Origin of the sequence: Methylobacterium sp. EM32, from assembly GCF_040593685.1 — a bacterium.
Lineage (GTDB): Bacteria > Pseudomonadota > Alphaproteobacteria > Rhizobiales > Beijerinckiaceae > Methylobacterium.
Map to the genome: position 1 here is coordinate 113363 of NZ_JBEXZS010000234.1, position 55070 is coordinate 168432.

Sequence of the window (55070 nt, forward strand, 5' to 3'; positions counted from 1 at the left end):
CCTCGGCCGCCCGGTAGGCGGCGAGCACCCCAGCCTTCCAGCTGCGGAAATCCGCCTGCTCGGGCAGCTTGCGGGCGTTGCGCAGGGCGTCGAGGATCTCGCCGTCCAGCGGCCGGCCCTCCAGGAAAGCGGGGTCGAGGTCCCAGAGGTGCCGGTAGGCGGCGTTGTGGAAGATCAGCTTCTGGCGCGCGTCGAACATCGCGACGGCGGTGGGTAATTGGTCGAGGGTGCGGACGTTGGCGTCCATCTGGCGCTGCAGGTCGGCGCGGACGCTCTCGAGCTCCGAGACGTCGACCGCGATGCCGACGGTGCCGGCCTCGGTCGCGACCTCGGTGACGTCGAGGGTGCGACGCGCGCCCGCCACCACAGCGGAGACCCGCAACGGACCGGCGCCCCCCCGGGAGCGGCGGCGCTCGGCCTCCTCGCGGGCGGTGCGCTCGAGGAGTTCGGCGCCCTCGCGCACCGCGCGGGCGGCGTCGCCGGCCTCCGCCGCGGCGGCGTAGGCGGCGTTGGCCCAGGCCAGCCGCCCGTCGGGTCCGCGGTGCCAGACCGGCTGCGGGATCGCGTCGAGGAGGCCGGACAGGGCCGAGAGGCCGTGGCGGGTCTCGTTGAGGGTGGCGCGCAGCTCGACCAGCTCCTGGCGCTCGCCGGTGAGTTCGCGCAGGCGCAGGAGCGCCTGGCCGCCCACCGCCTGCCCCTGCGCCTCGATGGTGCGGCCCTGGAGCGTGCGCACGGTGCGGCGGAAACGCTCGCCGCGGCCGCGCAAGCTCTCGACTGCGGCGTCCAGAGCCGCGGCGTCGGCGGGCACGAGCCACGCTCCGAAGGCGAGCACCCGGCGGGCCGAGCCCGGCCGCGACCCGTCCGCGGTGATACCGACATCGCCCTCGATCAGCGGCTCGCCGCGGGCGTCCCAGGTCACGACCACCTGCGGCTCGGAGCCGAGCAGGAGATCGGCCCGGTCGTGGGCGCCGCGCAAGTCGGCGAGTTCCGCGTTCAGGGTGTGCTCGCGCCGGGCCCAGCGGGCTCGCTCGCGCAGGTAGAGGAGCGACAGGATCGTGGCGAAGATCGTCAGGCCGATCAGCACCGCGAAGCCGACGGCGTTGTGCGCGTGCAGCCCCGGAGCTGTCTCCGCCGCCTGGGCGGCGGCCGCGAGACCGAGTGCGCCGCCCAATACGCCGGCGCCCGCGCGGCCGCCGAGCCGTCGCGGCGTACGTCCAACCCCCATGATCCGTCCGTCTCCACGCGAACCGGCGCACCGGCCCTCGACCGGACCGGTACGCCACACGACCTGAACGCTACGCCACGATGAACGCCGGAAGCCGTGCCCGTCATGCGGACCGGCTCCCCTCCCCAGAGATTCGCCCGGAGTTTAGCGCGGCGCGGATTCGGCCCGGAAGGGGTGAATTGGGGGGAAGCCAGGCCGGGCCGCACGGAGCAGCGTCAAGAGCACAGAAATGCCACACCTTGGGCAGAACAAAGGCAGAACTTCGGTTCCCTCTTCGATCGCGCAACCGCTACGGCACATCGTACACGCAAAAAGAAGAGCCCGGCCTGACGGCCGGGCTCCCGGTCCAACACTGGGTGCTGGATACGATATCAGTAACGGTAGTGGTCGGGCTTGAACGGGCCGTTCTGCTTGACGCCGATATAGGCGGCCTGGTCCTCGCGCAGCTTGGTCAGCTTGACGCCGATCTTCTCGAGATGCAGCGCCGCGACCTTCTCGTCGAGGGCCTTGGGCAGGGTGAAGACGTTCTTCTCGTACTTGCCCGGGTTGGTCCAGAGCTCGATCTGGGCCAGCGTCTGGTTGGTGAAGGAGGCCGACATCACGAAGGACGGGTGGCCCATGGCGTTGCCGAGGTTCACCAGGCGGCCCTCCGACAGGAGGATGATGCGGTGGCCGTCGGCGAACTCGATCTCGTCGACCTGCGGCTTGATGTTCTGCCACTTCAGGTTCTTGAGACCCGCGACCTGGATCTCGTTGTCGAAGTGGCCGATGTTGCAGACGATGGCGCGGTCCTTCATCGCCCGCATGTGGTCGAGGGTGATGACGTCCTTGTTGCCGGTCGCGGTCACGAAGATGTCGGCGCGCGGCGCGGCATCCTCCATGGTGGTGACCTCGTAGCCCTCCATCGCGGCCTGGAGCGCGCAGATCGGATCGACCTCCGAGACCAGCACGCGGCAGCCGGCGTTGCGGAGCGAGGCGGCCGAGCCCTTGCCGACGTCGCCGAAGCCCGCGACCATCGCGACCTTGCCGGCCATCATCACGTCGGTGCCGCGGCGGATGCCGTCGACCAGCGACTCGCGGCAGCCGTAGAGGTTGTCGAATTTCGACTTCGTCACCGCGTCGTTGACGTTGATCGCCGGGAAGAGGAGCTTGCCCTCCTTGGCGAGCAGGTACAGGCGGTGCACGCCGGTGGTGGTCTCCTCCGAGACGCCCTTGATCGACTCGGCCAGGCCCGCGAACCAGCCCTTCGGCTTCTCGGCCAGCATGCGCTTCAGGAGCGCGAAGAAGATTTCCTCCTCCTCCGAGCCCGGCTTGTCGAGGAAGGCGGTGTCGCCGTTCTCGGCGCGCAGGCCGAGATGCACGAACATCGTGGCGTCGCCGCCGTCGTCGAGGATCATGTTCGGCATGCCGCCGTCATGCCACTCGAACAGCTTGGCGGTGTAGTCCCAGTAATCCTTCAGGGTCTCGCCCTTGATGGCGAAGACCGGGATGCCGGCGGCGGCGATCGCGGCGGCGGCGTGGTCCTGGGTCGAGTAGATGTTGCACGAGACCCAGCGGAGGTCGGCGCCGAGAGCCTTCAGGGTCTCGATCAGCACCGCGGTCTGGATCGTCATGTGCAGCGAGCCGGCGATCTTGGCGCCCTTCAGCGGCTGGCTCGCGGCGTATTCCTCGCGCACGGCCATCAGGCCGGGCATCTCGGTCTCGGCGATCGCGATTTCCTTGCGGCCGAAATCGGCCAGCGCGATGTCCTTGACGATGTAATCGGTGTTGCTCGGCATGGTCGGTCTCCCGTGTCGCCCGCTTCGGCTGCGCCTATACCAGCCGCCCGGCGGGGAGGCAATCAAGATATAAAGATGTCTTTATGCGACGGTTCGAAGGTGGGACGGAAGCCGCGCCGGCCGCGCTTGCATGCCTCTTGCAGACGTCAGGCGCGTAACGCGGCCGTACGGGCCGCGCGCCAGCCGGGGTCTTTCGATGCGTCACGCTTCCCTCTCGCGCCGCCAGCTCATCGTCGGCGCCTCGGCCCTCGCGGCGCTGGGACCCACCGGCGCCGTCCTGGCTGAAGGGACGGCGTCCGGCAGCCTGACCTACGGCATCTCGCTGTTCGACCTGCCGCTCACCACCGGCCAGCCCGACCGGGGCGCGGGCGGCTACCAGTTCACCGGGCTCACTCTCTACGACCCGCTGGTGGCCTGGGAGCTCGACGTCGCCGACCGGCCGGGCCGATTGGTGCCGGGGCTCGCCACCGCCTGGGAGAGCGACGCCGCGGATCGCCGCAACTGGATCTTCCGCCTGCGCGAAGGGGTCAAGTTCCACGACGGCTCGGCCTTCGACGCCGACGCGGTGATCTGGAACTTCGACAAGGTGCTCGACGCCAAGGCCGCCCATTACGACCAGCGCCAGGCCTCGCAGGTGCGCCCGCGCCTGCCCTCGGTGGCGTCCTACAGGAAGCTCGACGCCATGACGGTGCAGGTCACCACCAAGGCGGTCGACGCGCTGTTTCCCTACCAGATGCTGTGGTTCCTGATCTCGTCGCCGGCGCAGTACGAGGCGGTCGGGCGCGACTGGACCAAGTTCGCCTTCCAGCCCTCCGGCACCGGGCCCTATCGCCTCGCCGCCCTGGTGCCGCGGGTCCGCCTGGAGCTCACCCCGAACCCGACCTACTGGAACCCCAAGCGCATGCCGCGTCTGGCGAAGCTCACGCTCGCCTGCATGCCGGAGGATCTGTCGCGAGCGAACGCCCTCCTGTCGGGCAGTGCCGACCTGATCGAGCTGCCCGCCCCCGACGCGGTGCCGCGGCTGAAGGGCGCCGGCATGCGGGTGACCGGCAACGACACGCCGCATGTCTGGAACTACCACCTGTCGATGCTGGAGGGCAGCCCGTGGCGCGACCTGCGCCTGCGCAAGGCCGCCAACCTCGCCGTCGACCGCGAGGGCGTCGCCGCGCTGATGGGCGGGCTCGCGACCCCGGCGGTGGGCCAGGTGCAACCGTCGAGCCCGTGGTTCGGCAAGCCTTCCTTCCAGATCAAGTACGACGTCGATGCGGCGCGCAAGCTCGTGAAGGAGGCGGGCTACTCGGTCCAGAACCCGCTGCGCACGAAGTTCATCATCCCGACCGGCGGCTCGGGCCAGATGCTGTCGCTGCCGATCAACGAGTTCGTGCAGCAGAGCTGGGCCGAGATCGGCATCGCGCTCGAGTTCCAGGCGGTCGAGCTGGAAGTGGCCTATACCGGCTGGCGCCAGGGCGCGGCCGACCCGTCGATGAAGGGCATCACCGGGGGAAACATCGCCTACGTCACCTCGGATCCGCTCTACGCCATCCTGCGCTTCTACGATTCGAAGCAGGTCGCGCCGACCGGCGTGAACTGGAGCCACTACCGCAACCCGGAGGTCGACCGGCTCTGCGACGCGGTGCGGGCGAGCTTCGACCCGGCGGAGCAGGACAGGATGCTGGCGCGCATCCACGAGATCGTGGTCGACGACGCGGTGCAGGTCTGGGTCGTGCACGACACCAACCCGCACGCCCTCTCGGCCAAGGTGAAGGGGTACACCCAGGCGCAGCACTGGTTCCAGGATCTGACGACCCTGGGGTGAGCGTTCCGCCGACCGGTGGACGGGTCTCAGCCGCGCAGGGCCGCGTGAAGCCGCCCTGCCCGGCCGCCGGTCTCGACCCCGGCGCGCGCACCGACGATCCGCGGCCTGCGCCCGTCGGCGAGCGCGTGCACCGCCATGCTCTCGCTCCGTCCCCGCAACTGATACGACCCGAGCGCCTCGACCGTGATGCCCTCGGGCAGGAGCGGCAACTGGCCGAGGACCGCCTCCGAGATCAGCACGTCCCGCCGGGTCTCCCGGCACAGGCCTTCGAGCCGGGCGGTCGCGTTCATGACGTCGCCGAAATACGCGATCTTGTGCCGGTCGACGCCGACCTCGGCCGTCACCACGCTGCCGCCGTGGAGGGCCGCCCGCAATTCGGGCACCAGGCCGAAGCGGGCGAGCCAGCCTTCCCGGTCGGCGTCGAGGGCGCGGCGGATCGCGAAGACGCAGGCGACGCACCGCGCCCGCTCGACGCCGCGCGCGAGCGGCCAGGAGACGATGACCTGATCGCCGATATAGTCGTCGACCTGGCCGCGGTGGCGGCGCACCGGCTCGGCGATCGCGGAGAATACCGCCGTCAGCAATTCCTGCGCGGCGATGTCGCCGTGCCGCTCCGCGTAGGCGGTCGAGCCGGCGAGATCGAGGAACAGGAAGATGCGCTCCTCCCGGACCGGGCGGTGGTAGCGCCCGAGGATGAGATTCACGAAGGTCGCAGCCCCGATCAGGTCGCGCACGCGCAGGACCGAGACGATAATCGCCGCCATCGCCAGCGCGAACGGAATGGTGGCGAGCTTCGGGGTGATCGCCGCCATCAGGGGCTTGTCCACGACGCCGAACGTCCAGAGCGCCAGTCCCGTCAGCACCATGCCGACGACGATGACCAGCACCAGGCTGATCTCGGCGGCCGCGAAATAGGCCAGGGTGGGCAGCCGCCGCAGGCGCTCGCTGTAGCCGGCGAGGAAGACGCCGCGTTCATACGCGATGGCGAGGACGCCGATGCACGTCCCGTAGAGCATGCCGGCGACATTCGGCCCGTCGCTGAACAGCAGGCCGTGCAGGGCCCCGAACAGGGCGCTGACAGTCGCGATGATGATCCAGAACGTTGCGGTGCCGGTCGACATCGTCTTCCTCGGCTCGGGAGCGAGGTCGTATCGATGAACGAACAAGAGCGGCGACACAATGATCGCCGGAGATGTCGCGAACTCGACCGCTCCGCCCCGTGCGACATCGCACGGGACGAGAGCGCGATGGCTCGACGCTCGCGGCTTAGGCGGATCGGCGCCCACGACGATGATCGTGGCGAATGACGGAGCGCGGGCCTGGATCGTTCACGACACCGGCAAGAAGACGCCATCGGCCGAGGTCGAAGGCACACTCGGGTGCGGTACGGGCGCCCGGCATCCGACGACGCTGCGGACATCGAACGGCGTCGTCCGTCGGCCCCCCACGTCATCCCGGCGATCGCAGCCGGCGAGACTCCGGAATGATGCGAAGGGCTGCCGATCAAGCCGCGATCGACATAGCCCGCGATGTCCCGCCCGGTTTCCGTGACCGCGCCGGTTCCTGTTAACGCGCCGGCTTCTTGGCTGCCTCGGCCGTCGGCGGCGTGATGCTGCCCGTCTGGGTCACCTTGTCCTTCGCCTGGTCGAGGCGCTTGGTCAGCGAGGCGAGGTCGCGCTGGGTGGCGGTGAGCTGCGCCTTGGCCTTGTCGCGGGTCGCACCGAGCTGGGCGATCTCGTCCCGCGCCGCGGCGATCTTGGCCTGGCGGTCGCGCAGCTCGGCCTCGACGTCCTGGAATTGCTTGAAGCGCGCGGCGAGCGCGTCGCGCTGGCCCTCGGTCTCCGCCAGCTGGGCGCGCAGGGCGCTCTTGCCCGAAGAGGAGACGGCGTAGGCGCCCCAGCCCGACAGGGTGCCGAGGCCGAGGATGCCGGCCGCGAGGAGGGCGGGATGGGGGCGGAACCGCAGGGCACGCATCGGCAGTCCTCGTCAGGTACTCGTAGGGCTGCCGTCGGCAGCTGAGGATGTCCCGAACCCGGGATCACGATTGTCCTTGAATATGGCGCGGTTTCGTTAACGCCAGCTTGCCGCGATTCGCCGCCGAAAACCTTAACGGGACATGACCTCCGGCGCCGCGCCGGCGCGGATCCAGGCATCGAAACCGTCCGCTGCCGCATCGAGGCCGAATTGTTAGAGCAAAACGCACATCAACCGACGGACCCGGCGTCGAAGAGGCGGCTATTCGTTCGGTCCGCGCACCGGAAATGGTCCGTCGTCTTCCCCGGCCGGAGCCGGCGACCGCGCGAGGCAGGGCACGACTAGCGCCGTTTCGCGCCGCCGCAAGCCCTCCCCCCCGAGAACCCGTTGACTCTCGCGCTGCATTGCAGCATCGTAATTGCTGCGTCGCACAAATTCTCACGGGCGGCGCGCGTAGCACAAGAGCCAGAGGCCACGCCCATGAGCAGCACCCAGAAGCCCTTCGAGATCCCGTCCGAGATGCGCGACTTCGCCGAGAAGAGCGTCCAGAACGCCCGCACGGCGTTCGGCACCTTCCTGGGCTCCGCCCGCAAGCTCGCCGAGACCGTGCAGTCCTCGACCCAGACCTCGCAGACCGGCATGGGCGCCGCCGTGACCCGCGGCTTCGACTACACCGAGCAGCACGCCACCGCCACCTTCGACCTCGCCGAGAAGCTGGTGCGCAGCCGCGACGTCAAGGAGGCGCTCGAGCTCCAGGGCGAGTACATGCGCAACCAGATGAGCGCGCTGCAGGGCCAGGCGAAGGAGTTCGCCACCCTGTCCGAGTCGATCAAGGCCGACCTGAACAAGGCCCAGGCCAAGGCGTAACCACGCTTCGGGCCAACCCGGCCGAAGCCCGGGCCCGCCGGGAGCGAGGTTCCGCCTCGCCCCGCCACGAAGGCCGGGCCGAACGCCGTGCCCGATCCGGCCGTCGCGGTGATCGAGGGCGCCAGGCCCGCGATCCGCCGACGGCCCGCGGCTCAGGGGATGTGACCGGCGGTGCGTCTCATCGTGCCGCCGATCGGCCGCGCGGACTGAAGTCCGCGCCGACCTGTCGGTGCCCCGGACGAGCCTGCCGGCGCGCCGGCTCCGCGTCCGCCCCCGCATCGGGTGAGGGCGGCCGCCCGCCGGGTGACGCGCCAGGGACGCGGCGCCCGCTACTCCGAGGAGGCCGAGCCATGACCACGACGCGCCGCACCGACCGAACCCGCAAGCCGCCCCGCCGCCCCCCCGTCCGGACGGCCGCGAGGATGGACGATCCTGCCAAGACGAGCGAACCGACCGTGAGCGAGATGACCGCCAGCGAGACGACGTCCGACGAGGCGATGATGGACGAGATCGCCGAGATCGAGACCTCGGCCGACATGGACCAGGCCGAGGCCGAGCAGCCCGGCACCGACCCGACCGCCGAGGACGGGCCGGCGGAGGCCGCCGAGCCGGAGCAGGCGCCCGAGACCCCCATCGAGGCGCCCGCCGCCGAGGCGGTCGACGAGGTCAAGAACGACGGGGACACGGTCGACGAAGCGTCGCCGGCCTCCTCGATCGAGGAGCCCGCCGAGGAGCCCGCGGCCGAGACGCCTGCCGCCGACATCGTCGCCACTGAGCCTGGGCCGGCCACGGCGCAGGATCCGGACATCCAGGACCCCGCTCCGGTGGCCTCCGAGGCGCCCGTCGCCGGGCCGGTCGCGGACGAGGCTCCCACGGCAACCGCCGAGGCGCCGGAAGCGGCGCCGGAGCAGCCCGGTCCGAAGGGCCAGGACGAGGTCCCGCTCGCCGCCATGCAGGGCTTCATCGAGATCAACGGCCGGCTGGTGGCGTTCCTCCAGGGCGAGAGCCAGGCGGCCCTCGCCTTCTGGAAGGCCGCGCTGACGGTCCGCACGCCGGGCGACCTCGCGCAGCTCCAAGCGGCCGAGATGACCCGGGCCGTCGATGCGGCATTCGCCTGCTGGCAGGACCTCGCCCGCCGGATGGAGCGTCTCCCGGCGTTCAAGGCGCCCCGCGCCCGCGCCGCCTGATCCATTCCCGGGCCGACCCCATCACGGGGCCGGCCCGGGCCGCCTGCGATTTTGCAAAACGCGAAGGAAACCGGGATGTTGGATGCTTGGTACGCGACGGCGATGCTCGCTCTGGAATCCCAGCGGGTCATCGAACTGCGCATGGTCAAGCTCGCCTGGGGCGGCGTGGCCGGCCAAGTCGAGGCGCAGCGGATGGTGAGCGAGAAGATCGGCGCGGCCCTCGAGGCGACCGGCACCCTGCTCGGCGGCGGCACGCCGGAGGCGGTGATCGACCGCTACCGCGAGCACGTGCGCAACAACGTCGAGCGCCTCTCCGCGCCGGCCCGCCCCAGCGGTCACTGAGACACCGCCGCTCTCTCCCGCGCGACCGGTCGCGCCGGGCCACCGGCGCTGCCATAGTTCATTGATTTTGTTGGATTTTCTGCGACGAACCGGTATCCGGTTCGTCGCACGATTCTCTCGTTGACTGCGCAAAAGCCCGCGCCGAACCCGAATACCCGTCCGGTGCACCAGGCGCGCGCCGGCACCGGGGCGGGAACGGGCGCGGGGGCAGCCTCGCGCGGGACGACCGGCAGGGTGGTGCCGGTGGTGGTCGGCTCCGGCGCGCCGGCATCGGCCGCCGCCGAGCGAATCTGCGGCCCCGAATCGAAGCCCGGCCCGGCGACGTCTCCGCGGGAGCGGCATGGCTCCGGCTCGATAAGAAGAACACGTCGCCGCGCCGCCCTCGCGCCTCCGCGGGCGCGGCCGCCAGGATCTCGAGGGCGACCAGCCCGACCATCAGACCCGTACGCTTGCCCGTATCTCCTCCGCGCAGCCGCACGTCCCGGCCGGGTGCGAGGACCACGATGGGCGTCCGGCGTTAATCCGGCACCGCACCCGATCGGTGGCATTCGAGTGGTTCGCGCGGAAATCTCACGCCTTGCGCAGCCACAGGCTGGTCTCGAAGGCGCCCGGCAGCAGGGGCAGCCGCGCGAGGACGCCGTCGAGGGGCCAGCCAGTCCCGGCCGCGACGTAGCGGCTGGCGAAGAGCGGGGCGTAGGCGCCGCCCTGGAGCAGCGTACCGACCGGCACTTGCTCGTTGTAGCCGCGCCAGGCCCATGCCTCGGGATAGGCGTCCGGCAGGAAGATGTCGTGCAGGTGCACGAGCACGCCTGCGGCGAGACGCGGCAGCACGTCGAGGAGGAGCCGGTCGACGTCGGTGCCCGGCATCGCGACGTGGCTCGAATCGATGAACAGCACGTCGCCGGATTCGAGCGCCGCCGCCTCCTCCGCATCCGCCGGTCCGAACAGGCGCGCCTCGTGGCGCAGGCCGAGGCCGGTCAGCGGCGCGCGGGGCGCCGGGTCGATACAGGTGATGGTGGTCGACAGGCCGCCGTCGCGGACGGCTTGCGCGAGGAAGCGGGTCGAGTGGCCCGAGCCGATCTCGACGATGCGGCGGGGCCGCTCGCGCCGCACCAGGGCGTAGGCGGCAGCGGCGTCGAGGCGCGGGAACCAGTCCTGGGTGAAGCGCGCCGGCCGCTCGCCGACCAGGCCCGGACCGCCGGCCGCGATGCGATCGAGGTCGGGGGCGTGCGCTTCGATCGCCGAGAGGACCGCCCGGAAGGCGGGTTCGGCCGCGAAAAAGATCGGGCGGAGGGCCGGGTAGCCCTCCGCCCGCGCCGCACCGGCGTGCCGGTACGGGATCAGGAAGCCGCCCGCCGGCAGGCCGAGCAGGGCGCGGAGACCGAGCCCGGCGCGGCGCAGGCGGGGACGGCTCATACCGCCTTGCGCACCGGAACGTCGCGCAGGTCCGGGGTGATGCCGGGGCCGTCGACCGGCGGCGGCGGCACGGTCGCCGGAGACGTCGCCTTGTTGCGCAGGGCGTCGGCGAGGCGGCCACGCTCGAACAGCAGCACCACGCCGATCGCCAGGGCGAAGGGCACGAGCAGGTAGAACAGGCGGAAAATCAGGACGGCGGCGAGCACGTCGGTCTTCGGCAGGTCCGGCATCGCCGTGATGAAGACGAGCTCGAACACCCCGATGCCGCCCGGCGCGTTGGAGACCAGCGCCACGGAGAACGAGGCGAGGAACACCGCGAGCACCACGAGGAAGCCCGGATTCCCGGCCTCGGGCAGGGCGAAGTAGATGATGCCGGCGGCGCCCAGGAGCTCGAGCGGCGCGGCGATCAGCTGGCGGCCCATGATGTTGGGACGCGGATACTCGATCTTGAACGAGCGGATATGCAGCGGCCGGAAGTGCAGGATCGAGCCGATGACGTAGAGGGCGACGAAGCCGAGCAGGCCGAAGCCAACGAGGCGGGCCGTGGTCGGGCTCGCCAGCACCGGCGGCAGCAGGCTCGCGACGCGCTGCAGCAGCTCGGGCTCCAGCACCAGCACTAGGCCGCCGAGGAACGCCGTGCCGAGGCCGAAGGTGAAGGAGCAGAGCGCCACCAGGACCGCCACCTGCGCGGGCGAGAGGCCCTTCGATGTGTAGGCGCGGTAGCGCACCACGGCGCCGGAGAACACCGAGGCGCCGATATTGTGCGACAGCGCGTAGGTGGTGAAGGAGCACACCGACACAAAGAGCCAGGAGATGCCCTTCACGCCGAGATGCAGGAGCGCGATCCGGTCGTACCAGGCGAGCGCGGCGTAGGCGACCAGGGTCGAGAGGACCGCGAGAGCATAGCGATGCGGCGGGATCGCCGCCAAGCTCGCCTTCACGTCGGCGAAGGACAGGCCCTTCAGCAGGTGCCACAGCAGGTAGACCGAGACCACGACGGCCCCGAGGCCGATGACCGGCCAGATGAAATCCTTGATCTTCTTCATCGCGGTCGTCGCGTCCCCAATTCTCGCGCGCGCTTCTGCCCGACCCTGCGGGCGACCGCAAGGACGGCCCGTCGCGGCGGGCCCCTCCTTTCATGGGATCGTGACGGTTTCGTGCCGCTTCCGTGTTGCATCCGGCCCGGGGCGCTCCTGTCTGCGGGCCCCGTCCAGGCTCCCTGGTTCAGGCTCCCCTGGCGTCGAGCCAGTCGAGGAGCATGCGGGCGACGCCCTCCGAGCCGAGATCGAGCTGGAGGAAATGGGCGATGCCCGGCACGGTGCGGTGCTGGGCGCCGTGATAGAGCGCGGTGCGCCATGTCGTCGCCGGCCAGATCATGCGATCGTCGGCGCCGCCGAGGACCAGGGCCGGCACGCCCGCGAAGGCCGCCGAGAGCGGCAGGACCGGCATGTGCGCCTCGGCGAGCGCCACCGGGCTCTCGGCCGACATCCGGGCGGCGTAGTTCTGCGCCCGCTCCAGGGGCAGGCCTTCCGAGAACAGCCAGTGGCGGGCGAGCGCCACCGCCGGCTCGCGGCCGGGCAGGAGCGAGCCCGCCAGCGCCTCGACCCAGAAGCCCGCATCGGTCATCGCGATGCGCGGGCCGACGAGGCCGAGGCCCTCCGGCGGCAGGGAGGCCATCAGGACGAGGCCGCGCAGCGGCACGTGGCCGAGGACGCGCTGCGCCAGCAACCCGCCGAGCGAGTGCCCGACCAGCACCGGCGGCTCGCCCCACTGCGCCAGGGCCAGCTTCAGGTCGGCGACGTAATCGGTGAGCGAGGCGGCGCGCAGGTCGCGCCCGCCCCCGCTGCGGCCGTGGCCGCGCAGGCTCACCGCCGCCGCGCGGCGGCCGCGCCGGGCGAGGTGGGGCAGGAAGATCTCCTCGAACATCCAGGCGCCCCCGAAGGCGCCGTGCACGAAGAGGAGAGGCGCACCGCGGGGCTCGCCGGCGGGCTCGGCCTCGATCCATTCGAGGGCGGGGCCGTCGCTGCGCTCGATCATGCGGCGCGTCACCTGCGCCCGCGGTTCGGTGACGACCGTGAAGCGGCGCCGGTCCCGCGCGTGGGCGTCGTGCATGGTCGTGCCTCTCAACGGTCCGGCGGCCGGCCCGATCCTCAATCTAATGGCCAAGCCCCGTTCGCCCAGCCACCCGAACGGCGGAACGCCCGGATCGCGACAGCGTGGCACGGGAAAGCTTGACACAAGGGAAACGGCCCGGCCCCCTCGGGGCCCGGCATCCCGACAGGAGACATTCGCGCCGTGAGCGACCACCCGACCGACGGACCGCGCCTGAGCCTCGACGGCACCACCGCTCTGCCACCGACCCACGTCGCCGCCGTGGTGACCTACCTGGAGATGCGCGAGCCCCCTCCCCCGCGGGAGCGTGTGCCCGCGCGGCTCGCGGCGATCGGCGCGGACCTTCCCCGCTACCGGGCGCTCTACGCGGCGATCGGGACGCCCTGGCTGTGGTTCGGCCGGGCGCGGATGAGCGACGAGGCGCTGCTGACGATCCTGGGTGACCCGAACGTCGAGGCCCTGGCCCTCGTCGGGGAGGACGGCGACATCGGCCTCATGGAGCTCGACCGGCGCCGGCCGGGAGAGGTGGAACTCGCCTATTTCGGTCTCGTGCCGGGGTCGGTCGGCCGGGGTCTCGGGCGACGGCTGATGGAGGAGGCCGTGGCCCGGGCGTTCTCCCGGCCGATCGACCGGTTCTGGGTACATACCTGCACCCTCGATCATCCGGGCGCGGTCGATTTCTACCGCCGCTCTGGTTTCCGGCCTTACGCCCGGGCGATCGAGGTCGCGCCGGATCCGCGTCTCACCGGCGCCCTGCCCCGCATCGCTGCCGGGCAGATCCCCCTGTTGGCGGAGTGATTCGTCAGGCCCGTGCGCGGCCGAGCCCGATCGCGTCCATGCTGGCCTGGTCGCGGGCGTTCTCGGCGGCGCGCTCGCCCGAGCGCTCGCGGTCGTCGAGGATCTCGACCTTCTTCAGTTCCTCGAAGGCCTCGGCGAGCGCCGCCTTGGCGGCGGCGAGCTGGACGTCGAGGTCCTCGGCCGAGCGGCGGATGTTGTCGCGGCGCTGGGCGGCCGCGCGGGCGTAGGTCGGGTAGGCGAAGTGGGCCGGATCGGAGATCCCGGCCCGCTGCTCCTCCTGGCCGATCTCGCGATCGAGGTCGGCGGCCATACGGGCGAAATCGGCGATCATCGCCTCGATTTGCGCGACTTTGCGGCGCTTCTCGTCGGCCTGGAAGCGGCGCAGCCGGATGAGCGTGTCCCGCGACTTCATCGATACTCTACTCCCGCCAGCGGCTTGCGGCCGAGCTGTGAGCCCGCCACGCGCCGTCACGCGGCCGCATCGGCGGGCCGCGCGACCGGCCCTCACGGCCCGCCGACGATTGCGGCGAGGCGTTCGTAACCCTCGCGGATGGAGGTTGCTTCTTCCTTACCCTGCCCCAGAAAAGCCTCCAGATCCGGCATCAGACCGATCGCCTCGTCTACCTCCGGCGAGCTGCCGGGGCGGTAGGCGCCGAGCCGGATCAGCTCCTCCATGTCGGCATAGGTCGAGAGCACCCGGCGGGCGCGGCGCACCACGGGGAGGAAATCCGGGTCGCAGGCACGCGGCATGGTGCGGGAGACCGATCGCAGCACGTTGATCGCCGGGTAGCGCCCGCGCTCGGCGATGGCCCGCTCCATCACGATGTGCCCGTCGAGGATGCCCCGCACCGCGTCGGCCACCGGCTCGTTGTGGTCGTCGCCCTCGACCAGCACGGTGAACAGGCCGGTGATCGCCCCCTCGCCGGTCCCGGGTCCCGCCCGCTCGAGCAGGCGCGGCAATTCCGAGAAGACGGTCGGCGTGTAGCCCTTGGCGGTCGGCGGCTCGCCGGCGGCGAGCCCGATATCGCGCTGGGCCATGGCGAACCGGGTGATCGAATCGACCATGCACAGGACCTGCGCGCCGGAATCGCGAAAATGCTCGGCGAGCGCGAAGGTGACGTAGGCGGCGTTGCGGCGCATCAGGGCCGGCTCGTCGGAGGTGGCGACCACCACGACGGAACGGGCGAGGCCTTCTTCCCCGAGATCGTCCTGGAGGAATTCCTGCACCTCACGGCCGCGCTCGCCGACGAGGCCGATCACCGCGACGTCGGCGGCAGTGTAGCGCGCCAGCATCGAGAGCAGCACCGACTTGCCGACGCCGGAGCCGGCGAAGATGCCCATGCGCTGGCCGGCGCACATCGTCAGGAAGGTGTTGATGCAGCGCACGCCGAGATCGAGGGGCGGGCCGACCCGGCGGCGGGCGTGGGCGGGCGGCGGATCGGCCTGGAGGCCGTACGCGGCCGGTCCCGGCGGCAGCGGCCCCTTGCCGTCGATGGGACGCCCCAGCGCGTCGACGACGCGGCCGAGCCAGGCGCGGCTCGGGCGGATCGCGCCGGCGCCCTCCGCCCGCACCCGGGCCGGGCAGCCGCGGCGCACCCCCTGGAGCGAGCCGAACGGCATCGCCAGGGCGTGGGGCCCGGAGAAGCCGATGATCTCGCAGGGGATCGCGGTGCCGGCGGCCTCGTTCACCATGACGTCGAGCCGGCCGCCGAGCCGCATCGCCGCAACCGGGCCGGCGACCTCGATCAGGAGGCCGCGGACCGCCACCACCCGGCCGAAGGTCTCGACCTCCTCGACGCCGGCGAGCGCCGCGCGGGCGGCCTCGAAGCGCCCTCCCCCGGCCGCGGACCCGCTCATAAACCCTCTCCCGGCACCATCCTGTTGATACGAGGCCGTTTCCCGAACCGTGACGCTGCCATTGCCGGATTCCATCAACGATCCATTTACCCCTCTCCTTAACACTGAGGCAGATGGGATCCGCGTCGGGCGCCCGGAGGTTCTCCGGGGGCGTGGCGCGGGCGCAACATCAGGGGCAGGCCTCATGATGCGAGTCATTTAGGCGGCCCGTCAGGGGCGGGATGCAGGTATGCTACCGCGATTCGGCCGGAACGGAACGCCAACCCGCAAGGGTCCGGCCCGTCGGTGGTTTCCTAACCGCTTGCGGAACCGGAACAGGGTTTGTTAACCGTTCGGGCATAGCGTCGCGGTTCGGAAGATAACGGGCGTCCCCCACGGGCCGGTGGGAGACGGGCGGCGGGGGCTTGCCTTAACCCTTGAGGGCCAGGGCTTGGGGACCTGAGATGCGGGTACTTCTGATCGAGGACGACAGCGCGACGGCGCAGAGCATCGAGTTGATGCTCAAGTCCGAGAACTTCAACACCTATACGACCGACCTCGGCGAGGAGGGTGTCGATCTCGGCAAGCTGTACGACTACGACATCATTCTGCTCGACCTGAACCTGCCCGACATGTCGGGTTACGAGGTGCTGCGCTCGCTGCGGGTGGCGAAGGTCAAGACCCCGATCCTGATCCTCTCCGGCATGGCCGGGATCGAGGACAAGGTGAAGGGCCTCGGCTTCGGCGCCGATGATTACCTCACCAAACCTTTCCACAAAGATGAACTGGTCGCGAGAATCCACGCGATCGTGCGCCGGTCGAAGGGCCACGCGCAGTCGGTGATCACCACCGGCGACCTGATCGTGAACCTCGACCAGAAGACGGTCGAGGTGTCGGGCGCCCGGGTGCACCTCACCGGCAAGGAGTACCAGATGCTGGAGCTCCTCAGCCTGCGCAAGGGCACCACGCTAACGAAGGAGATGTTCCTGAACCATCTCTATGGCGGCATGGACGAGCCCGAGTTGAAGATCATCGACGTATTCATCTGCAAGCTGCGCAAGAAGCTGGCGAATGCCAGCCACGGCAAGAACTACATCGAGACGGTCTGGGGCCGCGGCTACGTGCTGCGCGAGCCGACCGAGGACGAGGGTCGCATCGCGGTCTGACGACCGGCCGTCGGGCCGGACGGACGAAAGAACCCCGCTCCGGCGGGGTTTTTTCGTTGGTGGTGGAGGGTTGTCGAGGCCGGGATCGGCGGGCGAGGCACCGGCTTGCCGGCCTCTTGGATCTCATACGATTTCCCACTGATTGCTTTCCGCAATGCGGGACATCGACTTCGCTCAGGCGCCACGCAGGCTTGCGATGCGATTTCCGGAAGGGATCTTCCGGCAATCGAATCAGTCGAGTCGCTGAGCGATCGATGGAAGACGCCCAGGCCGGGCATGATGCTCGTGAGCGCACACGGCCGGAGGCCGGATTTCATCCCGGTCGTTCAACGGGTCGAAGCCGTCCGACGGATCGAATTCCGCCGGCGCCCTTCCGACCCTCAGGATCATCCCGGGGCCGCGGGGCGGAGCCCGGGATTTCTGACCGCCGCGGCCGAGGAACGAGGCGGATCGCGGTCCACGTCCTCCTGAATCGTCGGCGGTTACGGGTCCCGGGTTCCCGGCTGCGCCGAGCCCCGGGACGACCCTGATGGGTTTCAATCCATCTGGAGAAAACCCAACGGGCTTTGAAGCTTGCAGGATGTCAGGCGCCGGGCATCGGGGGTGCCGCCCGGGATCGCCAGCATCCTCTCCCGCCCGCCTTGTGCAGAGCTGTGGCGGCGGGGCGTTCCGGACGACGGCCCCAAACCCGCGAAGGCCGGCTCCCGGGGGAAGCCGACCTCTTCTCGCGCGCGGGATCGGGCGAGGCGTCGCCCGCGCCGGGACCTCAGCGCGTCGCCCAGCGCAGACCGGAAGCGGCAGCGGCGGCCGTCGGGACGGTCGGCGTCGGGATCATCGCGCTCGCCCCGGCTCGGGCGTGCCGGTAGAGGCCGCGATGCTCGGGGTCGGGCATCAGCGATTCGGTGATGCCGATCACCGTCTCGGCGGCGCCGAGCAGCACCGCCCCGTCGGGGGCGAGCTGGTCGGCGATGCGGCGCAGCACGTCGGCCTTGGTCACCGTGTCGAAATAGATCAGCACGTTGCGGCAATAGACGATATCGAAGGTGCCGAGCTGCTCGAACGGCTGCAGCAGATTGAGCGGGCGGAAATCGACCATCTGGCGCAGGGATTCCGCGATGCGCCACTGCTCGCCCACCTGGGTGAAGTGCTTGAGCATCAGCTGCACGGGCAGGCCGCGCTGGACCTCGAACTGGTTGTACAGGCCGAGCCTGGCCTTCTCCAGCACCTCGGTCGAGAGGTCGGTGGCGACGATCTCGACCCGCCAGCCGGCGAGCCGGGGCGCCGCTTCCGCGAGCAGCATCGCCAGCGAGTACGGCTCCTGGCCGGTCGAGGCGGCGGCGCACCAGATCCGCAGGCGGCGCTGGCCGGCCCGGGCCGTCAGCGCGCCGGGCAGCAGCACGTCGCGAAACAGGTCGAACGGCGTGCGGTCGCGGAAGAAGAAGGTCTCGTTGGTGGTCATCGCCTCGACCACCGCGCGCTCGATGGCGCCGTCGCGGGCGAGCCGCAGGCAGCCGATCAGCTCGGTCAGCCCGGCGAGGTTGAAGCGCCGGCAGACCGGCGACAGGCGGCTCTCGACCAGGTAGCGCTTCTCCGCCGTGAGGGCGAGGCCGGAGCGCTGCTTGAGGTAGAGGCGGAGGAAATCGAACTCGGTCTCGGTCATCGACGCGGCATCCTCCCCCGGATCCGTGGCAGGATATCCATCAGTGGCCGCCGATGGCGGTGCGGAGTGCCGGGCCGATCGCCGGCAGCGGCAGGATCTCGTGGGCGTAGCCGGCCTTCACCAGGCTGCCGGGCATGCCCCAGACGGTCGAGGTCGCCTCGTCCTGGGCGAGCATGACCCCGCCGGCATCGACCAGGGCCTTGGCGCCCTTGGTGCCGTCCGAGCCCATGCCGGTGAGGATCACCGACAGGGTGGCGGCGCCGTAGACTTCCGCCGCGTCGCGGAACATCACGTCGACCGCCGGGCGGCAGAAATTGACCGGTGGGCCGTCGTTGAGCTGGATCACCGCCTCGGCGGCGGTGCCGGTGAGACCCATGTGGCGCCCGCCGGGGGCGACGTACACGATTCCCGGACGCACCGGCTCGCCGTGCTTGGCCTCCGCCGCCGGCAGGCCGATCCGGGCGCCGAGATGCTCGGCGAAGACCGCGGTGAAGACCGGCGGCATGTGCTGGACGATCAGGACCGGCACGCGCCGCAAGGTCGCGGCACCGATGCCCTCCAGCACCTCCCCCACCGCCCGCGGGCCGCCGGTCGAGGAGCCGATGAGCAGGCAGCGCGGCGGGCTGGTGCGCAGGGGGCGCGGGCGCACGCTCACCGGCGCCGGCGCCGGCGCAGCCGACGGGCGCGGCGACGGCGCGGCAACGGCGGCCGGGCGCTCGGGCAGCCCGACCGGGCCGGGCCGCTCGGAGAACGCCGTGGGCCGGGCGCGGGGCCGGTTGCGCAGGTCGGCTCCGAGCATCCGAATCTTCTGGACCAGGTCCTCGCGAAAGCTCGCCTGGGTGGTGACGCCGCGGTTGCCCTCGGGCTTCGGCAGGTAGTCGATCGCCCCGAGAGCGAGGCAGCGGAGCGAGATTTCCGCGTTGCGCTGGGTCAGGGTCGACATCATCACGACTTGGAGCCCGGGGCGCTTGGCCAGCATCCGGGGCAGCGCCTGGGTGCCGTCGAGCTCCGGCATCTCGATGTCGAGAAGCACGATGTCGGGCTGGACCCGGTCGAGGGCGTCGAGCGCGATGCGACCGTTCGAGGCGGTGCCGACGACTTCGCAGCCGGCCTCCTCAAGCCAGCGCGAGACGAGGCCGCGGACCACGACGGAATCGTCGGCGACAAGGACGCGGATGCGCGGTCCGGCGCTGGCTGATGGGGTGGAGGGCGCGGCGGATGCGGCCATGGCGTTTCTCGGTGGGCGCGCCGCGGGGCGGCCGGGGAATCGGGCCCCGGTTACGAAGCCGGGGCGTCTCGGGGCGTCTCGGGTCTGTCGTGCGGCCGGCCTCAGGCGAGGCCCACCGCCTGGAGCTTGGCGGTCATGATGTCCTTGTCGAAGGGCTTCATGATGTACTCGTCGGCGCCGGCCTGGAGCGCCCGGGCGATCGACGCGACGTCGTTCTCGACGGTGCAGAACAGCACCTTCGGGTGGTCGCCCTCGGGCAGCCGGCGCAGGGCGCGCAGGACGTCGTAGCCGTCCAGGTGCGGCATGTTCCAGTCGAGCAGGACGGCGTCCGGCATGTGCGACCGGCACTGCTCGACCGCCTCGCGGCCGTCCTCGGCCTCCGCCACCCGGAAGCCGAGGCCCTCGATGATCCGGCGCGCCACCTTGCGGATCACCGCCGAGTCGTCGACGATCAGGAAGGTTCTCATCCGGCCGCCCCCGGGGATCACGCCGCGCTGGCCGCTTGGCGCTCGTCACCGAAGGCGAGGACCGCCTCGACGTCGAGGATCATCAGCAGGCGGCCGTCGAGGCGGTGCACCCCGCGCGAGACCGCGCGCCAGCGGTTGTGGAGATGGACCGGGTTCGGCTCGTAGGTGTCGGCCGAGAGCTTCATCACCTCGCCGACCTGATCGACGAGGAGCCCGTAGGCTTCGCCGCCATGCTCCAGGCCCACCGCCATGTTGCGGCCGTCGCCGGTACGGTCGGGCAGGCCGAGGCGGCGGCGCAGGCAGAGCGCCGTGACGACGCGGCCGCGCAGGTTGAGCAGGCCCTTGATCTCCGGCGGCGCCAGCGGGACGTCGGTGAGGTTGGTGGCGATGAAGACGTCGTGGACCTTGTCGATCGGCAGGCCGAACAGCTCGTCGCCGAGGAGGACCGTGACGTAGTCGGTGGTCTCGCCGGCGGACGGCGCGGGCGTGCCGGCGGTGTTGGTGTTGGCGGCCATCATGGGCGGGGCTCGGACATGGGAGGTCGGACTGGGAGGGAGGTCGGTCCGGGCGCGGCGTCGCGCGCCCGAACGATCGCGTCAGCGGATCACGCCGCGGCGTCGAGGGGGGCGCTGGTGATCTCGTTCACCGCCGCCACCAGACCGGAGCGGTCGAACTTCGCCACGCAATCGGCGACGCCGAGGGCCCGGGCCCGGGCGAGCGAGTCCGGCGCCATCGTGCCGGCGAGCGCCACCACCGGCATCGCGGCGAGCCTGCCGCCGCTCTTGCGCATCGCCTCGATCAGGTCGAACCCCGAGCGGCCCGGCATCTCGAGGTCGCAGACCACGAGGTCGAGCTTCGCCTCGCCGCCGAGATGGCGCATGGCCTCCTCGGCATCGCCGGCCTGCGTCACGCGGAAGCCGGCCGCCTTGAGCACCGGGGTCAGCATCTCGCGGAAGAAGGCCGAGTCGTCGACGAGGAGCAGGCTCGGCGCCGTCGGTACCGCGCGGTGGGCCGCCTGGCCCCAATCGTCGTGGGCGAGCGGCAGGTAATGGGCGATGTTGACGATCTCGGTCGCCCGGTTGCGCACCACCGCCGAGCCAATCAGGTCCGAGCGTTCGGTGACCAGTTCGACGTCCAGCACCTCGTCGACGATGTCGACGATCTCGTCGACCACGAGGCCCATCGAGCGCTCGCCATCGGAGAACACCACCAGCGCCTGGGCGCCCTCCCGTTTCAGCGCCTGCGACGGATCGGCCGGGACGAGCGGCATCAGGCGGCCGCGATACTGGATCAACGGGCGCCCGCCGACCCATTCGATCTTGGCCGCATCGATCTCCTCGAGGCGCGTGACCAGGGAGAGGGGTACGGCCTTCAGCGAGTCGCCGCCGCCCTTGAACACCAGGAGCGTCACCGCCTGATCGGCCCCGGTCTCGTCGCCCTCGGCCTCCGCCTCGACCTCGCCGGGCTGGCCGCTCGCCGTGCCGGAGCCGACCATCTTGGCGACGCCGTTGGGATCGATGATCAGCACCACCGCGCCGTCACCGAGGATGGTGTTGCCCGAGAAGAGCGGGATGTGCCGCAGCTTCGAGGACATCGGCTTCACGACGATCTCTTCCGTGTGGAAGACGCCGTCGACCAGGATGCCGAAGCGCTGGCGCCCGACCTGGCTCACCACCACGAAGCCCTCGTCGGTCGAGGCCGGGGCGTCGGGAGCGTCGAGGCCGAGCATCGCCGCCACCGGCACGATCGGCAGCAGGCGGTCGCGCAGGCGCAGGACCGGCGAGCCGTTGATCCGCTCCACCGTGTGGTCGGTACCGGGCTGCACCCGGACCAGCTCCAGCACCGAGACCTGCGGGATCGCGAAGCGCTGCTCGCGGGCCGAGACGATCAGCGCCGCCACGATGGCGAGGGTCAGCGGGATCTTGATCGTGAAGGTGGTGCCGCGGCCGAGCTGGGTCTGAATGTCGATTGTGCCGCCGATCAGCTCGATGTTGGTCTTCACCACGTCCATGCCGACGCCGCGGCCGGAGACCGAGGTGACCGCCTTGGCGGTGGAGAAGCCGGCGTGGAAGATGAACTTCGCCACCTGGGCGTCGGTCATCCGCTCGACCTCGGCCTCCGTGGCGACGCCGCGCTCGATCGCCTTGCGGCGGATCGCCGAGAGGTCGAGGCCCTTGCCGTCGTCGGCGATCTCGATCGTGATCGTGCCGCCCTCGTGGAAGGCGTTGAGGCGGATCGTGCCCTTCTCGGGCTTGCCGGCGGACTTGCGCTCCGCGCCCGACTCGATGCCGTGATCGGCCGAGTTGCGCACCATGTGGGTGAGCGGGTCCTTGATGACCTCGAGGACCTGGCGGTCCAGCTCGGTCTCGGCGCCCTGCATCACCAGGTCGATCTTCTTGCCGAGTTCCGACGAGAGGTCGCGCACCACCCGCGGCAGCTTCTGCCAAGCCGAGCCGATCGGCTGCATGCGGGTCTTCATCACCCCTTCCTGCAGCTCGGCGGTGACGTGGGACAGGCGCTGCAGCGGCACCTTGTAGTTGCCGTCCTCGTGCCGGCGGGCGATCTCGAGCAGCTGGTTGCGGGTCAGCACCAGCTCCGAGACCATGGTCATCAGGTGCTCGAGGGTGTCGACGTTCACCCGGATCGTCTGCACCTTGCTGACCGGGCCGCTCTCGGCCTCGCCGGCGGGCTGCTCGGCCCGCGCCGGCTCGGGCCGGCGGACCTCAGGCGCCGTCGCGGCAACCTCCTGACGAACGGGCTCCTGACGGACAGGCTCCTGGCGGACGGGCTCCGGACGGGCGGCCTCCTGCCGGACGGGCTCGGGCGCCGGCATCGGCGCGGGAGCCTCGACCTCGACCTCAGTGTCGCGGAAGGCGCGCTCGAGGTCGTCGAGGGAGACCTCGCCGGGCTTGAGCGCCCGCTCCAGCACCTGGAGCACCAGGGTGCCGGAGGCCGCCGGGGGGGCGACGGGCACCGGCTCGGGCTCCGGGATCGGCCCCTCGGACATGCGCTCGAGGGCACCGATCAGGTCTTCGTCGACCCCGGCCGGCTCGCCGCCGGTGCGCTCCAGCTCGGCCAGGATCAGCTTGATCCGGTCGAGGGTCTGCAGGATCAGGCTGACGGCCGGGCTCGTCACCGGCATGCCGTCGCGGAACTTGCCCATCAGGGTCTCGGCCGCGTGCGCCAGCGCCTCGAGGCGGGGCAGGCCGAGGAAGCCGCAGGTGCCCTTGATGGTGTGCACCAGACGGAAGATATTCCGCAGGATCGTCTGGTTGTTGGGATCCTGCTCGAACCGGACGAGCTCGAGGTCGACAGTGTCCAGGTGCTCCCCGGATTCCGTCAGGAACTCACGCAACAAATCGTCCATCGCAGCCACTCGTCGATCCACGCAGGATCTCTGCGCAGTCTCGACGGTGCCATGGGAGCCTTTATGATCCGTTGCCGGAAATCCTCACACTGGTCCGGTCCCGGTCGTCATTCGCTCAAGAAACGGGGAAAACCCCGGGGCGCATCGGGAGAGACGCCCCGCCCCGGGATTCGGCCGCGGGGTTAGATGCCGTTACCGTCGCCGTCGGCCTCGGACTCGACTTCGGCCGAGGCGGCGGGCTCGGCCCGGATCGTGACCGTGTCGCCCTCGATCGAGAACCGCACCCCCATCTCGGCGGCCCGGGCGACCAACCCGGCGTAGAACGGCTGGATCGCGTGGGCGTCGACGGTGCCGCTTGCCGGCGTGCCGGCGATTAGCGCCTCGACATGGGGCGGGATGCGGGCATAGGCGCCCTTGGCGGTCAGCACGAAGAGCGGCGCCTCGGCCTCGCCGGTGACCTTGACGTCGATGACGCCGCCTCGGGGGATCGCCGTGACGGCGATGACCACAAGGTTCAGGAGCAGCTTGACCTTGTTCTTCGGAAACAGCGCCCGGGGCGCGCTCCACGACAGCTGGGTCTTCTCGTCGCCGAACATGCCGCGGGAGACGTTCTCGGCATCGGCGAGGTCGATGGTGGCCCCGGCCGAGCCCGCCGCCCCGAAGGCGATGCGGGCGAATTGCAGCCGCGCCGAGGCCTGCCGGGCGCTCTTGCGGATCAGGTCGAGGGCGAAGTCACGCATCTCGGCGCTGTCCTCGTCCTCCAGCACCTCGAGGCCGTTCACGATGGCGCCGACGGGGCTGATGACGTCGTGGCAGACCCGCGAGCAGAGCAGCGCCGAGAGGTCGAGGGCGTCGAGGGTGACGGTGGTCATGGGGGCGCTCCGCGGGGCCGGCAGAAGGTGTCGAGGTCGCGGCGGCTCCCGCCACGGTTTGCCGGCACGGATAGCCGTCGCGCGGCGGTTTGAAAAGGCGAACGGCGCGTCGTCACGCGCGCGGATCGATCGACAAACCCGCCGGCGCCGGGCATGACGGCGGCATGACATCCGCACGCACGACGCCCATCCTGTCCCTCGACCGCCCGCCCGGGCCCGCCGAGCGCGACGCCATCGCGAACAGGCTCGCGGAAATCGCCGCAGAGGCCGGGATGATCCTGCGGCGGTTCGAGCTCGGCGGCTGCCACCATCACCTCAAGGCGGACGGCTCGCCGACGAGCCAGGCCGACCTCGCCGCCGAGGAGCAGATCGTCGCGGCGCTCAACCAGACCTGGCCTGGCATCCCGGTGATCGCGGAGGAAACCGCCGCCGAGGCCGCCCCGGCGGCCCTGTTCTTCCTCGTCGACCCCCTCGACGGCACCAAGGACTTCCTGAAGGGCACCGGCGAGTACACGGTCAACATCGCGCTCGTCGCTGGCGAGCGGCCGGTCGCGGCGGCGCTCGCCGCCCCCGCCCTCGGGCGGGTCTGGGCCGCCGGCGAGCACGCCGTCGAGGCGCCGGTTCTCGAGGGCGTGCCGGGGGCCTTCCGGCCGGTCGCTTCGCGGCCCGTCCCGGCGGAGGGAATGACGGCTCTGGTCAGCCGCAGCCACGGCGAGGCGGCGGACGAGGCCTGCCTCGCGCAACTGCCGATCGGCCAGCGGCGCGGGGTGTCCTCGGCCCTCAAGTTCGGGCTCATCACCTGCGGCGAGGGCGACGTCTATGTCCGCTGCGGCCCGACCATGGAGTGGGACACCGCCGCGGGCGACCACATCCTGACCCAGGCCGGCGGCTGCCTCGTCGGCCCGGACGGCCGGCCCTTCGGCTACGGCCGCCGGCCCGGCCAGTACCGGAACGGCCCGTTCGCGGCCTTCGGCGACCGGTCGCAGGCCGGCCGCGCGGTGCTGCCGGCGACCTGCCCGGTGCGGGGCTGAGCCGGCAGGCTCAGCCGCCGATCGCGGCCTCGGGCCGCAGGGTCGGCCAGCGCGCCTCCGCGGCGTCGATGAGCGTCATGTCGGTCCGCGCGCGGCGCTCCGCATCACGGAACAGGTAGAGCCGGTCGTCGCGCAGGGCCGCCACAAGGGGATCGGCCTCGACGAGCCGCCCGGCGGCCATGCCCTCCGGATCGAAGCCGCCCAGGCGCGGGGCATAGGCCTCCGGCGCCCGGGCGAAGGCACCGCGATTCGCCGCCGTGGCGAAGCGCCAGACCAGGCCCGACCAAGAGAATTCGTGCGTCTCGGTGCCGGGCAGCGGCGCGGGTCCGAGCCGGTAGGAGACCGGATCGAAGCCGCGCAGGGCCAGCGCGGTCAGGGGATCGGCGGCGTAGAGGCCCGGCACGCCGAGCGGCGTCTCGCCGCGGGCCGGACGGGCGAGGATTGCGGGCAGGATCGCCCCCGTCGGCAGAAGCGACAGCACGCCGCGCCGCGTTAACCGGATCTTACCCATATTCGCAGCATCTGTGGCATCCCGCCGCCCGTCCGCGCCGGATCCCCTGGGCTCGACGCCCCGGGGACACCGGCAGAGACCACATTAAGCCGGGATGCCTAACGAATGCTCTCAGCACCCTCCGCCTCTCCGGCTCGGCAGAAGACCGGTTCCGCAGCGTCCGAACGGCAGACGCCCGGCGTCCCGCGCCGGCGTGCCCTCGCGGCTCTCCTCCTCGCCGCGCCGGCGATGCTCGCCGCCCTGCCCGGTCCGGCAGTGGCGCAGGGGCGCGGCCCCGGTGATCCCGGCACCTTCCAGCCGCGGGAGATCATCGATTCGGGCCACCAGTTCTTCGGCTCGGTGTCGCGCGGCCTCGCCCTGACGGTGCAGGAGGCAACGCGGCGCTGGGGCGAGCCCAACGGCTACATCCTCGGCCAGGAGGCCTCCGGCGCGATCATCGGCGGCGTGCGCTTCGGCGAGGGCACGCTGTTCACCCGCAATGCCGGCCAGCGCAAGGTGTTCTGGCAGGGCCCTTCCCTCGGCTTCGACGTCGGCGGCGACGGCGCCCGCTCGATGATGCTGATCTACAACCTGCCGCGGGTGAACGCCCTCTACCGCCGCTTCGTCGGCATGGACGGCTCGGCCTACGTGGTCGGGGGCTTCGGGATGTCGGCGGTGACCGCCGACAACATCGTGGTGGTGCCGATCCGGGCCGGGGTCGGCGCGCGCTTCGGGATCAATGTCGGCTACCTCAAATTCACCGATTCGCCGACCTGGAATCCGTTCTGATCCCGTTCGCGGGCGAAGCGTCCGGACACTGCACGAGGGAACCGGCCGCGTATGGCCGCGCTGATCCTTGGCCACGCTGGTCCTGGCGGCCGTCCCGTGGCAGGGTCCGGCCGCGCCCCCGCGCGTGGCTCCGATGCCGGCGCGCGGGTCGCGCCGACCGTATCCACCGTCCGCGCGGGAATTCCTCGCCCGGACGCCGAGAGAGTATCGCCCGGGTGATCGAGTCCCTGATGTTCGCGGCGCTGGGGTTCCTCGCCGCCAGCCTGTGCGCCCTGCTGATCCTGCCGGCGCTCAACGCCCGGGCCGAGCGGCTGACGCGGCGGCGGCTCGAGGCGCTCTACCCGATGTCGATCGTCGAGCTGACCGCCGAGAAGGACCACCTGCGGGCCGAGTTCGCGGTGCGCGAGCGCCAGCTCGAGCGCCGGGTCGAGGAGGCGCAGGCCGCCCGCCGGGCCGAGATGGAGGAGATGGGCCGGCGCACCGTGCGCATCGGCACGCTCACCCAGGAGATCGAGCGCCGGGACGCGCATCTCGGCGAGATCGAGCGCGACCTCGCAGCTGCGCGCGGCAACCTCGCACAGGTCCAGGGCGAGCTGGCCGAGGCCCGCACCGCCCGCGCCGCCGCCGAGGAGGCGATGCGGGCGCTGGAAGGCCCCTACCAGCGGGCGCTCGCCGAACTCGCGGCCCTGCGCGGCGAGGTCGAGGCGAGCCGCAGCGGCCGGGCCGAGGCCGAGGCGGCGCGGGGCGTCGCCGAGGAGCGGGTCCGGGCGGCCCGCGGGCAGGTGGCCGCGGCGGGCGAGAGCGTCGCCAGCGCCGCCCGCCAGCAGATCCAGGCTCTCGAGGACGCGCTCGCCGACCTCAATACCCGCCACGCCGCCGAGATCGAAGCGGCCCGGGCCGAGATCGCGCGGCTGCAGTCGGCCCTGCAGGAGGCCGCATGGGCACCGTCCCCGCCCCCCACCGCCGAGATCGCGGCCCAGAACGCCGCCCTGGAACGCCGGATCGCCGAGGTGGCCGACGCCCTGATGAATCAGGGCCGGCCCGAGCCGCGCATGCCGCAAGCGACGCCTCTGCCGACGCCCGCTGCGGCCGGGTGAGGCCGAGGTTCGATCGCGGGTAGGTCCGATCACGCCAAGGGACGGCCAGGGGGAGGACGCGGCGGCGTGTGCTCTGCGGCACATCGCTCCCGCCCGCGGCCTCGCAACGTCGTAAGGCCCAGGTCCGGAAACGGCCCGGAAACACCATCCAAGCTCTTGGCCCGGCGAGACTTTCTCGCAATGCGGGCCGTCGGGTCGCCGGCCCGGCCGGTGACCGCCCCGCATCGCCTACGTCCCGCGGCCCTTGTCAGGATGCGGGTTTCGGGCCATGTCGCTGCCACTTCCCACGCTCTGCAAGGCTTCGACAGACATGATGCTCAGGCCGATGTCGCTCGCTCTCCTGGCTGCCGGCAGCCTGATGGTCCTCGCCGGGCCGGCCCTGGCCCAGCGGGACGATCCCAACCTGAAGAAGTACTGCACCGGCGACTACATGACCTATTGCGGCAACCTGCCGCCGGACAGTCCCCAGGTCGATCGCTGCTTCGAGAAGAACATGAACAAGATTTCGGTCAACTGCAAGAAGGCGATCGACTACTACGAGCAGACCCACAAGTAAGCATTGAAGGGAGGCCTCGGCTCACGCCGAGGCCTCGGCTCGGCTGGCGGCCTCCAGGGCCTCGGCCAGGGCCTCGATGGTGAAGGGCTTGCGCAACACCGTCTCGCCGGGGCCCGGGCGCGGCCCGTCCTGCTCGTCGTCCCGCGGATGGCCGGTGGCGAAGATGACCTTCAGGTCGGGCCGCCGCCGCCGCGCCTCGGCCGCGAGCGTCGGCCCGTCGAGGCCCGGCATCACCACGTCGGTGAACAGCACCGCCACGTCCCGCTCGCTGTCGAGGGCGGCGAGCGCCGCCGCCCCGTCCGGCGCCGTCACGGTGCGGTAGCCGAGCTCACCGATGGTCTCGGCGCTGGCGAGCCGCACCGCGGCGTCGTCCTCCACCACCAGCACCGTCTGCCGGGCCCGGCCCGGCACGGCCGCCGCAAGGAGCGACCGGCCGGCGGTCTCGGCCGGCACCCCGTCCGCGCTCACCGGCAGGGTCAGCTCGATCGCGGTGCCCTGGCTCGGCTGGCTGTCGATGCGCACGCGCCCGCCCGACTGGGTGACGAAGCCGTAGACCTGGCTCAGGCCGAGGCCCGTGCCCCTCCCTTGCGGTTTCGTGGTGAAGAACGGCTCGAAGGCGCGGGCGACCACGTCGGGCGGCATGCCGGTCCCGGTGTCCCGCACCGTGACGGACACGGCCCGGGTGCCGTCGTCGAGGGCGCCGTGCGCCGTCTCCAGGGAGAGCCGCCCGCCGCCCGGCATCGCGTCGCGGGCATTGACCGCGAGGTTGAGGATCGCGTTCTCGAGCTGGTTCTGGTCGACGAAGATCGCCGGCGGGTCGGGCATCAGCCGGGTGTCGACCCGGACGGTCTCGCCCAGCGTGCGCCGCAGGAGGTCGATCATGCCGCCGACGAGGCGGTTCGGGTCGGTCGGGCGCGGCTCCAGGGGCTGCTGGCGGGCGAAGGCGAGGAGCCGGTGGGTGAGCTTCGCCGCCCGGTCGGTGCCGTCGAGGGCGCCGGCGATGAAGCGGCCGACATCGGTATCGCCCCGGGCGATGCGGCGCTGGACGAGTTCGAGCGAGCCGGTGATGACCGCCAGGAGATTGTTGAAGTCGTGGGCGATGCCGCCGGTGAGCTGGCCCACCGCCTCCATCTTCTGCGACTGGCGCAGCTGGTTCTCGGCGGCGAGGCGCTGGGCGTGCTCGCGCTTGAGGTCGGCCAGCGCCTGCTGCTCGGCCCGGGCCCGGGCGAGCGCCAGCCAGGCCATCAGCACCAGGGTCAGGGCCGAGACGGTGGCGACGAGGCCGTAGACCCGCAGGTTGTCGTACCAGCGGTCGAGGGCGATCACGGTCTCGACCGAGAAGGCGACCTCGACCGGATAATCGCCGATGCGGCGCCAGGCGTAGAGCCGCTCGGCCTCCCCCGACGGGGTGCCGGTGGCGGCGCCCCCCTGCGGTCGGGCGCGGATCGCCCGCAGCAGCGGATCGGCCGGGGCGAGGCGCTCGTCGACGTCGGGGCCCGGCGGCTCGCGCACCAGGATGGCGCCGTCGGCGCGCAGGAGCATCGCCCGGTGGTCGGTGGGTGCGGCGATCTCGGCGTAGAAGCGGGCGAAATACTCGGTGCCGAGCGCGATCACGATCACGCCGTCGAAGCGCCCGTCATCGGTCGAGCGGCGGCGGCTGACCATGAAGGCGGTGGTGCCGTCGGCCTCGCGCACGGCGGGGCTGACATAGATGCCGATGTCGCGCGGGCGGTGGACCGAGAACACGTCCCTGCCTGAGAGGTCGCGGCCGAGATCGGCCTCGCGGCTCGAAGCCTGGATCTTCCCCTGGGGATCGACCACCCACACCGCCCGGGCCTGGGCCAGCGGCGCCTTCAGGCTCGCCAGGAAGCCGCCGGTGGCGGGCGCGGCGATCTGCGTCCAGCTGCGGTCGAAGACGTAATCGTCGACCCGGTCCATCGCTAATTCGGCGGTGTCGAACACCTTCGAGGCGTGCTCGTGCATCACCGCCGCGGTGCGGACCACGGCGCTGTCCTCTTCCCGCAGGACCTCGGCCCGGTTCCACCACGCCGCGCCCACCAGGACGACGCACGGCACCAGGAAAGCCGCGGCGACGAGGAGCTGGTGCAGCCGCACCGTCGAAAGGCTCACGGGACTCTCACAAACGCGACGGAAGCCGACGCGGCGATCGGCCAAAAGCTTAACTGTTCGTTAGCGGATTGGCGAGCGAAACGATCGCCGCGCCGATGCCCGGCCGCCGCCTTCCGGGGCGGTGTGTCGCCGGGGCATCGGCGGGGCCGTCCGTCAGCCCCTGCCGCACTCTCGCGGCCCGCTTCCAACGCCGCCTTAACGGCCACGCTCGAATGCCGCGCAACCGTCTTGGAAAGGCCGCGTGTCCCGGGCTCGCCTCGCGGGGTTCGGACCGCTATGGTGCCGCGGCCACGCTTGTGTTTGTCGGATCCCGCCCGTGTTCCGTTCCCGTACCCTCGTCCTCCTCGGCCTGATCGCCCTCTCGGCCGCCGCCTGCGGCCGGCGCGGCCCGCTCGAGCCGCCGCCGGCAGCGGCGCCGGCCGTCCAGCCACAAGCCGGCGGCCAAGGCGCCAGCAATCCGGGCGGCACCCGGCCGAAGACCGGGGCGGCCGCGATCAACACCCTACCGGCCGGCGTCGGGCTCTCGGCTGGCGCCTCCGCCCCCGACCCCGAGGACGAGCTGCCCTCCGCCGCGGTCGCCGCCCCGACCGGGATCCCGGCCCCGACCGAGTCGTCGTCCCGCCGCCGCAAGGGCTACGTGATCCCCAAGGAGCCCTTCCCCCTCGACCCGATCCTCTGACCAGGCCATTCTCCGATCGAGCATGAGGGTGCAAAGCCCGGCCGGTTTCGTGTAGAGGGCGCGTCTCACGCGCTCGCGCCAGCGCCCGGACCCCGGTCAACTTCCATGCACCACTTCACCTATCGCGACGGCGTGCTCCACGCCGAGGACGTCGACCTGGCACGGCTCGCGGGCGCGGTCGGCACCCCGTTCTACTGCTACGCCTCCGCCACCCTGGAGCGGCACTACCGGGTCTTCGCCGAGGCGTTCTCCGGCGACGACGCGCTGGTCTGCTACGCCATGAAGGCGAACTCGAACCAGGCGGTGCTCGCCACCCTGGCGCGTCTCGGCGCCGGCATGGACATCGTCTCGGAGGGCGAGCTGCGCCGGGCGCTCGCCGCCGGCGTGCCGGGCGAGCGGATCGTTTTTTCCGGCGTCGGCAAGACCGAGGGCGAGATGGCGGCGGCGCTCGACGCCGGCATCCTGTGCTTCAACGTCGAGAGCGAGCCCGAGTTGGAGCAGCTGTCGCGGGTCGCCGCCGCCCGGGGCGCGACGGCGCCGGTCTCGATCCGGGTCAACCCGGACGTCGATGCCCGCACCCACGCCAAGATCTCGACCGGCAAGTCCGAGAACAAGTTCGGCATCCCGATCTCCCGCGCCCGCGAGGTCTACGACCGGGCGGCTCGCCTGCCGGGCCTGTCGCTCGTCGGCGTCGACATGCATATCGGCAGCCAGATCACCGACCTCGCGCCCTACGACAACGCCGCCGCCCTGCTCTGCGGCCTCGCCCGCGACCTGATGGCGGCCGGCCACCGGCTTCACCACGTCGATTTCGGCGGCGGCCTCGGCATCCCCTACCGCGACGACAACGCCCCCCCGCCGGATCCGGCCGCCTTCGCGTCTGTGCTGCGGCCGCATTTCCGCCCGCTCGGCCTCAAGCCGGTCTTCGAGATCGGCCGGATGATCGCCGGCAATGCCGGCGTGCTCGTCACGCGGGTGCTCTACGTCAAGCACGGCGAGGGCCGCACCTTCGTGATCGTCGACGCGGCGATGAACGACCTGATCCGCCCGACGCTCTACGAGGCCTACCACGCCCTGCGCCCGGTGGCCGAGCCGGGACCCGAGGCCGGCCGCCTCACCGCCGACGTGGTCGGCCCGGTCTGCGAGAGCGGCGACTACCTGGCGCTCGCCCGCGAGATGCCCGAGGTGAAGCCCGGCGACCTGATCGCCGTGATGTCGGCCGGCGCCTACGGCGCGGTGCAGGCCTGCACCTACAACACCCGGCCCCTGGTGCCCGAGGTGCTGGTGCGCGGCTCCGACCACGCGGTGATCCGGCCGCGGCCGACCTACGAGGAGCTGATCGGGCTCGACCGGGTGCCGGAGTGGCTCGCGGCCTGAGCGATCCCACGCCGATCGCTAAAATGCGACGGGATTTCCGAACGGAGCCGCCAATCCTCGCGGTCTAACGTGCCAGCATGTGATCCGCGAGGAACCGACGTGATGGCGCCCCAAGGCAACCTTCAAGGCAACCTTCGAGACGGCTCTCTCCTCGCCCGGGCCGAGGCCGTGGTCGAGCGCGCGTTCCGCATCGCCGCCGAGCATCAGGCGACCCTGGCCCAGGCCCGCCACGCCGTGCAGCCCCTGCGCGAGGCGGCGGCGCGGCAGAGCGGGGGCGTGCCGCACGCCCTCGATTCCGGCCGGCCGCGCCAGGAGCCGCGCCAAGACCTGTCGGCCTGAGCCGATTTGACCCGCTGGCCCGCCGGGACCGGCATGCTAGCCTGCCTGCGTCGCCCGTCCCCGGACGGGACCAGCGGGAGCAGGGCATGAGCAAGGCCGAGCCGGACACCGCGCAGCGCGAAGCCGCCCCGGATAGCCGGGTCGATCCGGTGCGCGCCGGGCTCGACCGGCTGGTGGTCCGCGCCGGCCGGGTGACCCTGTGGGAGCAGGCCTGGCCGATCCTGTGGCGCGGCCTCGCGGTGGTGCTGGTCTTCCTCGCCGCGTCGTGGCTCGGGCTGTGGCTCGATGCCGGGCCCGCCCTGCGCATGGCGGGGGTGGCGGTCTTCGGCCTCGCCCTGATCGGGGTGCTGCTGCCGCTCCTGCGCCTGCGCCGGATCGCCCGCATCCAGGCGCTGGCGCGGATCGACCGCGATGCCGGCCTGTCCCACCGCCCTGCCCGGACGCTCGAGGACACGCTCGCCCTTGGAGGTGACGATCCCGGCACGCAGGCGCTCTGGGCGCTGCACCGCAAGCGCGCCGCCGCGACACTCGCGCGTCTGAAGGTCTCCGGCCCGCGGCCGGGAATGACCCGGCGCGATCCCTACGCGTTGCGCGCCGGCGCGATCCTCGCCGCGGTGGCCGGCGCCTTCGTGGCGGGGCCGGAGGCCGGCGACCGCCTGCGCGCCGCCTTTGACTGGCGCGGGCCGGCCGCGGCCGCGCCGTCGTTCCGGGTCGACGGCTGGATCGACCCGCCGCTCTACACGCGCACGCCGCCCCTCATCGTCACCCTGGCCGAGGCGGGCCAGCGCCTGCGGGCGCCGGTGAACTCGACGCTCGTCGTGCGCGTCGCCGGCGCCTCCGACGCGACCGTGACGCCGGGCGCCGGGCTGAAACCCCTGCCCGCCACCGCGCCGGCCCGGCCCGACCTGCGCGAGGAGCGCTTCACCCTCACCGGCGGCACCGCCGAGGTCGCAGTGCAGACGGGCTTCGCCAGCACCCACCGGCTCACGATCGAGACCATTCCCGACCGGCCGCCGGAGATCGCCTTCGCGGGCCAGCCGGAGACGAACGGGCGCGGCACCTTCACCCTCGCCTACCGGGCCAAGGACGATTACGGCCTCGCCTCGGCGGAGGGCGTCGTCGAGCCGCAGACGAAGGGGCGCAGCCTGGTGCCGCCGCCGCGCCTGACCCTGAGCCTGCCCTCGGACGCGCAGGGGACCAGCGACACCCGCACCCTGATCGACCTCACCGACAACCCCTGGGCCGGCGCCAAGGTGCTGCTGACCCTGGTGGCGAAGGACGAGGCGGGCCAGGAGGGGCGCTCCGCCCCCCTCGCCTTCACCCTGCCGGGCCGCTTCTTCACCAAGCCGCTGGCGCGCTCGCTCGCGGAGGAGCGCCGCCGCCTCGTCCTCGATCCGGACGGCAGCCGCGCCCGGGTCGAGACCTCGCTCGACGCGCTGCTGATCGCGCCGGAGCGGTTCACGCCGCAATGGGGCGTCTTCCTCGGCCTCAAGGAGGCGGCGCGGCGCCTGCGCGCGGCGAAGACCGACGAGGCCCTGACCGAGGTCGCCGACCTCCTCTGGACCATGGCGTTGCAGATCGAGGAGGGCGACCTCTCGGACGCCGAGAAGGCGCTGCGCGCGGCCCAGGACCGGCTCAAGGACGCGATGGACCGCGGCGCCTCCGACCAGGAGATCGCCAAGCTCACCGAGGAGCTGCGCCAGGCGATGGACCGGTTCCTGAAGGAATTCGCCCAGCGCCAGCAGCAGAACCCGCAGAATCCCGGACAGCAGAGCCAGCAGGCCGACCGCACGGTGACGCCGGACGACCTCTCGAAGATGCTCGACCAGATGCAGGAAGCGATGAAGCGCGGCGACGTGGCCGAGGCTCAGCGCCTGCTCGACCAGCTCCGCGGCATCCTGGAGAACCTGCAGACGGCGCAGCCCAACTCGCGCATGAGCGATCCGACCGCCCGCGAGATGAACCGCCAGATGCAGGACCTGGAGGCGATGGCGCGCGAGCAGCAGGGCCTGCGCGACGAAACCTTCCGCCAGGGCCAGGAGCGCCGCTTCGGCAATCGCGGCCAGCCGCAGCAGCCGGGCCAGCAGGGCCAGCGCCAGCCGGGGCAGCGCGGCCAGCAGGGCCAGCGCGGCGGGGAGCCCCAGCCGGGCCAGGACGGCCAGCAGCAGGGCCAGCGCGGCCAGCAGCCGGGCGGCGACAAGCAGGGCGGCGTCGGCGACCGTCAGCAGGCCCTGCGCCAGCGCCTGGAGGACCTGCAGCGCCGGATGAAGGAACTCGGCATGCAGGGCGAGCAGGGCCTGTCCGATGCCGAGCAGGCGATGCGCGAGGCCGAGAACGCGCTCGGCCAGGGCCAGGACGGCTCCGCCGTCGACGCGCAGGGCCGCGCCCTCGAAGGGCTGCAGCGCGGCGCGCAGGGCATGGCCCAGCAGATGCAGCAGATGGGCCAGGACGGCGACGGCCAGCAGGCCGCCGACGGGCAGCAGGGCCAGGGCAATCCCAACCAGCCCGGTCGCCAGGGTGCGCGCGACAACGACCCGCTTGGCCGCCCGACCCGCAGCCGCGACTTCTCGGATGGCCGCGTGCGGGTGCCGACCGCCGAGGAATCCGGCGTCGAGCGGGCCCGGCGCATCCTGGAGGAACTGCGGCGCAAGCTCGGCGATCCGAGCCGGCCGGCGGAGGAACTCGACTACTTCGAGCGCCTGCTGCGGCGGAACTGAAAGCCTGTTCGACCTGCTCGGGCCGCACCGCGGGACGCTTTATCCATCCCACCCAGACCCTCATCCTGAGAGCCTGTTTGAGTGGGCTGACCGTCTTGAAACCCGCGATGTCGTCCCGGGGCCGCGTAGCGGAACCCGGGATCCATGACCGCTGACGTTGCAGGATGAAGCGGGAGGCTGCCCGCCCTTTCAAGCTGCGTCAGCGGTCATGGATCCCGGGTTCCCGGCTGCGCCGAGCTCCGGGATGACGCAGAGAGATGCCGGCCTGCGTGCAGATCGATCGGCGCGGCCGCTCAAACAGGCTCTGATATCGGAGGATGCGAGGCGTCTGCCCTCCGGGTTGGGGCGCGATGGAGCGCCCCGCCCCGGTGCCGTCCTGCGGCGCGGGGGCCTCTCCCGCCGGGATCCGATCCGCCCTATCAGGCCGTTCCACCTCGAGAGCCCATGGAATGTCCGGCAACACCCTCGTCCTCATCGCCTGCCTCGCGGTCGCCGTGGTGCTGCTGTTCGGCCTCGCCAACATGCTGCGCGGCGGCAGCGCCAACGTCTCGCAGCGCCTGATGCGCCTGCGGGTGGTGCTCCAGTTCGTCGCCATCCTAGTCATCATGGGGGTGTTGTGGTGGCGCGGCGGCTGACCCTGCGATACTGTGGCGGGGTGGACGCACGGGGTGGAAAACCGTCCCGAGACGGATTGTACGGCGAGACGAGACGCCGGCCCCACGGCTAGGGTGACCCTCGCCCCAGCAACGGGGCGGCGGACCCCGTACGACAGATGCGCGTAACCCTTCCGAGCCTCGCTGCGGCGATCACCACCGCGGTCGCTCTCGCCGCTCCGGCGGCCTTGGCCGCCGATCCCTCGGCCCTGGTGCCCGATTACCGGCCGCCGGTTCAGCCGCTCAGCATCGTCTCGGAGTTCCGCATCGGCGGCTCCGCCCAGGATCCGGGCAGCAACGAGAAGAACACCAGCAACATTAACGGCGAGTTGCTGTTCGCCAAGCCGGTCACCGGGCTCGACCGGTTCTGGGCCGCCTTCGTGCCGCGCCCGACCGTCGGCGGCAGCTACAACGTCGACGGCCGCACCAGCTACGCCTATCTCGGCGCGACCTGGACCTTCGACATCACCGACCGGATCTTCGTCGAGGGCTTCTTCGGCGCCGGCTTCCACGACGGCTGGACGGGCCCGAAGAACAACGTGCCCAAGACCTTCAATTCGCTCGGGTGCAACCCGCTGTTCCGCGAGGCGGCCGGCGTCGGCTACCGCATTACCGAGCACTGGAGCATCATGGCGACGATCGAGCACATGTCGAACGCTGGCCTGTGCGTCAACAACCGCGGCCTGACCAATTTCGGCGGCAAGATCGCGTACACGTTCTGACGGCCGCACCGCGGCGGGGGTCTGGCGATCCGGGACGGGACCGCTAGAACATCGGAGCCGGGCACGGCAGGGCCGATCCGCCCGCCTCACGCGAGCCCGGCCCCAGGGAGCGCGCCGTGGTCGTCCTCAACCGCATCTACACCCGCACCGGTGATTCCGGCACCACCGCGCTCGCCAGCGGCGAGCGCCGCTCGAAGGCGGATCTCCGCGTCGAGACCTACGGCACCGTCGACGAGACCAATGCCTGCTTGGGCCTCGCCCGCCTGCACACCACGGGCGACCTCGACGCGATGCTGGGCCGGATGCAGAACGACCTGTTCGATCTCGGCGCCGACCTCGCGACGCCGGAAACGCCCGAGCCCCTACCCTACGAGCCGCTGCGGATCGTCGCCGCCCAGGTCGAGCGGGTCGAGCGCGAGATCGACGCGCTGAATGCCGGGCTCACCCCCTTGCGCTCCTTCGTGCTGCCCGGCGGCTCGCCAGCGGCGGCAGCGCTCCACCTCGCCCGCACGGTCTGCCGCCGGGCCGAGCGCCTGGCGGTGGCGCTCGCCGGAACCCCGAGCGAGGCCGTCTCGCCGGTGGCGATCCAGTACCTGAACCGCTTGTCGGATTTCCTGTTCGTCGCCGCCCGGGTCGCCAACGAGGGCGGAACGGCCGACGTGCTGTGGGTGCCGGGAAAGACCCGTACCTGAAGACCCGGACCTGAAAACCCGCGCCCAAGACCCGCGCCGAAGACCCGCTTTGGACGGTGGGGTGGCGGGTCTCCGGGGCGCGTTGACAATTCGGAAAATCGGCCGCTACGGTCCGCGCCACCTTGCTCAATCGGGGATGATCGCGGGCCGGCCGTGGGAGGGCCCGACCGCGATCGCCCCTTCATCCTGAAGGATGCGACGATCATGAAGGTCCTGGTGCCCGTCAAGCGGGTGGTCGACTACAACGTGAAGATCCGGGTCAAGCCGGACGGCTCGGGCGTCGAGCTCGCCAACGTCAAGATGTCGATGAATCCCTTCGACGAGATCGCCGTCGAGGAAGCGATCCGCCTCAAGGAGAAGGGCAAGGTCACCGAGATCGTCGCCGTCTCGATCGGCCCGCAGCAGGCCCAGGAGACGATCCGCACCGCGCTCGCCATGGGCGCCGACCGCGGCATCCTGGTCAAGACCGACGCCGCCGTCGAGCCGCTCGCCGTGGCGAAGCTCCTCAAGGCGCTGGTCGAGAAGGAGAGCCCGGACCTCGTCATCCTCGGCAAGCAGGCGATCGACGACGATTCCAACCAGACCGGTCAGATGCTCGCCGCCCTGCTTGGCTGGCCGCAGGGCACCTTCGCGTTCAAGCTCGAGGTGGCCGAGGGCAGCCTCGACGTGACCCGCGAGATCGACGGCGGCCTGCAGACCCTGAACCTGAGGCTGCCGGCGATCGTCACCACGGACCTGCGCCTCAACGAGCCGCGCTACGCGTCGCTCCCCAACATCATGAAGGCGAAGAAGAAGCCGCTCGACACCGTGGAGCCGGAGGCGCTCGGCGTCGACGTGAGCCCGCGGCTGAAGGTGCTCAAGACCGTCGAGCCGGGTGGCCGCAAGGCCGGCGTCAAGGTCGCCAGCGCCGCCGAGCTCGTCAACAAGCTGAAGGTCGAGGCCGGCGTCCTCTGACGAGGACGCACAGGCATCCCTCGAAAGGAAGGACATTCACGCCATGACCACCCTCCTGCTGGTCGAGCATGCCGGCGGCGCCGTGAAGGACGCCAGCACCAAGGCCCTGACGGCGGCCAAGCAGCTCGGCGCCCCGGTCCACGCCCTCGTGGTCGGCGCCGACGCGCAAGGCGCGGCGGACGCGGCCGCCAAGCTCGACGGTGTCGAGAAGGTGCTGGTGGCGGCCGACGCCGCCTTCGACCACCTGCTCGCCGAGCCGACCGCGGCGCTCGTCGCCGAGCTCGCCGCCTCGTACGACACCGTGATCGCCGCCGCCTCGACCGAGGGCAAGAACGTGCTGCCGCGCGTCGCCGCCCTCCTCGACGTCGCCCAGGTGTCGGACATCATCAAGGTGGTCGGCCCCGACACCTTCGAGCGGCCGATCTACGCCGGCAACGCGATCCAGACCGTGCAGGCGACCGACGCCAAGCGGGTGATCACGGTCCGCACCGCCGCCTTCCAGGCGACCCCCGAGGGCGGGTCCGCCGCTCCCGTCGAGGCCGCCGCGGCGGCCGCGGCGCCGGAGGCCAAGTCGTCGTTCAAGGGCGAGGAGATCGCCAAGTCCGACCGTCCGGAGCTCGCCGGCGCCCGCATCATCGTGTCGGGCGGCCGCTCGCTCGGCTCGGCCGACAAGTTCAAGGAGCTGATCGAGCCGCTCGCCGACTCGCTCGGCGCCGCGGTCGGCGCCTCGCGCGCGGCGGTGGATGCCGGCTACGCCCCGAACGACTGGCAGGTCGGCCAGACCGGCAAGGTGGTGGCGCCGGACCTCTACGTCGCGGTCGGCATCTCGGGGGCGATCCAGCACCTTGCCGGCATGAAGGACTCGAAGGTTATCGTCGCCATCAACAAGGACGAGGAGGCGCCGATCTTCCAGGTCGCCGATTACGGCCTGGTCGGCGACCTGTTCCAGGTCGTGCCGGACCTGCAGCAGGAAATTACCAAGGCCAAGGGCTGAAAACGCGCCGCCCCTCGCGCGGGTCCTGCGCGCGGGGCGGCACGGGGATCCGCGCGGGCTCGACTGGAACCCTTCGCATCTGCGAAGGCGCGGTGGTATGAACGCCCGGGACGGCGTGGCGGGAAGGCAGGGGTGTGATGGGCATCGAGATCAAGACGGTCGGGATCATCGGGGCCGGTCAGATGGGCAGCGGCATCGCCCATGTCTGCTCCCTGGCCGGGCTCGACGTGCGGATGAACGACCGCGATCCCGAGCGCCTGAAGAGCGGGCTGGCCAACGTCAACGGCACCCTGCAGCGCCAGGTCTCGAAGGGCGCGATCACCGAGGACCAGCGCCGGCACGCGATCGAGCGGGTCCTGCCGGTCGATTCCTTCGACGATTTCGGTCCCTGCGACCTGGTGATCGAGGCCGCGACCGAGGACGAGTCGATCAAGCGCAGCATCTTCAGCGCGCTGTGTCCGTCGCTGCGGCCCGAGACGATGGTGGCGACCAACACCTCGTCGATCTCGATCACCCGGCTCGCCTCCTCGACCGATCGGCCCGAGCGCTTCATCGGCATCCACTTCATGAACCCGGTGCCGGTGATGCAGCTCGTCGAGCTGATCCGCGGCATCGCCACCGAAGACCCGACCTACGAGTCGGCCAAGGCCTTCGTGAAGCGCCTCGGCAAGATCGTGACGGTGTCGGAGGATTTCCCGGCCTTCATCGTCAACCGCATCCTGCTGCCGATGATCAACGAGGCGATCTACACCCTCTACGAGGGCGTCGGCTCGGTCGATTCGATCGACACCGCGATGCGGCTCGGCGCCAATCACCCGATGGGCCCGCTCCAGCTCGCCGACTTCATCGGCCTCGATACCTGCCTGTCGATCATGCAGGTGCTCTACGAGGGCCTGGCCGATTCGAAGTACCGCCCCTGCCCGCTCCTGGTGAAATACGTCGAGGCCGGCTGGCTCGGCCGCAAGACCAAGCGCGGCTTCTACGATTACCGCGGCGCGGAGCCGGTGCCGACCCGCTGAGGCCTTCGGACACCGCGGCGGCCAGCGGCGGCCGCGGTCAGCGCACCCGGATCAGGATCCGCGGTCGCCAGATCCCCAGAACCACGTTCACGGTCGAGATCGCGAGCAGCACCCACAGGGTGCCCCGCTCGGCGCCGAGCGACTCGGCCAGGGTCGCCGGATCGACGCGGCCGACGAGGGCTTGCGCGCTACGCTCCGCCTCCCGCTGCATCGGCCCCTGAACGCCGACGAAGCCGTACTCGAACATCAGGATCCCGGTTGCGAGCTTCACCCAGGCCCAGCCGGCCTGCTGGAAGGCTCGGTTGAGCGCGACGGCCAGCAATCCGGCCACCAGCATCAGCGCGAGCGACGGCAGGAAGATCCAGGTCGAGACCGCCGCCATGGCGCCGCGCATCAGGGCGTAGCCGGCGAGAGCGGAGGGCGGAGGCGCGAGGCCGAGCAGCACGATCAGGGAGGCCATCGCGCCCATCAGGCCGATCGCCCCCATCGTGTGCAGGAACTTCATCAAGCGTCGCATCGCCACGACACGCTTCCCCCGGGCGGTCACATGCAGCCTACGGGACGGTGCCGGGCCGGAGGGAATCACATTCCCGTGCCGATCGGGCCTGAACGGCCGAAGGGCCGCCCCCGGTCGGGAGGCGGCCCTTCGTTGGAACGGCGTCGCGACTTACTTGGTGTTGGTAGAGCCCGTCGCCTTCGGCTCGGCGGGAGCCGGATAGGCCGGGTTGCCGGCCGGCACGCCGGCACTGTTCGTCGACGACACGCCACCGCTGCCATTGGGCGAGCCGGTGATCTGCTGGCGCGAGGCGTCCTGGCTCTGGCTGGCGTAGTCCTTCGGCGCGTTCGAGCCGTTCCAGCCGAGCAGCGCCACCATGGCGACCGCCAGGAGGGCGAGGCTGCCGAGCAGCACGTAGAGGACGGGGCGGCCCTTCGCGCCCTGGCGGGCCGCGGTCGGGGTCTCGACGGTGCGGTTGTTGTCCATGGGAAACCTCGGAGGTGTGGCTCGGCGAGCGTCGCTCCGAGCCGTGATCGGTGTGAGCAGCCAACGTCACCGATCGGCCGAGGTTCCTGGCGCGCCGGGATTTGACCCGGGTCAGTGTCGCGCGATCTACTTGCCCGTGAGCAGCATGATCTTGCCGAGGTGGGCGCTCGATTCCATCAGCTCGTGGGCCGCCCGCGCCTCTTCGAGCGGGAAGGTGGCGTGGATCACCGGCTTCACGGTGCCGGATTCGAGCAGCGGCCAGACCTCCCGGCGCAGGTCTTCGGCGATGGCGGCCTTCTGGGCGACCGTGCGCGGGCGCAAGGTCGAGCCAGTGACGGTGAGGCGCCGGATCATCACCGGGGTGAGATTGACGGACTCGGCCAGGAAGCCCTGCAGGAAGGCGATGATCACGAGCCGGCCTTCCAGCGCCAGCGACTTCAGGTTGCGCTCCAGATAGGTGGCGCCGACCATGTCGAGGATCACGTCGACCCCCTGGCCGTCGGTCAGGCGCTTCACCTCCGCGGCGAAGTCGGCCTCGCGGTAGTTGATGGCGTGATCCGCCCCGAGAGACTCGCAGAAGGCGCATTTCTCGGCCGAACCGGCGGTGGCGTAGACCGTGGCGCCGAACTGCTTGGCGAGCTGGATCGCCGTCGAGCCGATGCCGCTCGACCCGCCATGGACCAGGAAGCGCTCACCCCGCTGCAGGCGGCCGCGCTCGAACACGTTGGTCCAGACCGTCCAGTAATTCTCCGGCAGGCCCGCCGCCTCGACCAGCGAGAGCGGACCGGGCTTGGCTAAGCACAGCGAGGCATCCGCGACGGCGTACTCGGCGTAACCGCCGCTGATCGTCAGCGCGCAGACCTCCTGGCCCTCGGTGAGACCGGTGACGCCCTCGCCGAGGGCGACGATGCGGCCGGCGATCTCCAGGCCCGGAACCTCGGTGGCGCCGGGCGGCGGCGGGTACTTGCCGGCGCGCTGCTGGCAATCGGGCCGGTTCACGCCCGCCGCCACGACCTCGACCAGAACCTGGTTCGGGCCCGGCCGCGGCACCGGCACGGTCTCGATCCCGATCACCTCCGGCCCGCCGGCCCCGTTGAAGCGGACCTGTCGCATGGTGGCGGGGATCGACGGCATGGGGCGGCTCCGGTGTTGTGACACGCCCTTACCTGCCGCGCGAAGGGGCCACCGGCAAGGGCTTACCGCGTGCCGTACATCCGGTCGCCCGCGTCGCCGAGGCCCGGCAGGATGTAGCCATGCTCGTTCAGGTGGCTGTCGATCGAGGCGGTCCAGACCGGCACGTCCGGGTGGGAGCCCTGGAACTTGGCCAAGCCCTCCGGCGCGGCGAGCAGGCAGACGAAGCGCAGGTCGCGGGCGCCGCGCTCCTTCAGCCGGTCGACCGCCGCGACGGCCGAGTTCGCCGTCGCCAGCATCGGGTCGAGGACCAGCACGGTGCGGTCGGCGAGGTCGGACGGGGCCTTGAAGTAGTACTCGACGGCCTCGAGCGAGTCGGGATCGCGGTAGAGCCCGATATGGGCGACGCGGGCCGAGGGCAGCAGCGACAGCATGCCGTCGAGGAAGCCGACGCCGGCGCGCAGGATCGGCGCCAGGACGAGCTTCTTGCCGGCGATCTGCGCGCCCTGCATCGTGACCAGCGGGGTCTCGATCTCGACCGGCTCCAGCGGCAGGTCGCGGGTGACCTCGTAGGCGAGCAGCGTCCCGATCTCGTTCAGGAGCTGGCGGAAGCCCTTGGTCGAGCGCGCCTTGTCCCGCAGCAGGGTCAGCTTGTGCTGCACCAGCGGGTGATCAACCACCGTGACCGGCGCCACACCCGTCTCCCCGCGCGCACCCGCACCCTGCATCGCCGTCTCCCCGTTCACCAACATACGTGACTCGACTTCAAAATACGGTGCCGTCGCTCGCGATGGAAAGCGGCGGCGCGCCCTCCGGCCGCAAGGACTTCGCCAGGCGCCGGCCGGTGGCCCAGGTGCCGCCTTCCAACACCTTGGCGAGCGGCAGGTCGGCGGGATCCTCGATGTCGAGCCGCTCGCGCACAAGCGGCGCCAGCCGGTCGAGGAGCGCCACCGTCAGCGCCCGCCACTCGACGACGAGGCGCGACCCGACCTCGTGCGGCAGCTTGGCCTCCTCGGGCCGGCGCAAGGCCAGCACCCCGGTATCGAGGAAGAGCCCTCCGTTGCGGTACTCGGGCAGGCCGGTCAGGGCGTCGAGGCCGGTGACGGTCAGCCCCGCCTCCTCCAGCGGCTCCAGGAGCGAGTAGGCGAGCCACTGCGACAGCTTGTGGAACGGCACCAGCCCTTCCGTCGACCCAGTGCCGCCTGACAGAGGATGACGCCAGGTATCGCCGAGATCGATCCCGTCGAGCACGATCCGGCCGGGCCAGATCGGCCCGAGATGGGTCAGCAGCACCTCCAGCACGGCCTCCGCCGGGACCTCGCCGTCGCGGGCCTTCGCCTTGATGCGGTCGAACAGGAAGCCGGGGCGGGCCTGCGGCCCGAAGCCCTCGGGATCCGCCGCCGCGACCTGGCCGAGGCGATTGAGGAGCGCGGTGCGGCCGGAGAGGCCGACGAGGGGGTTGGTCGGCGAAGCCTGGAAGCCGTCCGCGAGCTCGGCCTCGGTCAGGCTCGCCAGCGCGCGGGCATCGGCGCGGAACGGGTCCTCGGGCTCGGAGGAGAACAGGCCGGAGACGAACATGTCGAAGCTCGCCACCGCCAGACCTTCCGAGCGGGCATAGGTCTCGCCGGTGCGGCCCTCCTCGTAGCGCCAGGTCGGGCCGGCGCCGGCGTCGAGCAGCACGCTCACCACCACGAGGTCGAAGGCGGCGCGGGCCTGCTCGGCCGGGTCCTCGAAAGGGGCGGCGTGGACGAGGGAGCCCCAGCGCTCGAAGCCGCCGACCGAGAAGTGGCGCCAGCGGGCGTGGTAGGGGATCGCGAGGTCCGGGTAAGCCTCGCGGATGGTCTCGACCACGGCGTCGGCGCAAGGCCCCAGGCGATCGAGATCGACCACGAAATGGTCGAGCCGCCCGTCGAGCCCGGCCTGAAGCAGGGTCTCGGCGCGGGCGCGCACCGCCCGGGCCGAGAGCAGGCTGCGGGCGGTCGAAAACTCAGGCACGGGCATCTCCAGAAGTCAGGTCGAGCGGTCGCCGGGCGGGGTCAGAACCGCTCGAGGTCGCGGCCCTTCACGGCGTCGAGGGAGTCGGTGACGCCGTCGGGCGCGTAGTAGCCCGCCGCCTTCTTGGCTTCCATCTCCACCGAGGCGTCCGGCGGGATCAGCTCCGGCGGGATCGGCACCCGCTCGCCGACCTCGATGCCCGATCCGGTGATCGCGTCGTACTTCATGTTCGACATCGACATCAGCCGGTCGATGCGGCGGATGCCGAGCCAGTGCAGCACATCCGGCATCAGCTGCTGGAAACGGGCATCCTGCACGCCGGCGACGCACTCGGTGCGCTCGAAATAGGTGGCGGCGGAATCACCCCCCTCCTGGCGCTTGCGGGCGTTGTAGACCAGGAACTTGGTCACCTCGCCGAGGGCCCGCCCCTCCTTGCGGTTGTAGACGATGACGCCGGTGCCCCCGGCCTGCGCCTCGCGCACGCATTCCTCGATGCCGTGGGTGAGGTAGGGCCGGCAGGTGCAAATGTCGGAGCCGAACACGTCCGAGCCGTTGCACTCGTCGTGGACCCGGCAGGCGATGCGCCGGCGTGGGTCGGTCAGACCGGAAATTTCGCCCATCACGTAGACGGTGCAGCCGCCGATCGGCGGCAGGAAGACCTGGAGGTCGGGACGCGTCACCAGCTCCGGGAACATGCCCCCGGTCTGCTCGAACAGAGTGCGGCGTAAGCTCGTCTCGCTGGTGCCGAAGCGGGCGGCGACGCCCGGCAGGTACCAGACCGGATCGACGGCGATCTTGGTGACCGAGATGTCGCCGGTGGCGTGCAGCACCGTGCCGTCGGCGGCCAGACGGTGGGCGCCCATCGCCGCCAGGATCTCCGGCAGGCTCAAGCGGGCTTTGGTCACCGCGATGGTCGGCCGGATGTCGGTGCCAGAGGTGATCGCCTCGCGAAACACCTCGCCGGGCATGTGCCCCCACGGATCGAGCGACACGATCTTGTCCGGGTCCGCCCATTGCGGGTGCGGACCGATCGCGACCACCGGGTGGGTGTTGGTGAGATCCGGCCGCGCCAGCGGGTTCATCGCCCGGCCCGCGATCGCGAGGGCGCGGTAGAGCGAGTAGGCGCCGCCATTGGCCCCGATCACGTTGCGGTCGGCCGGGTTGGTGACGGTGCCGATGATCGGCCCTCGCTCGCGCGGGTCGGCGGCACCCCAGCGGATCGGCCAGCGGGCGGTGCCGGGCTCCGGGTGCGAGGTGAGCCGGATATGCGTCGAGCGGTTGGAACTGGTCATGCGGCCGCGCCGTCCTTCAACGGAGAAGGCTCCCCGCGGGGGCCGCGAGGAGCCTGTCGTGTGCTTGACCTGGTTGAGGGTGGCCCAGCCGATTCGGCGCGTCAAGCTCAAGCCTAAGGCGCCGACCGCCCATTGTCGGGGCAAGGGATCAGGACAATGGGGCCCCCCGGTCCGCTCAGTAGTTCGAGCCGGCGCGGCGGGCCATGAAGGCGTCGAACTGCTCGCGGTCGCGGGCGCGCTTCAGCTCGTCCACGAATTCGGTGAAGGCGCGGCTCTCCTCCTCGAGGCGGCGGCGCTCCTCTTCGAGGCGCTCGATCTCCTTGCGGCGATACTCCTCGAAGGCCCAGTTGCCGCTGTCGTGGCGGGCCGCACCGAAGCCGGAGAATCCGTTCCGGAAGGAGCGCTCGGCGAAGGACTTCATCTCGTTCAGAGCCGGGTAACCCATGAGCTTCCACACCACGTAGGCCGCGGCCAACGGCCACGCATAGATGAATCCGATGACGATCGCGCCGATCTCGAGAGAGCGGCGCGGGAACGGGCCGTTGCGGCAGGCGCGGCCGCTCGACCAGGGGGCAGAGGAAAACGACACGTCACGATCTCCCGCAGGATGTGAATGTGAACGACATTTACATGCGGGGTCGCCCGGGCGGTTTCAAGGAGGGCGGGCCCGGGAAAATTTGCTTCCGGTGGGCAGCATGTTGCTCCCCCGTGATGGAGGCGGCCCAGATGGAGCCGCGGTGCGGGCCGCATCCGGTCCTCCCCTGACGGAATTCAGGCAAGTCCGGATTCCGTCGGGGGAGGATCAAGCGTGGCTCACGCGGCCCGGCGAAGCGGCAGCGGGAGCGGCGTCGGGGTGTCGGTGCCCTCGCCCTCGGCGCTCCAGTGGCAAACCGGCCGGCCGGTCTCCGGGTCGAGGGTCCAGGTGGCGCGAAGGACGAGCCTTTGCGCCGCGGGAGCGGGCAGGCGGACGGACTCGGCGCCCTTCGGCGCGAAGGGGATGACGGTGGTGATCATGATGCACCTCTCGGGGGCGGCCGTCCGCGCGGCCGGCGCCCACGAGAGCGCGCCCGGTCAGGCGTCCCTGCGAGAAGCGGCCGGCGCGAACGGCGCGGTCGATCGACTGTGACTGTCGCTCGGCATGGGGTTGACGGGTCCTGGGTGAGGCGGCGGGGCGCGCGGATGTCGCCTGGGCCGCGACGGGCTCCATACGCTCCCCGATCGGCCTGTCAACACGCGATCAGGGCTCGCGCCGCCCGGCCGGTTTCGCGCCCTCCGCGCAGGGCGGGGATGAGTCGGCGGGCAGGTGTGGCGGGCCCGGCTTTGGGCTACGTCACCCGGAGTGACGACACGGAGCGCGGGACGGATGACGGGCATGGCGGAGCCGATGGCGGCGGAGGTGGCCGACGGCCTGCCGACCCGGGCGAGGCTGTGGGCGATGCTGGCGATCGGCATCGCCATGTCGATGGCGGTGCTCGACGGCGCGATCGTCAACGTCGCCCTGCCGGTGATGGCCCGGGACCTCCAGGTCAGCCCCGGCGCCGCGATCTTCGTCACCAACGGCTACCAGCTCGCCGTCACCGCGGCCCTGCTGCCGCTGGCCTCGCTCGGCGACATCCTCGGCTACAAGCGGGTCTACTGCACGGGGCTGGCGCTGTTCGCCGCCGCGTCGCTGGCCTGCGCGCTCGCCGGCTCGCTGCCGGCGCTGGTCGCGGCCCGCATCGTCCAGGGCCTAGGCGCGGCCGGGATCATGAGCGTCAACATCGCGCTCGTGCGCTTCGTCTATCCCCACCGGATGATCGGGCGCGGCGTCGGCACCATGGCGCTCATCGTGGCGATCGCCTCGGCGGCGGGCCCGAGCGTCGCGGCGGCAATCCTGTCGGTGGCGAGCTGGCCGTGGCTGTTCCTCGTCAACGTGCCGCTCGGGATCGCCGCGCTGGTGCTCGCGACCCGGATGCTGCCGGCGACGCCCCGCAGCGGCGCCCGGTTCGACGGCCTGAGCGCGGTCCTCAACGCGCTGTTCTTCTGCCTCCTGATCACCGGCGTCGACGGGCTCGGCGAGCCGGGCCGGAGCGGCACCGCGCTCGGCCTGCTCGCCGGGGCGGCGGTGATCGGCACCGCCTTCGTGTGGATGCAGGCCCGCCTGCCGGCGCCGCTCCTGCCGATCGACCTCCTGCGCATCCCGGTCTTCGCGCTGTCGATGGTGAGCTCGCTCTGCTCGTTCTCGGCCCAGATGATGGCCTACGTCGCCCTGCCGTTCTACTTTCAGGACGTGCTCCACCTCACCAGCACCCAGACCGGGGTGCTGATGACGCCCTGGCCGATCGCCATCGCGGTGATCGCCCCCTTCGCCGGGCGGCTGGCCGACCGCTACCCGCCGGGGCTTCTCGGCGGCATCGGCCTCGTCGCCCTATCGGCGGGCCTCGCCCTGATGGCGAGCGTGCCCCCGGACGCCTCACCGCTCGCCATCGCCCTGCGGCTGACCCTGTGCGGCCTCGGCTTCGGGCTGTTCCAGTCGCCCAACAACAAGGTCATCATCACCAGCGCGCCGCGGGAGCGCAGCGGCGGGGCGAGCGGCATGCAATCGACCGCCCGCCTCCTCGGCCAGTCCCTCGGTGCCGCCATGGTGGCGGTGATCTTCGGCTACCTCCATACCGGCGGCACCGTGACGGTGCTGTGGATCGCGAGCGCGCTGGCACTGACCGGCTCCGTCGCGAGCGGGCTGCGGGTCAGGCGCTGACGGGCCCCGACGATCCATCAAGGGGTGCGGCAGAGTGCCGTCCTTCAGATGAATGACGTGCACGGACGCGAATCTGCCGCGTCCGTGGCTCCCCTGGATTAAGCCGTCGTCCTAGAACGCGGCCCGCGAACCGGCCGGCAAGGACCGGATCCAAGAGGGCCAGCATGGACGCGCGCGTCGTCGACTCTTCCCCCAGCGAAGCCTCCGCTCCCGGATTCCTGTCCCGCGAGCGCATCGTGGCGCGTGCCGGCTTCAACCGCTGGCTCGTCCCGCCGGCGGCGCTCGCCATCCATCTCTGCATCGGCATGTCCTACGGACTGTCGGTGTTCTGGCTGCCGCTGTCGCGTGCCCTCAGCATCGGCCGGCCGGCCCCGGCCGCCTGCCCCGACATGAGCCTGCTCACCGCCCTCGTCACCACGACCTGCGACTGGCGCGTCAGCGACCTCGTCCTGGTGTTCTCGATCGGCATCGTCATGCTCGGCCTCTCAGCCGCCCTGTTCGGCGGCTGGCTCGAGCGGGCGGGACCCCGCAAGGCCGGCCTCGCGGCGGCTCTGGCCTGGGGCGGCGGGTTCCTGATCGGGGCGCTCGGGGTCTATCTCCACCAGCTCTGGCTGATCTGGCTCGGCATGGGGCTGATCGGCGGCATGGGCCTCGGCCTCGGCTACATCTCGCCGGTCTCGACCCTGGTGAAGTGGTTTCCCGACCGGCGCGGCATGGCGACCGGCATGGCGATCATGGGCTTCGGTGGCGGCGCGATGATCGGCTCGCCGCTCGCCGACCTGCTCATCACCCACTTCCGGGGGCCGGATTCCGCCGGCGTCTGGCAGACCCTCGCGGCGATGGGCGCCGGCTACCTCGTCGTCATGCTGTGCGGGGCCTTCGGCTACCGCGTGCCGCCGGACGGCTGGCAGCCCGAGGGCTGGACCTCGCCGGCCGCGCGCGGCCGGATGATCACCAGCGGCCACGTCCACCTCTCCGACGCGCACCGGACGCCCCAGTTCTGGCTGCTCTGGGCGATGCTGTGCCTCAACGTCTCGGCCGGGATCGGCGTGCTGGCGCTGGCCTCGCCGATGCTCCAGGAAATTTTCGGCGGCGCGCTGATCGGTCGGCCGGAGACCGGGTTCGGCGGGCTCGATGCCGGTGAGAGGGCGCAGGTCGCGGCGATCGCCGCCGGCTTCGTCGGGTTGCTGTCGCTGTTCAACATCCTGGGCCGGTTCTTCTGGGCGACGTTGTCCGACCGCATCGGCCGGAAGGCCACCTACGCCACCTTCTTCGCCCTCGGCGGCGTGCTCTACGCCGCCGCGCCCTGGGCCGCCGGCCTCGGCTCGAAGGCGCCGTTCGTGCTCACCCTGTGCATCATCCTCTCGATGTATGGCGGCGGCTTCGCGACGATCCCGGCCTACCTCGCCGACCTGTTCGGCACCCGGTTCGTCGGCGCGATCCACGGCCGCCTGCTCACCGCCTGGTCGACGGCGGGCGTGGTCGGCCCCCTCGTCGTGACCGCCATCCGGCAGGCGCAGGTCGATGCGGGCCTCCAGGGCGCGGCGCTCTACGGCCGCACGCTCCTGATCCTGGCCGGCTTCCTGGCGGCCGGGTTCGCGGCGAACCTGCTGGTGCGGCCGCTCGCGCGGCGCTGGTTCATGGAGGGGGCCGAGACCGCCTCCGGCGCGCCAGAGCCCGCGGGCCCGTCCGGCTCGTTCGGGATCGGCCGGGGCGGCCCGACGCCGGCGGCGGCGCTGGCCTGGACCGCCGTCGGGCTGCCGATCCTGTGGGGCGTGTGGATCACGCTCGCGAAGGCACTGATCCTGTTCCGGTAGCGGGCCTCAGGCCGTCGTGGAACGCGGCGGGAGATGGAGGAGCACCGCCTCGATCTCCGCCGAAGGGTGGCGCGGATAACGCGCCATCACCAGCGGGTCGTGGCCGGGGACGATCCGCTCCGGATCGCCGGCGAGCCGCGCGAGCGTCCGCCAGCTCTCCATCATCGCGGCGATGTCGACCACGATCGGAAACGGGTTCTGCTGGGCGAGGTTGGCGTAGAAATGGGCAGCGTCCGAGGCGAGGACGACGGGGCCGCGCGCCGTCTCGACCCGCACGCATTGCAGGCCCCGCGTGTGCCCCGGCACCGGATGGACCGTGACCCCGGGGGCGATCTCCCCCGTGCCGTCGACGAAGGCGACCCGCCCCTCGTAGACCCGCCGCACCATGGTGCAGACGTCCTCGACCGAGAAGGCGCCGCGCAGCCGCGCGTGGCACATGCAGCGCCCCGTCGCGTAGGCCATCTCGGCGTCCTGGAGGTGGAAGGTCGCGTTCGGGAACGCCGACAGGTTGCCGGCGTGATCGTAGTGGAGATGCGTGATGACCACGTCCCGCACCGTCGCCGGATCGATGCCGAGATCCCGCAGACCGTCGAGCGGGTGGCGCACCATCGTCCGGCCGTAGGCCGCGCAGGCCGGCCAGTCGAACCCGGTATCGACGACGATCACCCGCTCGTCGTCGCGGATCACCCAGACGAAGTAGTCGATGGGCATCGGCCCGTCATGCGGATCCCCGCCGGGCGGCGGGTAGAGCAGGTTCAGCGACGCCGGACGCTCGTGCGTCGCGTAGCGCAGCGCGAAGACCTCGTAGACCGGCACGGCCGCCCTCCTCGTCAGTCCCGCTCGGGAGCGGGCAAAGCTGCCAGGAACGCGTCGATCGCGGTGTGGTCGGCCTCCGCCCCGAGATCGGCCAGCGCGTCCTGCCAAAAAGCCGCGATCGTCCGCGACAGCGGCGCCGGGACGCCCTCGTGGCGCGCGAGGTCGTCCGCCGTGCGCAGGTCCTTCGCCATCAGCGCCATGGAGAACCCGGAGGTGTAGGATTTCGGGATCACGTAGGGCTTCAGCTTGACGTCGGTGGAGTTGTTGCGGCCCGTCGAGACGTTGAGGATGTCCGTCATCAGCGTCGGATCGAGGCCGAAGCTCGCGCCGATGCGCAGGGCCTCGCAGGCGGCGGTCAGGCCCGCGGCGGAGACGTAGTTGTTCAGCGCCTTCATGGCGTGGCCGGAGCCGACCGGGCCGGTCTCGAAGAGCGAGGTGCCGAGGCTCGCGAGGAGCGGCCGCACCGCGTCGGCGTGATCCCCGCCGACCATGATGGCGAGCGTCCCGTCGATGGCGCGCTTCACCCCGCCCGAGACCGGGGCATCGACGAGGACGATGCCCCGGTCGGCCAGGTCCCGCGCGAGGTCGCGGGTGCCGACCGGCGCCGACGAGCTCATGTCGATCACGATCGCGCCCGGGGCGAGGTGGCTGGCGATGCCCTCCGGCCCGGCGAGGACCGCGCGCACCGCCTTGCCGTCCGGCAGCATCGTCACGACGGCGCCCGCCCCTTCTGCGGCCTCCCAGGCGGAGGCCGCGGTCCGGCCCCCCGCCTGCGCGAAGGCCGCCGCGGCGACCGGGGACGGATCGAACCCGACCACATTCCAGCCCGCCGCGACGAGGCGGCTCGCCATCGGCAGCCCCATCTTGCCGAGGCCCAGGAAGGCGACGCGGGCGGATGACGGGTCGAGGCTCATGACGTTCCGTCCCACCGTCACGCCTTGTCCGAGAGGGCGCCCTCGGCCTTCAGGACCTCGTGCGCGGCCTTGAACGCCTCGAGGCCGGACGGGATGCCGCAATAGACGGTGGCGTGCAGCAGGATCTCCTTGATCTCCTCGACGCTGACGCCGTTGGCGAGCGCGCCCTTGACGTGCAGCTTGAGCTCCGCCGGCTTCGACAGGGCGGTCAGCATCGCGAGGTTGAGCATCGAGCGCGTCCTGCGGTCGAGCCCGTCGCGCGTCCAGGCGTAGCCCCAGCACCACTCGGTCGTGATGCGCTGGAACGCCATCATGAAGTCGTCGGCCTTGGCGAGGCTGCTATCGACGTACTCCGCCCCGAGCACCTCCCGGCGGACCTCGAGCCCCTTCTCGAACTGCTCGCTCTCGGCCATCGTGCCCTCCCCGGCGCGTCTATTTCCCCGGACGGTAGCAGGCAACCGGACGGAGATCGACGGGGGCGGACGGCGAAATCCCGCGCGCTCAACTGGGGATGGTGCCACCCGCGAGGATGCGACAGAACGGTCTCGATCGTCCCCGGTGAACCGCCCCTGCGCGGGGATGCAACGAGAGGCGAGATCATGAACCCGCTCCGCCGCATGCTGCCCTCCAACCACGCCCTGTTCGTGTTCGAGGCGGTGGCGCGCAACACCAGCTTCACCCGGGCGGCGGCCGAGCTGAACGTCACCCAGCCCGCCGTCAGCAAGGCGATGGCGCAGCTCGAGCGCCATCTCGGCGTGCGCCTCATCGACCGCTCGGCGGAGGGCCTCGCGCTGACGGAGGACGGGGCGATCCTCTACCGGAGGGTGGCGGACGGGTTCCGGGGCATCGAGGCGGCCCTGCGCGAGATCGACATCCGCCGCACCGGCATCGACACGGTCACGCTCTCCCTGTCCTCGGCTTTCACCACCCACTGGCTGATGCCGCGCATCAACACCCTGCAGGCGACGTTCCCGTCGGTCGATTTTCGCTTCCAGCTCATCCCCGGCGCGCTTGCCGGCCCGGTCGACGACGTCGATCTCGGCATGCGCTTCGTCGAGGGGCCGGACCTCGATCACGAGGCCCTGTTCCTGATGAACGAGGTGATGCTGCCGGTCTGCAGCCCAGCCTACCGCGCCGGACGGGGGGCGGCCCCGGAGAGCCGCACCACCTTCGTCAACCTCACCGCCACCTCGCCGATGTGGGTCGGCGGGGTCGATCCCGGGCCGGACTGGAACGGCTCGCGCGCCTCCCTCAATTTCTCCGACTACGCCGTCGTGCTGCAGGCCGCGTTGCTCGGCCAGGGCGTCGCGCTGGGCTGGATGAGCGTCGTCTCGCACTGGCTCTCGACCGGCGACCTCGTTCCGGCCGCCGACCGCGTCACCCGGACGGCGCGGGTGTGCCAGCTCATCCACCTGCGGTCCCGGCCCCTGCGCCGCTCCGTCGCTGCCGTTCGCGACTGGCTCGTCGCCGAGATGCGGGCCGACGTCGCGCGGGTCGACAAGATCTACCCGGAACTCGGGCTGATCCGGACCTGCTTCGAGACCTCATAACTCCTGGTTATGGCCCCGCAGATTATTTCGACATTGAACGAAGCCGCCACTTTTGTGAGCTTTCCCCGGTCGGCGACACCGGACGCGAAGGCAGCGCCACGATGGCAGCAGGATCGGACACGGGACTGACGCGCGATCCGTTCTCCGGCGGCAGCATCGGGGTGTCGATCCGCAACGCGACCCGGCGCTACGGCGCCTTCACGGCCCTCGACGACGTCTCCCTCGACGTGGCGCCAGGCGAGTTCCTCTCCCTGCTCGGCCCCTCCGGATCAGGGAAAACCACGTTGCTCGGCATCCTCGGCGGCTTCACGGTGCCGTCCTCCGGCAGCGTGCATTTCGGCGAGACCGACGTCACCTTCGTGCCGCCGCACAAGCGCGGCATCGGGGTGGTGTTCCAGAACTACGCCCTGTTCCCGCACCTGAGCGTGGCCGAGAACGTCGCCTTCCCGCTGCGGGCCCGGCGCGAGCCGAAAGCCACCTGGGGCCGGCGCGTCGCCGAGGCGCTCGCGATGGTGGAGCTCACCGGCTACGGGGATCGGGCGATCTCGCAGCTCTCCGGCGGCCAGCGCCAGCGGGTGGCGCTCGCCCGCGCCATCGTGTTCCGCCCGCGGCTGATCCTGATGGACGAGCCGCTCTCGGCCCTCGACAAGCAGCTACGCGAATCGATGCAGATCGAGCTGCGCCGCCTGCACCGGCAGCTCGAAGCCACCATCATCTACGTCACCCACGACCAGCGCGAGGCGCTGACGATGAGCGACCGCATCGCGATCCTGCGCGGCGGGCGCCTCGCCCAGGTCGACACGCCCGAGCGCCTGCACGACCGGCCGGCGAGCGCCTTCGTGGCGAGCTTCATCGGCGAATCGACCCTGGTGCCGGTGACCCGCTCGGGTGCCGACAGCGTCGCCCTCGGACCTGCCACCTTGAGCAGCGCCCGTCCGCTGCCGGAGGGGGCGTCGCTCCTCCTGGCGCTCCAGACCGAGAAGCTCATCGTCGCCGGCGAGACCGCGCCCGACGGCTACAACCGCCTCACCGGACGCGTCACCGATATCGTCTACCAGGGCGAGAGCCTGAAGGTCTTCCTCGCCCTCGACGGCGGGCCCGAGATCTCCCTGCGCCAGCCGGCCCACCATGCAGGGCGCAGCGCCATCCCGCCCGTCGGCGCGCCCCTCACCGCCCTCATCCATCCGCAGGACACGATCATCGTGCCTGCGGAACCGGCCTGAGCCCCCCATCCTCGACCCATCGGAGAGTCCCACCATGACCGCCCCCTCTCTCGACCAGTTCAAGGTCCTCACCTTCGACGTCGTCGGCACCCTGATCGACTTCGAGAAGGGCATCCTCGACCAGATGCGCGCCGTCTCCGGCCGCAGCCACGAGGAGTTGAGCGACGCCCGGATCTTCGCCTCCTATCTCAAGGGCCGGGAGCTGAACTACGAGCGGTCGAGCGAGGTCTTTGCGGATGTCTACCGCCACGTCGCTAAGGAAT

General features: G+C 71.4%; 53 protein-coding genes (2 of these 53 running past the window's edge). 25 read left to right on the plus strand and 28 right to left on the minus strand.

The genetic code is table 11. The annotated features are described in order from the left end of the window. Both ABZT49_RS29620 and ahcY read right to left on the minus strand, forming a co-directional pair. Positions 1–1225, minus strand: partial view of an ATP-binding protein gene (locus ABZT49_RS29620; RefSeq protein ID WP_355291528.1) — the start only. Its footprint begins 1247 nt before the window's first position; the window shows 1225 of its 2472 coding nt (coding positions 1–1225); its start codon is at positions 1223–1225; its stop codon lies off the left edge, out of view. 371 nt (positions 1226–1596) lie between these two features. Next, entirely contained in the window at positions 1597–3003 is a 1407-nt protein-coding gene (ahcY, locus tag ABZT49_RS29625; RefSeq protein ID WP_355291530.1) for an adenosylhomocysteinase, read from the minus strand. A 196-nt stretch (positions 3004–3199) separates the two neighbouring features. Here ahcY and ABZT49_RS29630 point away from each other — a divergent pair, with 196 nt between their 5' ends. Beyond that, positions 3200–4819 (plus strand): ABC transporter substrate-binding protein, encoded by a 1620-nt coding sequence (locus tag ABZT49_RS29630; protein ID WP_355291532.1) that lies wholly within the window; start codon positions 3200–3202, stop codon positions 4817–4819. A gap of 26 nt (positions 4820–4845) precedes the next feature. On the opposite strand, the gene ABZT49_RS29635 is transcribed toward ABZT49_RS29630, so the two are convergent. Beyond that, entirely contained in the window at positions 4846–5940 is a 1095-nt protein-coding gene (locus tag ABZT49_RS29635) for an adenylate/guanylate cyclase domain-containing protein (protein ID WP_355291534.1), read from the minus strand. Between the two features lie 445 nt (positions 5941–6385). Then, positions 6386–6793 (minus strand): hypothetical protein, encoded by a 408-nt coding sequence (locus tag ABZT49_RS29640; RefSeq protein ID WP_355291535.1) that lies wholly within the window; start codon positions 6791–6793, stop codon positions 6386–6388. A gap of 480 nt (positions 6794–7273) precedes the next feature. Here ABZT49_RS29640 and ABZT49_RS29645 point away from each other — a divergent pair, with 480 nt between their 5' ends. From ABZT49_RS29645 to ABZT49_RS29655, 3 genes are all read left to right on the plus strand, one after another. Continuing rightward, positions 7274–7660 (plus strand): phasin, encoded by a 387-nt coding sequence (locus tag ABZT49_RS29645; RefSeq protein ID WP_355291537.1) that lies wholly within the window; start codon positions 7274–7276, stop codon positions 7658–7660. Positions 7661–8010: 350 nt separating this feature from the next. Continuing rightward, positions 8011–8847 (plus strand): phasin family protein, encoded by an 837-nt coding sequence (locus ABZT49_RS29650; RefSeq protein WP_355291539.1) that lies wholly within the window; start codon positions 8011–8013, stop codon positions 8845–8847. A 75-nt stretch (positions 8848–8922) separates the two neighbouring features. Beyond that, a complete protein-coding gene (locus ABZT49_RS29655; RefSeq protein ID WP_355291541.1) occupies positions 8923–9189 on the plus strand; it encodes a hypothetical protein in 267 nt (88 codons plus the stop codon). A gap of 570 nt (positions 9190–9759) precedes the next feature. Here ABZT49_RS29655 and ABZT49_RS29660 read toward each other — a convergent pair. From ABZT49_RS29660 to ABZT49_RS29670, 3 genes are all read right to left on the minus strand, one after another. After that, positions 9760–10605, minus strand: a complete 846-nt coding sequence (locus ABZT49_RS29660) for a class I SAM-dependent methyltransferase (RefSeq protein WP_355291543.1) — start codon at positions 10603–10605, stop codon at positions 9760–9762. Next, a complete protein-coding gene (locus ABZT49_RS29665) occupies positions 10602–11651 on the minus strand; it encodes a lysylphosphatidylglycerol synthase domain-containing protein (protein WP_355291545.1) in 1050 nt (349 codons plus the stop codon). Before ABZT49_RS29665 ends, ABZT49_RS29660 begins: the two co-directional genes overlap by 4 nt. A gap of 178 nt (positions 11652–11829) precedes the next feature. Then, a complete protein-coding gene (locus ABZT49_RS29670; RefSeq protein ID WP_355291546.1) occupies positions 11830–12717 on the minus strand; it encodes an alpha/beta fold hydrolase in 888 nt (295 codons plus the stop codon). 183 nt (positions 12718–12900) lie between these two features. On the opposite strand from ABZT49_RS29670, the gene ABZT49_RS29675 reads away from it, so the two are divergent. Beyond that, on the plus strand, positions 12901–13515 hold the full coding sequence (locus ABZT49_RS29675) for a GNAT family N-acetyltransferase (protein ID WP_355291548.1): 615 nt from the start codon (positions 12901–12903) through the stop codon (positions 13513–13515). A 4-nt stretch (positions 13516–13519) separates the two neighbouring features. Here the strand turns inward: ABZT49_RS29675 and fliJ are convergent, their stop codons facing one another. Then, positions 13520–13927 (minus strand): flagellar export protein FliJ, encoded by a 408-nt coding sequence (fliJ, locus tag ABZT49_RS29680; RefSeq protein ID WP_048431487.1) that lies wholly within the window; start codon positions 13925–13927, stop codon positions 13520–13522. Positions 13928–14019: 92 nt separating this feature from the next. Continuing rightward, positions 14020–15372: a flagellar protein export ATPase FliI gene (gene fliI / locus ABZT49_RS29685; protein ID WP_355291551.1), complete on the minus strand. Its 1353-nt coding sequence runs from the start codon at positions 15370–15372 to the stop codon at positions 14020–14022. 443 nt (positions 15373–15815) lie between these two features. Between fliI and ctrA the strand changes: the two genes are divergently transcribed. Further along, positions 15816–16517 (plus strand): response regulator transcription factor CtrA, encoded by a 702-nt coding sequence (gene ctrA / locus ABZT49_RS29690; RefSeq protein ID WP_355291553.1) that lies wholly within the window; start codon positions 15816–15818, stop codon positions 16515–16517. 766 nt (positions 16518–17283) lie between these two features. On the opposite strand, the gene ABZT49_RS29695 is transcribed toward ctrA, so the two are convergent. The 6 genes from ABZT49_RS29695 to chpT all read right to left on the minus strand — a co-directional run bounded on the left by ABZT49_RS29695 (position 17284) and on the right by chpT (position 24111). Next, positions 17284–18177: a protein-glutamate O-methyltransferase CheR gene (locus tag ABZT49_RS29695; protein WP_355291555.1), complete on the minus strand. Its 894-nt coding sequence runs from the start codon at positions 18175–18177 to the stop codon at positions 17284–17286. A 40-nt stretch (positions 18178–18217) separates the two neighbouring features. Further along, entirely contained in the window at positions 18218–19405 is a 1188-nt protein-coding gene (locus tag ABZT49_RS29700; protein WP_355291557.1) for a chemotaxis response regulator protein-glutamate methylesterase, read from the minus strand. Positions 19406–19506: 101 nt separating this feature from the next. Beyond that, positions 19507–19872, minus strand: coding sequence for a response regulator (locus ABZT49_RS29705; protein ID WP_355291559.1), 366 nt, complete (start codon positions 19870–19872; stop codon positions 19507–19509). A gap of 17 nt (positions 19873–19889) precedes the next feature. Next, positions 19890–20390, minus strand: a complete 501-nt coding sequence (locus tag ABZT49_RS29710) for a chemotaxis protein CheW (RefSeq protein WP_355291561.1) — start codon at positions 20388–20390, stop codon at positions 19890–19892. 86 nt (positions 20391–20476) lie between these two features. Then, positions 20477–23239, minus strand: a complete 2763-nt coding sequence (locus tag ABZT49_RS29715) for a hybrid sensor histidine kinase/response regulator (RefSeq protein WP_355291563.1) — start codon at positions 23237–23239, stop codon at positions 20477–20479. 182 nt (positions 23240–23421) lie between these two features. Beyond that, positions 23422–24111 carry a histidine phosphotransferase ChpT gene (chpT, locus tag ABZT49_RS29720; RefSeq protein ID WP_355291565.1) on the minus strand — a complete coding sequence of 230 codons (690 nt, stop codon included), beginning with the start codon at positions 24109–24111 and terminating at the stop codon, positions 23422–23424. Positions 24112–24275: 164 nt separating this feature from the next. Between chpT and ABZT49_RS29725 the strand changes: the two genes are divergently transcribed. Beyond that, positions 24276–25142, plus strand: coding sequence for a 3'(2'),5'-bisphosphate nucleotidase CysQ (locus ABZT49_RS29725; protein ID WP_355291567.1), 867 nt, complete (start codon positions 24276–24278; stop codon positions 25140–25142). A gap of 10 nt (positions 25143–25152) precedes the next feature. Here the strand turns inward: ABZT49_RS29725 and ABZT49_RS29730 are convergent, their stop codons facing one another. Next, positions 25153–25623 (minus strand): YHS domain-containing (seleno)protein, encoded by a 471-nt coding sequence (locus tag ABZT49_RS29730; protein WP_355291569.1) that lies wholly within the window; start codon positions 25621–25623, stop codon positions 25153–25155. Between the two features lie 135 nt (positions 25624–25758). Between ABZT49_RS29730 and ABZT49_RS29735 the strand changes: the two genes are divergently transcribed. From ABZT49_RS29735 to ABZT49_RS29745, 3 genes are all read left to right on the plus strand, one after another. Beyond that, positions 25759–26421, plus strand: a complete 663-nt coding sequence (locus tag ABZT49_RS29735) for a DUF1134 domain-containing protein (protein ID WP_355291571.1) — start codon at positions 25759–25761, stop codon at positions 26419–26421. 215 nt (positions 26422–26636) lie between these two features. Then, a complete protein-coding gene (locus ABZT49_RS29740) occupies positions 26637–27518 on the plus strand; it encodes a hypothetical protein (protein WP_355291573.1) in 882 nt (293 codons plus the stop codon). A gap of 310 nt (positions 27519–27828) precedes the next feature. Then, the gene (locus ABZT49_RS29745) at positions 27829–28074 is read left to right on the plus strand and encodes a 3',5'-cyclic-nucleotide phosphodiesterase (RefSeq protein ID WP_093568778.1); all 246 of its coding nucleotides are present in this window, start codon (positions 27829–27831) and stop codon (positions 28072–28074) included. A 21-nt stretch (positions 28075–28095) separates the two neighbouring features. Here the strand turns inward: ABZT49_RS29745 and ABZT49_RS29750 are convergent, their stop codons facing one another. After that, entirely contained in the window at positions 28096–30204 is a 2109-nt protein-coding gene (locus ABZT49_RS29750) for an ATP-binding protein (protein ID WP_355291575.1), read from the minus strand. A 316-nt stretch (positions 30205–30520) separates the two neighbouring features. On the opposite strand from ABZT49_RS29750, the gene lptM reads away from it, so the two are divergent. The 10 genes from lptM to ABZT49_RS29800 all read left to right on the plus strand — a co-directional run bounded on the left by lptM (position 30521) and on the right by ABZT49_RS29800 (position 40350). Continuing rightward, the gene (lptM, locus tag ABZT49_RS29755) at positions 30521–30883 is read left to right on the plus strand and encodes an LPS translocon maturation chaperone LptM (RefSeq protein WP_355291576.1); all 363 of its coding nucleotides are present in this window, start codon (positions 30521–30523) and stop codon (positions 30881–30883) included. Between the two features lie 105 nt (positions 30884–30988). Continuing rightward, the gene (gene lysA, locus ABZT49_RS29760) at positions 30989–32260 is read left to right on the plus strand and encodes a diaminopimelate decarboxylase (protein WP_355291578.1); all 1272 of its coding nucleotides are present in this window, start codon (positions 30989–30991) and stop codon (positions 32258–32260) included. A 102-nt stretch (positions 32261–32362) separates the two neighbouring features. Beyond that, a complete protein-coding gene (locus ABZT49_RS29765) occupies positions 32363–32599 on the plus strand; it encodes a hypothetical protein (protein ID WP_355291580.1) in 237 nt (78 codons plus the stop codon). Between the two features lie 86 nt (positions 32600–32685). Then, positions 32686–35316, plus strand: a complete 2631-nt coding sequence (locus tag ABZT49_RS29770) for a TIGR02302 family protein (protein WP_355291582.1) — start codon at positions 32686–32688, stop codon at positions 35314–35316. Between the two features lie 449 nt (positions 35317–35765). Continuing rightward, entirely contained in the window at positions 35766–35951 is a 186-nt protein-coding gene (locus tag ABZT49_RS29775) for a twin transmembrane helix small protein (RefSeq protein WP_355291584.1), read from the plus strand. A 137-nt stretch (positions 35952–36088) separates the two neighbouring features. Continuing rightward, on the plus strand, positions 36089–36691 hold the full coding sequence (locus ABZT49_RS29780; RefSeq protein ID WP_355291586.1) for an acyloxyacyl hydrolase: 603 nt from the start codon (positions 36089–36091) through the stop codon (positions 36689–36691). Positions 36692–36807: 116 nt separating this feature from the next. Continuing rightward, complete coding sequence (locus ABZT49_RS29785) at positions 36808–37383, plus strand: cob(I)yrinic acid a,c-diamide adenosyltransferase (RefSeq protein WP_355291588.1); 576 nt, start codon at positions 36808–36810, stop codon at positions 37381–37383. A gap of 204 nt (positions 37384–37587) precedes the next feature. Continuing rightward, complete coding sequence (locus ABZT49_RS29790; protein WP_355291590.1) at positions 37588–38337, plus strand: electron transfer flavoprotein subunit beta/FixA family protein; 750 nt, start codon at positions 37588–37590, stop codon at positions 38335–38337. 43 nt (positions 38338–38380) lie between these two features. After that, positions 38381–39331 (plus strand): FAD-binding protein, encoded by a 951-nt coding sequence (locus tag ABZT49_RS29795; RefSeq protein WP_355291592.1) that lies wholly within the window; start codon positions 38381–38383, stop codon positions 39329–39331. Between the two features lie 137 nt (positions 39332–39468). After that, positions 39469–40350: a 3-hydroxybutyryl-CoA dehydrogenase gene (locus ABZT49_RS29800; protein ID WP_355291594.1), complete on the plus strand. Its 882-nt coding sequence runs from the start codon at positions 39469–39471 to the stop codon at positions 40348–40350. Positions 40351–40387: 37 nt separating this feature from the next. Here ABZT49_RS29800 and ABZT49_RS29805 read toward each other — a convergent pair whose 3' ends face one another. From ABZT49_RS29805 to ABZT49_RS29840, 8 genes are all read right to left on the minus strand, one after another. Beyond that, on the minus strand, positions 40388–40867 hold the full coding sequence (locus ABZT49_RS29805) for a hypothetical protein (protein WP_355291632.1): 480 nt from the start codon (positions 40865–40867) through the stop codon (positions 40388–40390). A 150-nt stretch (positions 40868–41017) separates the two neighbouring features. Continuing rightward, entirely contained in the window at positions 41018–41332 is a 315-nt protein-coding gene (locus ABZT49_RS29810; RefSeq protein WP_355291596.1) for a hypothetical protein, read from the minus strand. A gap of 126 nt (positions 41333–41458) precedes the next feature. After that, a complete protein-coding gene (locus tag ABZT49_RS29815) occupies positions 41459–42466 on the minus strand; it encodes an NAD(P)H-quinone oxidoreductase (RefSeq protein ID WP_355291598.1) in 1008 nt (335 codons plus the stop codon). Between the two features lie 62 nt (positions 42467–42528). After that, on the minus strand, positions 42529–43191 hold the full coding sequence (gene upp / locus ABZT49_RS29820; protein WP_093568789.1) for a uracil phosphoribosyltransferase: 663 nt from the start codon (positions 43189–43191) through the stop codon (positions 42529–42531). A gap of 37 nt (positions 43192–43228) precedes the next feature. Beyond that, complete coding sequence (locus ABZT49_RS29825; protein ID WP_355291600.1) at positions 43229–44464, minus strand: URC4/urg3 family protein; 1236 nt, start codon at positions 44462–44464, stop codon at positions 43229–43231. A gap of 35 nt (positions 44465–44499) precedes the next feature. Next, positions 44500–45750, minus strand: a complete 1251-nt coding sequence (locus ABZT49_RS29830) for a GTP cyclohydrolase II (protein ID WP_355291602.1) — start codon at positions 45748–45750, stop codon at positions 44500–44502. A 175-nt stretch (positions 45751–45925) separates the two neighbouring features. Then, positions 45926–46339 (minus strand): DUF2852 domain-containing protein, encoded by a 414-nt coding sequence (locus tag ABZT49_RS29835; RefSeq protein WP_355291603.1) that lies wholly within the window; start codon positions 46337–46339, stop codon positions 45926–45928. 224 nt (positions 46340–46563) lie between these two features. Continuing rightward, positions 46564–46764, minus strand: coding sequence for a hypothetical protein (locus tag ABZT49_RS29840; RefSeq protein WP_355291605.1), 201 nt, complete (start codon positions 46762–46764; stop codon positions 46564–46566). 349 nt (positions 46765–47113) lie between these two features. Here ABZT49_RS29840 and ABZT49_RS29845 point away from each other — a divergent pair, with 349 nt between their 5' ends. Continuing rightward, entirely contained in the window at positions 47114–48487 is a 1374-nt protein-coding gene (locus ABZT49_RS29845; protein ID WP_355291607.1) for an MFS transporter, read from the plus strand. Between the two features lie 164 nt (positions 48488–48651). After that, complete coding sequence (locus ABZT49_RS29850) at positions 48652–50304, plus strand: OFA family MFS transporter (RefSeq protein WP_355291608.1); 1653 nt, start codon at positions 48652–48654, stop codon at positions 50302–50304. Positions 50305–50310: 6 nt separating this feature from the next. Here the strand turns inward: ABZT49_RS29850 and ABZT49_RS29855 are convergent, their stop codons facing one another. From ABZT49_RS29855 to ABZT49_RS29865, 3 genes are read right to left on the minus strand one after another with little or no spacing between them, the layout of a single operon-like run. After that, entirely contained in the window at positions 50311–51120 is an 810-nt protein-coding gene (locus ABZT49_RS29855) for an N-acyl homoserine lactonase family protein (protein WP_355291610.1), read from the minus strand. 14 nt (positions 51121–51134) lie between these two features. After that, on the minus strand, positions 51135–52055 hold the full coding sequence (locus ABZT49_RS29860) for an NAD(P)-dependent oxidoreductase (RefSeq protein WP_355291611.1): 921 nt from the start codon (positions 52053–52055) through the stop codon (positions 51135–51137). After that, positions 52052–52447, minus strand: coding sequence for a carboxymuconolactone decarboxylase family protein (locus ABZT49_RS29865; RefSeq protein ID WP_355291613.1), 396 nt, complete (start codon positions 52445–52447; stop codon positions 52052–52054). Before ABZT49_RS29865 ends, ABZT49_RS29860 begins: the two co-directional genes overlap by 4 nt. A 186-nt stretch (positions 52448–52633) precedes the next feature. On the opposite strand from ABZT49_RS29865, the gene ABZT49_RS29870 reads away from it, so the two are divergent. The 3 genes from ABZT49_RS29870 to ABZT49_RS29880 form a co-directional block, all read left to right on the plus strand. Then, complete coding sequence (locus ABZT49_RS29870; protein WP_355291615.1) at positions 52634–53584, plus strand: LysR family transcriptional regulator; 951 nt, start codon at positions 52634–52636, stop codon at positions 53582–53584. 101 nt (positions 53585–53685) lie between these two features. Further along, complete coding sequence (locus ABZT49_RS29875) at positions 53686–54807, plus strand: ABC transporter ATP-binding protein (protein WP_355291617.1); 1122 nt, start codon at positions 53686–53688, stop codon at positions 54805–54807. Between the two features lie 34 nt (positions 54808–54841). After that, on the plus strand, positions 54842–55070 hold the beginning of the coding sequence (locus ABZT49_RS29880) for an HAD-IA family hydrolase (protein WP_093570704.1). It continues 506 nt past the right edge of the window; the window shows 229 of its 735 coding nt (coding positions 1–229); its start codon is at positions 54842–54844; the stop codon falls past the right edge of the window.

What these genes read in the sequence shown, in the direction of transcription:
- ABZT49_RS29765 (WP_355291580.1), top strand. Translation starts at nt 32,363, where the DNA reads ATGGCGCCCCAAGGCAACCTTCAAGGCAACCTTCGAGACGGCTCTCTC.
- ABZT49_RS29660 (WP_355291543.1), bottom strand. Translation starts at nt 10,605, where the DNA reads ATGAGCCGTCCCCGCCTGCGCCGCGCCGGGCTCGGTCTCCGCGCCCTG.
- ABZT49_RS29635 (WP_355291534.1), bottom strand. Translation starts at nt 5,940, where the DNA reads ATGTCGACCGGCACCGCAACGTTCTGGATCATCATCGCGACTGTCAGC.
- ABZT49_RS29665 (WP_355291545.1), bottom strand. Translation starts at nt 11,651, where the DNA reads ATGAAGAAGATCAAGGATTTCATCTGGCCGGTCATCGGCCTCGGGGCC.
- ahcY (WP_355291530.1), bottom strand. Translation starts at nt 3,003, where the DNA reads ATGCCGAGCAACACCGATTACATCGTCAAGGACATCGCGCTGGCCGAT.
- ABZT49_RS29845 (WP_355291607.1), top strand. Translation starts at nt 47,114, where the DNA reads ATGACGGGCATGGCGGAGCCGATGGCGGCGGAGGTGGCCGACGGCCTG.
- ABZT49_RS29655 (WP_355291541.1), top strand. Translation starts at nt 8,923, where the DNA reads ATGTTGGATGCTTGGTACGCGACGGCGATGCTCGCTCTGGAATCCCAG.
- ABZT49_RS29805 (WP_355291632.1), bottom strand. Translation starts at nt 40,867, where the DNA reads ATGCGACGCTTGATGAAGTTCCTGCACACGATGGGGGCGATCGGCCTG.
- lysA (WP_355291578.1), top strand. Translation starts at nt 30,989, where the DNA reads ATGCACCACTTCACCTATCGCGACGGCGTGCTCCACGCCGAGGACGTC.
- ABZT49_RS29810 (WP_355291596.1), bottom strand. Translation starts at nt 41,332, where the DNA reads ATGGACAACAACCGCACCGTCGAGACCCCGACCGCGGCCCGCCAGGGC.
- ABZT49_RS29775 (WP_355291584.1), top strand. Translation starts at nt 35,766, where the DNA reads ATGTCCGGCAACACCCTCGTCCTCATCGCCTGCCTCGCGGTCGCCGTG.
- ABZT49_RS29825 (WP_355291600.1), bottom strand. Translation starts at nt 44,464, where the DNA reads ATGCCCGTGCCTGAGTTTTCGACCGCCCGCAGCCTGCTCTCGGCCCGG.
- ctrA (WP_355291553.1), top strand. Translation starts at nt 15,816, where the DNA reads ATGCGGGTACTTCTGATCGAGGACGACAGCGCGACGGCGCAGAGCATC.
- ABZT49_RS29650 (WP_355291539.1), top strand. Translation starts at nt 8,011, where the DNA reads ATGACCACGACGCGCCGCACCGACCGAACCCGCAAGCCGCCCCGCCGC.
- ABZT49_RS29735 (WP_355291571.1), top strand. Translation starts at nt 25,759, where the DNA reads ATGCTCTCAGCACCCTCCGCCTCTCCGGCTCGGCAGAAGACCGGTTCC.
- ABZT49_RS29830 (WP_355291602.1), bottom strand. Translation starts at nt 45,750, where the DNA reads ATGACCAGTTCCAACCGCTCGACGCATATCCGGCTCACCTCGCACCCG.
- ABZT49_RS29705 (WP_355291559.1), bottom strand. Translation starts at nt 19,872, where the DNA reads ATGAGAACCTTCCTGATCGTCGACGACTCGGCGGTGATCCGCAAGGTG.
- fliJ (WP_048431487.1), bottom strand. Translation starts at nt 13,927, where the DNA reads ATGAAGTCGCGGGACACGCTCATCCGGCTGCGCCGCTTCCAGGCCGAC.
- upp (WP_093568789.1), bottom strand. Translation starts at nt 43,191, where the DNA reads ATGCAGGGTGCGGGTGCGCGCGGGGAGACGGGTGTGGCGCCGGTCACG.
- ABZT49_RS29645 (WP_355291537.1), top strand. Translation starts at nt 7,274, where the DNA reads ATGAGCAGCACCCAGAAGCCCTTCGAGATCCCGTCCGAGATGCGCGAC.
- ABZT49_RS29710 (WP_355291561.1), bottom strand. Translation starts at nt 20,390, where the DNA reads ATGATGGCCGCCAACACCAACACCGCCGGCACGCCCGCGCCGTCCGCC.
- chpT (WP_355291565.1), bottom strand. Translation starts at nt 24,111, where the DNA reads ATGACCACCGTCACCCTCGACGCCCTCGACCTCTCGGCGCTGCTCTGC.
- ABZT49_RS29865 (WP_355291613.1), bottom strand. Translation starts at nt 52,447, where the DNA reads ATGGCCGAGAGCGAGCAGTTCGAGAAGGGGCTCGAGGTCCGCCGGGAG.
- ABZT49_RS29800 (WP_355291594.1), top strand. Translation starts at nt 39,469, where the DNA reads ATGGGCATCGAGATCAAGACGGTCGGGATCATCGGGGCCGGTCAGATG.
- ABZT49_RS29840 (WP_355291605.1), bottom strand. Translation starts at nt 46,764, where the DNA reads ATGATCACCACCGTCATCCCCTTCGCGCCGAAGGGCGCCGAGTCCGTC.
- ABZT49_RS29745 (WP_093568778.1), top strand. Translation starts at nt 27,829, where the DNA reads ATGATGCTCAGGCCGATGTCGCTCGCTCTCCTGGCTGCCGGCAGCCTG.
- ABZT49_RS29630 (WP_355291532.1), top strand. Translation starts at nt 3,200, where the DNA reads ATGCGTCACGCTTCCCTCTCGCGCCGCCAGCTCATCGTCGGCGCCTCG.
- ABZT49_RS29670 (WP_355291546.1), bottom strand. Translation starts at nt 12,717, where the DNA reads ATGCACGACGCCCACGCGCGGGACCGGCGCCGCTTCACGGTCGTCACC.
- ABZT49_RS29790 (WP_355291590.1), top strand. Translation starts at nt 37,588, where the DNA reads ATGAAGGTCCTGGTGCCCGTCAAGCGGGTGGTCGACTACAACGTGAAG.
- ABZT49_RS29850 (WP_355291608.1), top strand. Translation starts at nt 48,652, where the DNA reads ATGGACGCGCGCGTCGTCGACTCTTCCCCCAGCGAAGCCTCCGCTCCC.
- fliI (WP_355291551.1), bottom strand. Translation starts at nt 15,372, where the DNA reads ATGAGCGGGTCCGCGGCCGGGGGAGGGCGCTTCGAGGCCGCCCGCGCG.
- ABZT49_RS29780 (WP_355291586.1), top strand. Translation starts at nt 36,089, where the DNA reads ATGCGCGTAACCCTTCCGAGCCTCGCTGCGGCGATCACCACCGCGGTC.
- ABZT49_RS29770 (WP_355291582.1), top strand. Translation starts at nt 32,686, where the DNA reads ATGAGCAAGGCCGAGCCGGACACCGCGCAGCGCGAAGCCGCCCCGGAT.
- ABZT49_RS29815 (WP_355291598.1), bottom strand. Translation starts at nt 42,466, where the DNA reads ATGCCGTCGATCCCCGCCACCATGCGACAGGTCCGCTTCAACGGGGCC.
- ABZT49_RS29870 (WP_355291615.1), top strand. Translation starts at nt 52,634, where the DNA reads ATGAACCCGCTCCGCCGCATGCTGCCCTCCAACCACGCCCTGTTCGTG.
- ABZT49_RS29695 (WP_355291555.1), bottom strand. Translation starts at nt 18,177, where the DNA reads ATGACCGAGACCGAGTTCGATTTCCTCCGCCTCTACCTCAAGCAGCGC.
- ABZT49_RS29875 (WP_355291617.1), top strand. Translation starts at nt 53,686, where the DNA reads ATGGCAGCAGGATCGGACACGGGACTGACGCGCGATCCGTTCTCCGGC.
- ABZT49_RS29640 (WP_355291535.1), bottom strand. Translation starts at nt 6,793, where the DNA reads ATGCGTGCCCTGCGGTTCCGCCCCCATCCCGCCCTCCTCGCGGCCGGC.
- ABZT49_RS29725 (WP_355291567.1), top strand. Translation starts at nt 24,276, where the DNA reads ATGACATCCGCACGCACGACGCCCATCCTGTCCCTCGACCGCCCGCCC.
- ABZT49_RS29700 (WP_355291557.1), bottom strand. Translation starts at nt 19,405, where the DNA reads ATGGCCGCATCCGCCGCGCCCTCCACCCCATCAGCCAGCGCCGGACCG.
- ABZT49_RS29795 (WP_355291592.1), top strand. Translation starts at nt 38,381, where the DNA reads ATGACCACCCTCCTGCTGGTCGAGCATGCCGGCGGCGCCGTGAAGGAC.
- ABZT49_RS29715 (WP_355291563.1), bottom strand. Translation starts at nt 23,239, where the DNA reads ATGGACGATTTGTTGCGTGAGTTCCTGACGGAATCCGGGGAGCACCTG.